The sequence below is a fragment of the Pigmentiphaga soli genome (assembly GCF_039541095.1).
GTDB classification, from domain to species: Bacteria; Pseudomonadota; Gammaproteobacteria; order Burkholderiales; family Burkholderiaceae_B; genus Pigmentiphaga; species Pigmentiphaga soli.
Genome location: NZ_BAABFO010000008.1, coordinates 1 through 56,515, shown reverse-complemented (window position 1 = coordinate 56,515; position 56,515 = coordinate 1). Strand labels below are relative to the sequence as shown.

At 69.1% G+C, this 56,515-nt stretch carries 50 protein-coding genes, 1 tRNA gene and 3 pseudogenes (1 of these 54 cut by a window edge); 24 read left to right on the top strand and 30 right to left on the bottom strand.

The window, feature by feature from the left end; all coding sequences use genetic code 11:
* A protein-coding gene (locus ABD927_RS10060; RefSeq protein ID WP_345248900.1) for a hypothetical protein crosses the window boundary here: on the bottom strand, positions 1-304 show its 5' portion. The gene continues 5 nt to the left of window position 1, outside the view; 304 of the gene's 309 nt are visible here — the first part of the coding sequence; it begins with the start codon at positions 302-304; its stop codon lies beyond the left edge, outside the window.
* A 338-nt stretch (positions 305-642) separates the two neighbouring features.
* Here ABD927_RS10060 and ahpC point away from each other — a divergent pair, with 338 nt between their 5' ends.
* From ahpC to ABD927_RS10045, 3 genes are all read left to right on the top strand, one after another.
* Positions 643-1,206 (top strand): alkyl hydroperoxide reductase subunit C, encoded by a 564-nt coding sequence (ahpC, locus tag ABD927_RS10055; protein ID WP_345248898.1) that lies wholly within the window; start codon positions 643-645, stop codon positions 1,204-1,206.
* 111 nt (positions 1,207-1,317) lie between these two features.
* Positions 1,318-2,904, top strand: a complete 1,587-nt coding sequence (ahpF, locus tag ABD927_RS10050) for an alkyl hydroperoxide reductase subunit F (protein WP_345248896.1) — start codon at positions 1,318-1,320, stop codon at positions 2,902-2,904.
* Between the two features lie 184 nt (positions 2,905-3,088).
* The gene (locus ABD927_RS10045) at positions 3,089-4,984 is read left to right on the top strand and encodes a hybrid sensor histidine kinase/response regulator (protein ID WP_345248893.1); all 1,896 of its coding nucleotides are present in this window, start codon (positions 3,089-3,091) and stop codon (positions 4,982-4,984) included.
* Positions 4,985-5,008: 24 nt separating this feature from the next.
* On the opposite strand, the gene ABD927_RS10040 is transcribed toward ABD927_RS10045, so the two are convergent.
* Positions 5,009-5,866: a 23S rRNA (adenine(2030)-N(6))-methyltransferase RlmJ gene (locus tag ABD927_RS10040; protein ID WP_345248891.1), complete on the bottom strand. Its 858-nt coding sequence runs from the start codon at positions 5,864-5,866 to the stop codon at positions 5,009-5,011.
* Positions 5,867-6,113: 247 nt separating this feature from the next.
* Between ABD927_RS10040 and ABD927_RS10035 the strand changes: the two genes are divergently transcribed.
* The gene (locus ABD927_RS10035; RefSeq protein WP_345248889.1) at positions 6,114-6,452 is read left to right on the top strand and encodes a BON domain-containing protein; all 339 of its coding nucleotides are present in this window, start codon (positions 6,114-6,116) and stop codon (positions 6,450-6,452) included.
* Positions 6,453-6,609: 157 nt separating this feature from the next.
* Positions 6,610-7,896 (top strand): NCS2 family permease, encoded by a 1,287-nt coding sequence (locus tag ABD927_RS10030; protein WP_345248887.1) that lies wholly within the window; start codon positions 6,610-6,612, stop codon positions 7,894-7,896.
* 3 nt (positions 7,897-7,899) lie between these two features.
* Here ABD927_RS10030 and edd read toward each other — a convergent pair whose 3' ends face one another.
* From edd to ABD927_RS09985, 9 genes are all read right to left on the bottom strand, one after another.
* Positions 7,900-9,735 (bottom strand): phosphogluconate dehydratase, encoded by a 1,836-nt coding sequence (edd, locus tag ABD927_RS10025; protein WP_345248885.1) that lies wholly within the window; start codon positions 9,733-9,735, stop codon positions 7,900-7,902.
* An 81-nt stretch (positions 9,736-9,816) separates the two neighbouring features.
* Entirely contained in the window at positions 9,817-11,046 is a 1,230-nt protein-coding gene (locus ABD927_RS10020) for an MFS transporter (RefSeq protein ID WP_345248883.1), read from the bottom strand.
* Complete coding sequence (gene proC, locus ABD927_RS10015; RefSeq protein WP_345248881.1) at positions 11,030-11,860, bottom strand: pyrroline-5-carboxylate reductase; 831 nt, start codon at positions 11,858-11,860, stop codon at positions 11,030-11,032. Before proC ends, ABD927_RS10020 begins: the two co-directional genes overlap by 17 nt.
* Before the next feature lie 183 nt (positions 11,861-12,043).
* Positions 12,044-12,733 carry a YggS family pyridoxal phosphate-dependent enzyme gene (locus ABD927_RS10010; RefSeq protein ID WP_345248879.1) on the bottom strand — a complete coding sequence of 230 codons (690 nt, stop codon included), beginning with the start codon at positions 12,731-12,733 and terminating at the stop codon, positions 12,044-12,046.
* A 36-nt stretch (positions 12,734-12,769) separates the two neighbouring features.
* Entirely contained in the window at positions 12,770-13,645 is an 876-nt protein-coding gene (gene ubiA / locus ABD927_RS10005) for a 4-hydroxybenzoate octaprenyltransferase (RefSeq protein WP_345248877.1), read from the bottom strand.
* A 73-nt stretch (positions 13,646-13,718) separates the two neighbouring features.
* Positions 13,719-14,237 carry a Dps family protein gene (locus ABD927_RS10000; protein ID WP_345248875.1) on the bottom strand — a complete coding sequence of 173 codons (519 nt, stop codon included), beginning with the start codon at positions 14,235-14,237 and terminating at the stop codon, positions 13,719-13,721.
* A gap of 133 nt (positions 14,238-14,370) precedes the next feature.
* Positions 14,371-15,333 (bottom strand): LysR substrate-binding domain-containing protein, encoded by a 963-nt coding sequence (locus tag ABD927_RS09995; RefSeq protein ID WP_345248873.1) that lies wholly within the window; start codon positions 15,331-15,333, stop codon positions 14,371-14,373.
* An 18-nt stretch (positions 15,334-15,351) separates the two neighbouring features.
* Positions 15,352-17,370 carry an ATP-dependent DNA helicase RecG gene (gene recG / locus ABD927_RS09990; protein ID WP_425570233.1) on the bottom strand — a complete coding sequence of 673 codons (2,019 nt, stop codon included), beginning with the start codon at positions 17,368-17,370 and terminating at the stop codon, positions 15,352-15,354.
* Positions 17,371-17,422: 52 nt separating this feature from the next.
* Positions 17,423-17,809 carry a Rid family detoxifying hydrolase gene (locus ABD927_RS09985; RefSeq protein WP_345248869.1) on the bottom strand — a complete coding sequence of 129 codons (387 nt, stop codon included), beginning with the start codon at positions 17,807-17,809 and terminating at the stop codon, positions 17,423-17,425.
* A gap of 314 nt (positions 17,810-18,123) precedes the next feature.
* Here ABD927_RS09985 and ABD927_RS09980 point away from each other — a divergent pair, with 314 nt between their 5' ends.
* Together ABD927_RS09980 and ABD927_RS09975 are read left to right on the top strand one after the other, a co-directional pair.
* A complete protein-coding gene (locus tag ABD927_RS09980) occupies positions 18,124-20,094 on the top strand; it encodes an APC family permease (RefSeq protein WP_345248867.1) in 1,971 nt (656 codons plus the stop codon).
* A gap of 95 nt (positions 20,095-20,189) precedes the next feature.
* Entirely contained in the window at positions 20,190-20,678 is a 489-nt protein-coding gene (locus ABD927_RS09975; protein WP_345248865.1) for an SRPBCC family protein, read from the top strand.
* 82 nt (positions 20,679-20,760) lie between these two features.
* Here the strand turns inward: ABD927_RS09975 and ABD927_RS09970 are convergent, their stop codons facing one another.
* Positions 20,761-21,537 carry a ferredoxin--NADP reductase gene (locus ABD927_RS09970; protein WP_345248863.1) on the bottom strand — a complete coding sequence of 259 codons (777 nt, stop codon included), beginning with the start codon at positions 21,535-21,537 and terminating at the stop codon, positions 20,761-20,763.
* A 119-nt stretch (positions 21,538-21,656) separates the two neighbouring features.
* Here ABD927_RS09970 and ABD927_RS09965 point away from each other — a divergent pair.
* Positions 21,657-21,732 (top strand) — tRNA-Ala (locus ABD927_RS09965).
* Positions 21,733-21,995: 263 nt separating this feature from the next.
* On the opposite strand, the pseudogene ABD927_RS09960 reads toward ABD927_RS09965, so the two are convergent.
* Together ABD927_RS09960 and ABD927_RS09955 are read right to left on the bottom strand one after the other, a co-directional pair.
* A pseudogene (locus ABD927_RS09960) lies at positions 21,996-22,730 on the bottom strand (hypothetical protein); the annotation flags it as partial.
* 253 nt (positions 22,731-22,983) lie between these two features.
* Positions 22,984-23,778, bottom strand: a pseudogene (locus ABD927_RS09955) (helix-turn-helix domain-containing protein); the annotation flags it as partial.
* Positions 23,779-24,029: 251 nt separating this feature from the next.
* Here ABD927_RS09955 and ABD927_RS09950 point away from each other — a divergent pair.
* Positions 24,030-25,148 (top strand): Fic family protein, encoded by a 1,119-nt coding sequence (locus tag ABD927_RS09950; protein ID WP_345248861.1) that lies wholly within the window; start codon positions 24,030-24,032, stop codon positions 25,146-25,148.
* On the opposite strand, the gene ABD927_RS09945 is transcribed toward ABD927_RS09950, so the two are convergent.
* The 6 genes from ABD927_RS09945 to ABD927_RS09920 form a co-directional block, all read right to left on the bottom strand.
* The gene (locus ABD927_RS09945; protein ID WP_345248859.1) at positions 25,130-25,696 is read right to left on the bottom strand and encodes a helix-turn-helix transcriptional regulator; all 567 of its coding nucleotides are present in this window, start codon (positions 25,694-25,696) and stop codon (positions 25,130-25,132) included. The two genes, ABD927_RS09950 and ABD927_RS09945, sit on opposite strands and share 19 nt — an antisense overlap.
* Positions 25,677-26,144 (bottom strand): helix-turn-helix transcriptional regulator, encoded by a 468-nt coding sequence (locus ABD927_RS09940; RefSeq protein WP_345248857.1) that lies wholly within the window; start codon positions 26,142-26,144, stop codon positions 25,677-25,679. The genes ABD927_RS09945 and ABD927_RS09940 overlap by 20 nt, the downstream gene beginning before the upstream one ends.
* Positions 26,145-26,371: 227 nt before the next feature.
* Positions 26,372-26,689: an NIPSNAP family protein gene (locus tag ABD927_RS09935; RefSeq protein ID WP_345248855.1), complete on the bottom strand. Its 318-nt coding sequence runs from the start codon at positions 26,687-26,689 to the stop codon at positions 26,372-26,374.
* Positions 26,690-26,698: 9 nt separating this feature from the next.
* A complete protein-coding gene (locus ABD927_RS09930; RefSeq protein ID WP_345248853.1) occupies positions 26,699-27,652 on the bottom strand; it encodes a tripartite tricarboxylate transporter substrate-binding protein in 954 nt (317 codons plus the stop codon).
* A gap of 47 nt (positions 27,653-27,699) precedes the next feature.
* Positions 27,700-28,584, bottom strand: coding sequence for an SMP-30/gluconolactonase/LRE family protein (locus ABD927_RS09925; protein ID WP_345248851.1), 885 nt, complete (start codon positions 28,582-28,584; stop codon positions 27,700-27,702).
* Between the two features lie 39 nt (positions 28,585-28,623).
* Positions 28,624-29,304: an RraA family protein gene (locus tag ABD927_RS09920; protein WP_345248849.1), complete on the bottom strand. Its 681-nt coding sequence runs from the start codon at positions 29,302-29,304 to the stop codon at positions 28,624-28,626.
* A 210-nt stretch (positions 29,305-29,514) separates the two neighbouring features.
* Here ABD927_RS09920 and ABD927_RS09915 point away from each other — a divergent pair, with 210 nt between their 5' ends.
* Positions 29,515-30,312, top strand: a complete 798-nt coding sequence (locus tag ABD927_RS09915) for an IclR family transcriptional regulator (protein WP_345248847.1) — start codon at positions 29,515-29,517, stop codon at positions 30,310-30,312.
* 12 nt (positions 30,313-30,324) lie between these two features.
* Here ABD927_RS09915 and ABD927_RS09910 read toward each other — a convergent pair whose 3' ends face one another.
* The 3 genes from ABD927_RS09910 to ABD927_RS09900 form a co-directional block, all read right to left on the bottom strand.
* Positions 30,325-31,314, bottom strand: coding sequence for a magnesium and cobalt transport protein CorA (locus tag ABD927_RS09910; protein WP_345248845.1), 990 nt, complete (start codon positions 31,312-31,314; stop codon positions 30,325-30,327).
* An 84-nt stretch (positions 31,315-31,398) separates the two neighbouring features.
* Positions 31,399-32,340: an amidohydrolase family protein gene (locus ABD927_RS09905; protein WP_345248843.1), complete on the bottom strand. Its 942-nt coding sequence runs from the start codon at positions 32,338-32,340 to the stop codon at positions 31,399-31,401.
* A complete protein-coding gene (locus ABD927_RS09900; RefSeq protein WP_345248841.1) occupies positions 32,337-33,140 on the bottom strand; it encodes an HpcH/HpaI aldolase family protein in 804 nt (267 codons plus the stop codon). Before ABD927_RS09900 ends, ABD927_RS09905 begins: the two co-directional genes overlap by 4 nt.
* 121 nt (positions 33,141-33,261) lie before the next feature.
* Between ABD927_RS09900 and ABD927_RS09895 the strand changes: the two genes are divergently transcribed.
* The 4 genes from ABD927_RS09895 to ABD927_RS09880 all read left to right on the top strand — a co-directional run bounded on the left by ABD927_RS09895 (position 33,262) and on the right by ABD927_RS09880 (position 39,477).
* Complete coding sequence (locus ABD927_RS09895) at positions 33,262-34,158, top strand: LysR family transcriptional regulator (RefSeq protein WP_345248839.1); 897 nt, start codon at positions 33,262-33,264, stop codon at positions 34,156-34,158.
* Positions 34,159-34,247: 89 nt separating this feature from the next.
* On the top strand, positions 34,248-35,240 hold the full coding sequence (locus ABD927_RS09890) for a 2-hydroxyacid dehydrogenase (protein WP_345248837.1): 993 nt from the start codon (positions 34,248-34,250) through the stop codon (positions 35,238-35,240).
* A 381-nt stretch (positions 35,241-35,621) separates the two neighbouring features.
* Positions 35,622-37,217, top strand: a complete 1,596-nt coding sequence (locus ABD927_RS09885) for an OpgD/OpgG family glucan biosynthesis protein (protein WP_345248835.1) — start codon at positions 35,622-35,624, stop codon at positions 37,215-37,217.
* Positions 37,218-37,263: 46 nt separating this feature from the next.
* Entirely contained in the window at positions 37,264-39,477 is a 2,214-nt protein-coding gene (locus tag ABD927_RS09880) for an FUSC family protein (RefSeq protein WP_345248833.1), read from the top strand.
* A gap of 107 nt (positions 39,478-39,584) precedes the next feature.
* Here ABD927_RS09880 and cadR read toward each other — a convergent pair whose 3' ends face one another.
* Complete coding sequence (gene cadR, locus ABD927_RS09875) at positions 39,585-40,040, bottom strand: Cd(II)/Pb(II)-responsive transcriptional regulator (RefSeq protein WP_345248831.1); 456 nt, start codon at positions 40,038-40,040, stop codon at positions 39,585-39,587.
* A gap of 79 nt (positions 40,041-40,119) precedes the next feature.
* Complete coding sequence (gene yaaA, locus ABD927_RS09870) at positions 40,120-40,893, bottom strand: peroxide stress protein YaaA (protein ID WP_345248829.1); 774 nt, start codon at positions 40,891-40,893, stop codon at positions 40,120-40,122.
* A 17-nt stretch (positions 40,894-40,910) separates the two neighbouring features.
* On the opposite strand from yaaA, the gene ABD927_RS09865 reads away from it, so the two are divergent.
* Both ABD927_RS09865 and ABD927_RS09860 read left to right on the top strand, forming a co-directional pair.
* Positions 40,911-41,321 carry a YchJ family protein gene (locus ABD927_RS09865; protein WP_345248827.1) on the top strand — a complete coding sequence of 137 codons (411 nt, stop codon included), beginning with the start codon at positions 40,911-40,913 and terminating at the stop codon, positions 41,319-41,321.
* A gap of 50 nt (positions 41,322-41,371) precedes the next feature.
* Positions 41,372-42,241 (top strand): alpha/beta hydrolase, encoded by an 870-nt coding sequence (locus ABD927_RS09860; RefSeq protein WP_345248825.1) that lies wholly within the window; start codon positions 41,372-41,374, stop codon positions 42,239-42,241.
* 70 nt (positions 42,242-42,311) lie between these two features.
* Here the strand turns inward: ABD927_RS09860 and ABD927_RS09855 are convergent, their stop codons facing one another.
* From ABD927_RS09855 to ABD927_RS09840, 4 genes are read right to left on the bottom strand one after another with little or no spacing between them, the layout of a single operon-like run.
* Positions 42,312-42,953 carry an ABC transporter ATP-binding protein gene (locus ABD927_RS09855; protein ID WP_345248823.1) on the bottom strand — a complete coding sequence of 214 codons (642 nt, stop codon included), beginning with the start codon at positions 42,951-42,953 and terminating at the stop codon, positions 42,312-42,314.
* Positions 42,950-43,708, bottom strand: a complete 759-nt coding sequence (locus ABD927_RS09850) for an ABC transporter ATP-binding protein (RefSeq protein WP_345248822.1) — start codon at positions 43,706-43,708, stop codon at positions 42,950-42,952. The genes ABD927_RS09855 and ABD927_RS09850 overlap by 4 nt, the downstream gene beginning before the upstream one ends.
* The gene (locus tag ABD927_RS09845) at positions 43,705-45,600 is read right to left on the bottom strand and encodes an ABC transporter permease (RefSeq protein ID WP_345248820.1); all 1,896 of its coding nucleotides are present in this window, start codon (positions 45,598-45,600) and stop codon (positions 43,705-43,707) included. The genes ABD927_RS09850 and ABD927_RS09845 overlap by 4 nt, the downstream gene beginning before the upstream one ends.
* A 3-nt stretch (positions 45,601-45,603) precedes the next feature.
* Positions 45,604-46,815 (bottom strand): ABC transporter substrate-binding protein, encoded by a 1,212-nt coding sequence (locus ABD927_RS09840; protein ID WP_345248818.1) that lies wholly within the window; start codon positions 46,813-46,815, stop codon positions 45,604-45,606.
* Between the two features lie 235 nt (positions 46,816-47,050).
* On the opposite strand from ABD927_RS09840, the gene ABD927_RS09835 reads away from it, so the two are divergent.
* From ABD927_RS09835 to ABD927_RS09800, 8 genes and pseudogenes are all read left to right on the top strand, one after another.
* Positions 47,051-47,974: an SDR family NAD(P)-dependent oxidoreductase gene (locus tag ABD927_RS09835; protein ID WP_345248816.1), complete on the top strand. Its 924-nt coding sequence runs from the start codon at positions 47,051-47,053 to the stop codon at positions 47,972-47,974.
* 21 nt (positions 47,975-47,995) lie between these two features.
* Positions 47,996-48,865: a MaoC family dehydratase gene (locus ABD927_RS09830; RefSeq protein ID WP_345248814.1), complete on the top strand. Its 870-nt coding sequence runs from the start codon at positions 47,996-47,998 to the stop codon at positions 48,863-48,865.
* Between the two features lie 33 nt (positions 48,866-48,898).
* Complete coding sequence (locus tag ABD927_RS09825) at positions 48,899-49,696, top strand: enoyl-CoA hydratase/isomerase family protein (RefSeq protein WP_345248812.1); 798 nt, start codon at positions 48,899-48,901, stop codon at positions 49,694-49,696.
* Between the two features lie 63 nt (positions 49,697-49,759).
* A complete protein-coding gene (locus ABD927_RS09820) occupies positions 49,760-50,746 on the top strand; it encodes a Bug family tripartite tricarboxylate transporter substrate binding protein (protein WP_345248810.1) in 987 nt (328 codons plus the stop codon).
* Between the two features lie 51 nt (positions 50,747-50,797).
* Positions 50,798-52,915: an acetate--CoA ligase family protein gene (locus ABD927_RS09815; RefSeq protein ID WP_345248808.1), complete on the top strand. Its 2,118-nt coding sequence runs from the start codon at positions 50,798-50,800 to the stop codon at positions 52,913-52,915.
* Positions 52,916-52,934: 19 nt separating this feature from the next.
* The gene (locus tag ABD927_RS09810; protein WP_345248806.1) at positions 52,935-53,792 is read left to right on the top strand and encodes a MaoC family dehydratase; all 858 of its coding nucleotides are present in this window, start codon (positions 52,935-52,937) and stop codon (positions 53,790-53,792) included.
* A gap of 22 nt (positions 53,793-53,814) precedes the next feature.
* Positions 53,815-54,138, top strand: a pseudogene (locus ABD927_RS09805) (Zn-ribbon domain-containing OB-fold protein); the annotation flags it as partial.
* A gap of 231 nt (positions 54,139-54,369) precedes the next feature.
* Positions 54,370-55,512: an acetyl-CoA acetyltransferase gene (locus ABD927_RS09800; RefSeq protein ID WP_345249190.1), complete on the top strand. Its 1,143-nt coding sequence runs from the start codon at positions 54,370-54,372 to the stop codon at positions 55,510-55,512.
* Here the strand turns inward: ABD927_RS09800 and ABD927_RS09795 are convergent.
* Positions 55,484-56,419, bottom strand: a complete 936-nt coding sequence (locus ABD927_RS09795; protein ID WP_345248804.1) for a LysR family transcriptional regulator — start codon at positions 56,417-56,419, stop codon at positions 55,484-55,486. The genes ABD927_RS09800 and ABD927_RS09795 overlap by 29 nt on opposite strands.
* Positions 56,420-56,515: the final 96 nt, after the last annotated feature.

The window sequence follows — 56,515 nt, the reverse complement described above, 5'->3', positions numbered from 1 at the left end:
CCCGGCCCGACACCGGCTCGAGCCGCCATTTCCCGCCCACCGGCACGAAATCGTATTCGGTGGAAAACGCCGTGTCGCGGTAGGCCAGCGCCACGGCGCACGACACCCGGCCGTCGCTCCTGGCCGTTGCCGGCTGGCAATGGTCGACGGTGATGCGGCCGCGTGCCACGGCTTCGCGCAGCGACGGCGGCCCGTCGAACAGGTCGAGCAGCGCTTCGCGCACTTCGTCGACCGAAGGCGCCCCGGCGGCGAAGGAGGGCGGGGCCATCATGGCGAGACCAAAAGCAAGCGCAACCTTGTTCATGGCCGGCTTCCGTTGCTGTAAGTTACGCCGATTATCTACCAATGGCGGAAAACCCGGTGTTCCCGCGGCCATCCGTCACGCATCCCACTTGTATCTGCTGATACAGTTCGCATGTTCCAGGTGACGCCCGCCGTGCCCAGGCTTGCGCCGTCCGGCGGGAATCGTCGTTGCTATGAGTCGGAACCGGGCATCATCCGCGCCCGGCTATGCCGGGCACGGTCCGCCACGTCATAGCTTTTGACCATCGAATTTATTTAATCAATCAATTTGATCAATATCTTCATGGTCTTTACCATTCACCTAAACGCTTTCTCAACCCCGTCAAAGAGGAAACCGCAATGTCTCTGATCAACACTCAGGTCAAGCCGTTCAAGGCCACTGCCTACCACAATGGCAAGTTCGTGCCTGTGTCCGACGAAGACCTCAAGGGCAAGTGGTCGGTCGTGGTCTTCTATCCCGCGGACTTCACTTTCGTCTGCCCGACCGAGCTGGGCGATCTGGCCGACAACTACGCCGAATTCAAGAAGCTGGGCGTGGAAATCTACGGCGTGTCGACCGACACCCACTTCACCCACAAGGCCTGGCACGACACCTCGGACACCATCAAGAAGATCGAGTATCCGCTGGTGGGCGACCCGACCGCCACGCTGGCCCGCAACTTCGACGTGCTGATCGAAGAAGAAGGCCTGGCCCTGCGCGGCACCTTCGTGATCAATCCCGAAGGCCAGATCAAGCTGTGCGAAATCCACGACAACGGCATCGGCCGCGACGCCAAGGAACTGCTGCGCAAGGTGCAGGCCGCCCAGTACGTGGCCAGCCACCCGGGCGAAGTGTGCCCCGCCAAGTGGACCCCGGGCTCCGAAACGCTGACCCCGTCGCTGGACCTGGTCGGCAAGATCTGATCGCCATGCATTGACCGCCGCGGCCCGGCCGCGGCAAGCAGTAATTTTCCCGCCCGGGCCCACGACGCCCGGGCCGGACCGAATACCACCGCCACGAACACGGGAACGACCATGCTTGACGCCAATCTGAAAAACCAGTTGAAGACCTACCTGGAAAAGATCACGCAGCCGATCGAGCTCGTCGCCTCCCTCGACGATGGCGAAAAGTCGCGCGAACTGCGCGAACTCCTGCAGGAAATCGCGGGCCTTTCGCCCCGCATCACGCTGGTCGAGCGGCGCGACGACGACGAACGCAAGCCCTCGTTCACGATCAACCGCCCCGGCGCCGACATCGGCATCCGCTTCGCCGCCATCCCGCTGGGACACGAATTCACTTCGCTGGTGCTGGCCCTGCTGCAGGTGGGCGGCCATCCGCTCAAGCTCGACGCCGACGTCATCGAACGCATCAAACAGCTCGACGGCGACTACCGCTTCGAAACCTATCTGTCGCTGTCGTGCCAGAACTGCCCCGAGGTCGTGCAGGCGCTCGACGTCATGGCCCTGCTGAACCCCCGCATCCGCCACGTGGCGATCGACGGCGCCCTGTTCCAGGACGAGGTCGAGCAGCGCCAGATCATGGCCGTGCCCACCATCTACCTGAACGGCGAAGTGTTCGGCCAGGGCCGCGCCGGCGTGGAAGAAATCCTCGCCAAGCTCGATACCGGCGCGGCGGCGCGCGATGCCGAGAAGCTCAACGCGCGCGACACCTTCGACGTGCTGGTGGTGGGCGGCGGCCCGGCCGGCGCGGCGGCGGCGATCTACGCCGCCCGCAAGGGCATCCGCACCGGCGTGGTGGCCGAACGCTTCGGCGGCCAGGTCCTCGACACGCTGGCGATCGAGAACTTCATTTCGGTCAAGGAGACCGAAGGGCCGAAGTTCGCCGCCGCGCTCGAACAGCACGTCAAGGCCTACGATGTCGACATCATGAACCTGCAGCGCGCCGAGGCGCTGGTGCCGGGCAAGGTGTTCGAGGTCAGGCTGGCCAACGGCGCGGTGCTCAAGAGCAAAAGCGTGGTGCTGGCCACCGGCGCGCGCTGGCGCGAGATCAACGTGCCGGGCGAACGCCAGTACCGCAACCACGGCGTGGCCTACTGCCCGCACTGCGACGGTCCGCTGTTCAAGGGCAAACGGGTGGCCGTTATCGGCGGCGGCAACTCCGGCGTCGAGGCGGCGATCGACCTGGCGGGCATCGTCAGCCACGTCACGCTGCTGGAATTCGCCGCCGAACTGCGGGCCGACGCCGTGCTGCAGCGCAAGCTGGCCAGCCTGTCGAATGTCACCGTCATCACCCAGGCGCAGACCACCGAGGTGACCGGCGACGGCAGCAAGGTCAATGGCCTGAGCTACAAGGACCGCCAGTCGGGCGAGCTGCGCCACCTCGAACTCGAGGGCGTATTCGTGCAGATCGGCCTGGTGCCGAACACCGAATGGCTCAAGGGCACGGTGGCGCTGAGCCGGCACGGCGAGATCGAGGTCGACGCCAAGGGCCAGACATCGGTGCCGGGCCTGTTCGCCGCCGGCGACGCGACGACCGTCCCCTACAAGCAGATCGTCATCGCGGTCGGCGACGGGGCCAAGGCGGCGCTCAGCGCCTTCGAGTATCTGATCCGCAGCTCGGTGGAAGAAGCCGAGCCGGCGCGCGAGGCAGCCACGGCCTGAAGCCGCCGGACGGGCGGAAAACGCCCCCTTTTCTCGCGCAAGCCGCCGTTTGGCGGCTTTTTTTCGTGGCGGCCGCATGTCCGGCCCGGCAATGTGGCAGCATACGCACTGGACGGCGGCGCACCGCCGTCCGGCCCGGCTACAGAACCATGACGGCCCCGACCTTCCACGCATTCGCCCCAGTATGCTGATTCTCAACGCCGACGACAGCGAAAGCAGCCGCCGCGCCAAATCGCGCATATTGGAGCAGGCGGGCTACGAGGTAGTCGAAGCCGCCACCGGAAAAGAAGCGCTTACTCACGCTCATGACAAGCATCCGGCCTTGATGCTGCTCGACATCCGGCTGCCCGACATCGACGGCCTCGAAGTTTGCCGGCGCATCAAGCAGGACCCGGCCACCCGCGGCATCCTGGTGCTGCAGACATCGGCCTCGGCCGCCGGCCGCGACCGCGTGCGCGCCTTCCACGGCGGCGCCGACAGCTACCTGGTCGAGCCGATCGAAGCCGACGAGCTGATCGCCAACGTCAAGGCCCTGCTGCGCCTGAAGGCCGCCGAAGACGCGCACCGCACCGCCGAACAGGCGCTGCGCGAGAGCGAGGAGCGCTTTCGGCAGATGGCCGAAACCATCGCCGACGTGTTCTGGATCTACGACGCCCAGGCCCGCCGCGCGCTATACGTCAGCCCGGCCTACGTGCAGATCTGGCGCCGGCCCCTGCCCGGCCCCGACGAAGACATCCGCGACGGGATGGACGACATCCATCCCGACGACCGCGAGCGCGTGCGGCACGAGTTCGAGCTGGCGATGCAGACCGGCGCCTACGACCAGGAATTCCGCCTGCTCCATCCCGACGGCTCGATCACCTGGATCCACGACCGCGGCTTTCCGATCCGCGCGCCCGACGGCACCATCCTGCGGCTGACCGGCGTGGCCCAGGACGTGACCGACCGCAAGCTGGCCGAACAGATGCTGCGCAACGCCGACCGCCGCAAGGACGAATTCCTGGCGATGCTGGCGCACGAACTGCGCAATCCGCTGGCGCCGATCCGCAACGCGGTGGAGCTGCTGCGCCTCAGGCGGCCGGCCGATTCCGACATCCCGGTCAAGGCGCGCGAGATCATCGCCCGCCAGGTGGACCACCTGAGCCGTCTGGTCGACGAACTGCTGGACGTTTCCCGCATCACCCACGGCAAGATTTCGCTGGTCAAGGAAACCGTGCCGCTGTCGGCCATCGTGCGAGCGGCCTGCGAGGCGGTGCGGCCGCTGATCGACAGCCGCATGCACCGGTTCGAAACCGTCATGCCGGACCATGAAATATGGCTGTTCGCCGACCCGGTACGGCTGGCGCAGGTGCTCGGCAACCTGCTGAACAACGCAGCCAAGTACACGCCGCCGCGCGGCACCATCGTGCTGTCGGCCTGCCCGCGCGAAGACCGGGTGGCGATCAGCGTGCGCGACAACGGCGTCGGCATCGACCCGCAGATCCTGCCGCACGTGTTCGACCTGTTCATGCAGGCCAACCCGTCGCTCGACCGCTCGCACGGCGGGCTCGGGGTGGGACTGTCGCTGGCGCAGTCGCTGGCGCGCATGCACGACGGGCACATCACGGCCCAGAGCGCGGGCCGCGGCGAAGGCTCGGAATTCGTCCTCGACATCCCGGTGGCGCGCCACGGGCCGCCCTTGGCCGGCGGGCTAGACGCGCTGCAGATGCCCCCGGCGCCGCGCAACATCCTCATCGTCGAAGACAGCCGCGACGCCGCCGAAGGCATGGCGCTGCTGCTGTCCACCCGCGGCCATACGGTCAAGACGGCGTTCGACGGGCTCAGCGGCCTGGCCATCGCCCGCATCACGCGGCCCGACGTCATCATCCTCGACATCGGCCTGCCCAACATGGACGGCTACCAGCTGGCGCGCGAGCTGCGGCGCATACCGGAGACCGCGGCCGCGAGGCTGATCGCGATGACGGGCTACGGCCAGCCGGAAGACCGCCAGAAATCGATGGCCGCCGGCATCGACCGGCACCTGGTCAAGCCGGTCGACCTGCAGCAGCTGGAAGCGGCGATCGACAACCTGCCGCAGTAGCCCGCCGGCCCGCGACGCGCGGCGTCAATCGCCGCGCGCCTCCAGCGTGAAGGCGGCGCCATCGTCCTGCGCCAGCACGTCGCGCAGCCAGGGCAGCGCGGTCTGCAGCGCGGCCGCCATCGTCCACGGCGGATTGACGACGAACATGCCGCTGCCATGCAGGCCCAGGCCGCCGGCAACCGGCCGCCGCACCGTCAGGCTGGCATGCAGCCAGCTCTTGGCCGGCAGCCGGCCCAGCCGCTCGGGCAGCTGCACCGATTCGCGCCGCTGCACTTGCGGATACCAGACGGCATAGCAGCCGGTGGCGAAGCGCTCGAGCCCGTCCTTTACCGTCTGCAGCGCGCGCGCATAGTCGCGCTTGTCTTCGTAAGACGGATCGATCAGCACCAGCCCGCGCCGGGCCGGCGGCGGCAGCAGCGCCTTCAGGCCGTCGAAGCCGTCGGCTTCGTAGATCATCGTGCGGCGCATGACGGCGCGCTCCTGGCGGCCGAAGTTGTCGCGCAGCACGCCGATCTCGGTCGGGTGCAGCTCGAACAGCCGCAGCCGGTCGCGTTCGCGCAGCAGGCGCAGGGCCAGGAAAGGCGAACCGGGATAGCGCCGCAAGGCACCGCCGGGATTGAAGGCGGCCACCTGTTCAACATAGTCGGCCACCGGCGGCGGCAGATCCTGGCGGTCCCACAGACGGGCGATGCCGGTGTCGAACTCTGCGTTCTTGCCGGCCCAGGCGCCGTCCAGCGCATAGACGCCGGCGCCGGCATGCGTGTCGAGATACCAGAACGGCGCCTCCTTCCGGCCGAGATGGCGCAGCAGCATGACGACGATCAGGTGTTTCAGCACGTCGGCATGGTTGCCGGCGTGGAAGGCGTGGCGATAGCTGAACATGAAGGTTCCGGCGGGGATCGCGCCATTGTAGTCGCCGGCACCCGGCCGGTTACAAATGCCACGGGACTCTTGCAAAGGTGACCGCGAGCACGGCGCATGCCGGTCCGGCACGCAGGCCGGCGGCAGGCGTTACATCCGTTCACCGGAAGCTTTGACAGGAGCGCAGGGCGACTCTAACTTGATCGCACAGGCCCCCTGCCCGGCCAGCGCCGGCGCACTGCCGGGGCCGTTACGCGAGGAGTCCATCATGAAAACGACAACGTGCAAGACCCTGGCTGCCGCCATCCTGCTCGGCGCCTGCGCCGGCATCGCCGCTCCGGCGGTCGCCGCCGGCGACGCGCCGAAGCGATCGGTCGGCGAATACGCGGGCGACGCGCTCACCACCACCAAGGTGAAGGCGGCGTTGCTGAAGGAGCAATCCACGCAATCGCTGAGCATCAAGGTCAAGACCGTCAATGGCGTGGTGGAACTGTCTGGCCGCGCCGACGATCCCGCCCAGATCGACTCGGCCGTGCGGGTCGCCCGCGGCATCGAAGGCGTGCAGGACGTCAAGAACGACATCCAGCTCAAGAAGGCCGCTCAATAACGCCTGCCGACAAGGCCGGCCAAGGCCCGGCTGGCCGGGCCGGCCACATGGCGCCGCCGCAGCGCGGCCGCCGGCGCGGCTTTCCCTTTTCCGGCTTCCGACCCTACTATGCGGTTGTGACAAGGCTCTGACTCACCCCGCATCCCCTGGAAGCCCCATGCTAGAACGCCTCTTCAAGCTCAGCGAGCACGGCACTCGCGCACGCACGGAACTGGTCGCCGGACTGACCACGTTCCTGACCATGTCCTACATCATCTTCGTCAACCCGCAGATCCTGTCGACCACCGGCATGGACCGCGACGCGGTATTCGTGGCCACCTGCCTGGCCGCCGCCGTGGGTTCGCTGACGATGGCCTTCGTGGCCAACTATCCGATCGGCATGGCGCCGGGCATGGGGCTGAACGCGTTCTTCGCCTTCACCGTGGTGGCGGCGATGGGCTTCACCTGGCAACAGGCGCTGGGGGCCGTGTTCATCTCCGGCGTCATCTTCATCCTGCTGACGGCCACCGGCGTGCGCGCCTGGCTGATCGCCGGCATCGCGCCGTCGCTGCGCAGCGCCATCGCGGCCGGGATCGGGCTGTTCCTGGCCATCATCGCGCTCAGCAGCGCCGGCATCATCGCCGCCAACCCGGCCACCATCGTCGGCCTGGGCGACCTGCATTCGCCCAAGGCGCTGCTGGCCGTCCTCGGTTTCCTCATCATTGCGGTGCTGGACGCGCGCGGCGTGCGCGGCGCCATTCTGATCGGCATTCTGGTGGTGACGGTGCTCAGCATGCTGCTGGGCATCAATACCTTCAACGGCCTGGTCTCGACCCCGCCCAGCCTGGCGCCCACCTTTCTGCAGCTGGACGTGATGGGCGCGCTGCACGTGGGCCTGCTGCAGGTCATCCTGGTGTTCGTGCTGGTGGAAGTGTTCGACGCCACCGGCACGCTGATGGGCGTGGCCAAGCGCGCCGGGCTGCTGGAGCGCACGCCCAACCGCCTGGGCCGCGCGCTGTTCGCCGACAGCGCCGCCATCACCGCCGGCTCGCTGCTGGGCACCAGCAGCACCACCGCCTACATCGAAAGCGCCTCCGGCGTGCAGGCCGGCGGCCGCACCGGGCTGACGGCGCTGGTGGTGGGCGTGCTGTTCCTGGTCTCGCTGTTCCTGGCGCCGCTGGCCGGCTCGGTGCCGGCCTACGCCACGGCGCCCGCGCTGCTGTACGTGGCCGGGCTGATGATGCGCGAGCTGATGGACGTGCACTGGGACGACGTGACCGAGGCCGTGCCGGCCGCGCTGACCACGCTGTCCATGCCCTTTACCTACTCCATCGCCACCGGGCTGGCGTTCGGCTTCATCAGCTATGTGGCGATCAAAACCTGCACCGGCCGCGCTCGGCAGATCCACCCGGCGGCGTGGCTGATCGCCATCCTTTTCTTCATCCGCTTCGCTGTCATAGCTTGAACGCTAGGGACGGGCTGCCGCCGGCTCCTCGTCCACGAACAGGGTGCATGCGCCCTGTTCGGCGGGGCTGACGGCGCGCCGCATGTGGCCGAACAGGTCGCGGCCCACGCCTTCGCGGTGGCGCGAGAGGTCCGGCACCTGGACCGTCCGGCCTTCCAGGCTGTCGAGCACTTCGAGGATGCCGCGGTCGGTGTCGAGCCGGATCCGGTCGCCGGTGCGGACCAGGGCGATCGGGCCGCCGTTCAGCGCCTCGGGCGTCAGGTGCAGCGCCGCCGGCACCTTGCCGGAGGCGCCCGACATGCGGCCGTCGGTGACCAGCGCCACCTTGAAGCCGCGGCCTTGCAGCACGGATAGCGCGGGCGTCAGCTTGTGCAGCTCCGGCATGCCGTTGGCCGCCGGCCCCTGCCACGGGATCACGGCCACGAAGTCGCGCTCCAGCTCGCCGCGGCCGAAGGCTTCGAGCAGCTCGTTCTGGTCGTTGAAGACGATGGCCGGCGCCTCCACCGCGCGGTGTCCGGCGGACACCGCCGACCCTTTGATGATGCCCCGCCCCAGGTTGCCCTGCAGCAGCTGCAGCCCGCCGTTGTCGGCGAACGGCCGCGCGGCCGGGCGCACGATGGCGTCGTCCAGCGGCTCGGCCGGCGCCTCGCGCCAGGCCAGCCTGCCGCCGTCGAGCCAGGGTTCGCTGGCATAGGCGCGCAGGCCGCGGCCGGCAATCGTGGTCACGTCCTCGTGCAGCAGGCCGGCGTCGAGCAGCTGGCCGATCACGAAGCCCAGCCCGCCGGCGGCGTGGAACTGGTTCACGTCGGCGGTGCCGTTCGGATACACGCGCGCCAGCAGCGGCACCACCGCGGAGATCGCTGCGAAGTCGTCCCAGGTCAACGCGATGCGCGCGGCGCGCGCCATCGCCACCAGGTGCAGCGTATGGTTGGTCGAGCCGCCAGTGGCCATCAGACCGACGATGCCGTTGACGAAGGCCTTTTCGTCCAGCACGTCGCAGATCGGCGTGTAGCGCTCGCCGCCGTGGCACAGCGCGACGGCGCGGCGGGCCGCTTCGCGGGTCAGCGCCTCGCGCAGCGGCGTATGCGGGTTGATGAAGGCGGTGCCGGGCAGGTGCAGGCCCATGAACTCCATCAGCATCTGGTTGGAATTGGCGGTGCCGTAGAAGGTGCAGGTTCCCGGGCCGTGGTAGGCCTTGCTTTCGGCCTCGAGCAGATCGGCGCGCGACAGCTTGCCTTGCGCATACAGCTGGCGCACCTGGGCCTTTTCCTCGTTGCCCACGCCGCTGGTCATCGGCCCGGCCGGCACCATCACCGCGGGCAGGTGGCCGAACGACAGCGCGCCGATCACCAGCCCCGGCACGATCTTGTCGCACACCCCCAGGTACAGCGCGGCATCGAATACCTGGTGCGACAGCGCCACCGCGGTGGCCATCGCGATCACGTCGCGCGAGAACAGCGACAGCTCCATGCCTTCCTGGCCCTGGGTAACGCCATCGCACATGGCCGGCACGCCGCCGGCGAACTGCGCGGTGGCGCCCGCCTCCAGCGCGGCCTCTTTGAGCCAGGGCGGGAACTCGCCCAACGGCTGGTGCGCCGACAACATGTCGTTGTAGGCCGACACGATCGCCAGGTTCGGCCGCTCCTGCTGTTTCAGCAGGATCTTGGCCCGCTCCGGCATGGCCGCCATCGCATGCGCCAGGTTGGTACAGGAGACGCTGCTGCGCCCTACCTTGTTGCCGGCCCGCGCCCGCGTCGCCGCCAGCCATTCGGCGCGGCGCGGGCCGCTGCGCTCGATGATGCGCTCGGTTACTTGCTGCAAGACGGGATGCACGGGCATGGCGTTCTCCAATACGGCGTCAACAACTGAGATGGTACCCGCCCGATGCGGTTCCCGGATGTGACGACGTATGGCGGGCCGTCACTCCAAGGTGCGGAGCCTTCTTAGTTCCGGGAACAGCCGCATCCAGACCAGCGCCACCACGATGGTGCCGAGCCCGCCCAGCAGCACCGCCGGCACCGCGCCGAACAGCGCGGCCGTGACGCCGGATTCGAATTCGCCCAGTTGGTTGGAAGTGCCGATGAACAGCGAGTTGACGGCGCTGACGCGGCCCAGCATCTCGGACGGCGTCTGCAACTGCACCAGCGTGAACCGGATCACCACGCTGACCACGTCGGAAGCCCCCAGCACGAACAGCGCCGCGATCGACAGCCACAGGTGGGTCGACAGCCCGAACACGATGGTGGCCAGCCCGAACGCGCCCAACGCGCCGAACAGCACCGGCCCGACCCGCTGCCTGATCGGATAATGGGCCAGGTAGACCGACATCGCCAGCGCCCCAAGCGCCGGCGCCGTGCGCAGCACGCCCAGGCCCCAGGGTCCGGTGTGCAGGATGTCGCGCGCGAAGATCGGCAGCAGCGCGGTGGCCCCGCCCAGCAGCACCGCGAACAGGTCGAGCGACAGCGTGCCCAGGATCACCCGCTTGCTGCGGATGAAGCCGATGCCCGAGAACATCGACTTGAGCGTGACCGGCTCGCGCCGCGGCGGCGCCTGCTGGATGCGGATCATCGACACGAACAGCGCGCCCAGCGCGAACAGACAGCAGGCCAGGCCGTAGGTCACCATCGCGCCCAGCCCGTACAGCAGGCCGCCCAGCGCCGGGCCGAGGATCTGCGCCGTCTGCGTGGCCGAGGTGGACCAGGCCGCCGCCTGCGGGATCAGCTTGCGCGGCACGACGCCCTGCACCAGCGCCGCCATGGTGGGCGACTCGAAGGCGCGCGCGCCGCCGCCCACCGCCACGATGGCCAGGATGACGTCGCGCGTCAGCCAGCCCTCGTAGGTGCCGAGCGCCAGCATGCCCGCCGCCACCGCCTCCACCGCCATGCAGATGCTGGAAATGGTGCGCCGGTCGTAACGGTCGGCCGCATGGCCGACCACGAAGGTCAGCGCCACCATCGGGACGAACTGCGCCAGCCCCACCAGCCCGAGGTCGAGCGCGCTGCCCGTCAGTTCGTAGATCTGCCAGCCCACGGCCACCGACAGCATCTGGAACGACACGGTCGAACATACCCGGCCCAGCCAGAACAGGATGAAGGGCGGATGCCTGGCGACCGAGCCGACTTCGCCCTCCGCTTCAGCGACCGAACTCATCGCCCATCTCGCTCGCGCGGCGCGCCGCCGCCTGCATGGCATGCAGCACGATATCCTTCAGCCCGCCTTCGTTCATGACGGCCAGCGCCGCCGCCGTGGTGCCGCCCTTGGAAGTGACCCGCTCGCGCAGCACGGCGGGCGGCTCGGTCGACTCGGCCGCCAGCCGGGTGGCGCCGGCCAGCGTGGCCAGCGCCAGCCGGCGCGACTGCGCGGCATCCAGCCCGACCGCCTGGCCGCCTTCGATCAGCGCCTCCAGCAGCAGGAACACATAGGCTGGACCGCTGCCCGACAGCGCGGTCACGCCGTCCAGCGCGGCTTCGTCGTCGACCCAGACCGCCTCGCCCACCGCCTGCAGGATGGAAGTGGCGAGGTCGCGGTCGGCCTGGGCGACGCCGGGCAGCGCCGCCAGGCCCGTCACGCCGGCGCCGATCAGCGCCGGGGTGTTCGGCATGCAGCGCACCACCCGGCTCCACGGCCGGCCGGGCTCGCCCAGCCAGGCGGCCAGGTCGGCGGCGCGGATGCCGGCGGCGATGCTGATCGCCAGGCTGTCGCGCAGCCAGGGCCGCGTCTGCGCGGCCACCTCTTTGAGCACCTGCGGCTTGACGGCATAGACCCACACCGGGCAGGCCGCCAGCGCATCTCCGGGCGCCGCCGCGACGCCGGCGCCGCGCGCGCGCCATTGCTCGCGCAGCCCTTCGTTGGGGTCGATCACATGGATGCGCGACATCGGGCACAGCTTGTCCGCCAGCCCCGACACCAGGGCCGACGCCATATTGCCGCCGCCGATGAACGCAATGGAAAAACCGGAATGCATAAGAACCCCCACCACCCCAAAACCAGCCCCTTCGCAGAAGCCACCGTCGTCCAATCAATCGCCCATGGCGCCACGCGCCCTGTTCCCCCATATGAAACTATCCCCATCCAGGGCACAGCGGATCCGGCTCCGCCGGTCCGCCAGTGCCGCCCCCTGGGGGGCGCGCGTAAGCGCGCAGGGGGGTCACCATCGCCTTCCGAAGATGGCCGTGCCGACACGCACCATCGTGGCGCCGGCGGCCACGGCCGGCTCCAGGTCGTCGGACATGCCCATGGAAAGCGTATCGACCGCGATGCCCTCGTCGCGCAGCTGCGCCGCCAGCGCCGCCACGCGGCCGAATACCTCGCGCTGCCCAGCCGCGCTCTGCATCGGCGCCGGAATGCTCATCAGCCCGCGCAGCCTCAGCCGCGGCAGGCCGGCCACGGCGCGCGCCAGCGCCGGCGCGTCGGCCGGGGCCACGCCGTGCTTGCTGGCCTGGCCGTCGATATTGACCTGGATGCAGACCTGCAGCGGCGGCAGCTGGGCCGGCCGCAGCTCCGACAGGCGCTGCGCGATCTTCAGGCGGTCGACGCTGTGGACCCAGTCGAAGCGTTCCGCCACCGGGCGCGCCTTGTTGCTCTGCAGCGGACCGATGAAATGCCATTGCAGCAGCGCCCGCTGCGCGGCCAGCGCTTCGATCTTGACGATGGCTTCCTGCACATAGCTTTCGCCGAAATCGCGCTGGCCGGCGGCGACGGCCTCGGCCACCGCCTGCTGCGGGAACGATTTCGACACGGCGATCAGCCGGATCGCCGAAGGATCGCGGCCGCTGTCGAGCGCGGCGCGGTCGATGCGCCGGCGCACGCGCTGCAGGTTGTCGGCAATGGACGACATGGGAAAGGTCAAAGCGGCGATTATAGCCGCGGCGCGCTACCGCAGCGCCGTCTGCACGGCGATGCCGGCGAACACCGCGGCGCCGAACCAGGTGTTGTGCAGGAAGGCGCGGAAGCAGGCGGCGCGGTCGCGATGGCGGATCCAGCCCAGGTGACGCAGCGCGATGGCCGCGGCCGCGGCCAGCCCGGCGGCGTAGGGCCAGCCATAGCCCAGCATGGCGCCGGCGGCCGCCAGCAGGGCCAGCGTCAGCGCGTAGCACAGCGCCACCATGGCGACGTCCCACGAGCCGAAGGTGATGGCCGAGGTGCGCAGCCCCAGGCGCAGGTCGTCCGGGCGGTCGACCATGGCGTATTCGGTATCGTAGGCGATGGCCCAGAAGATGTTGGCCGCCAGCATCGCCCAGCCGGCGGCCGGGATCGCTTGCTGCGTCGCGGCAAAGGCCATCGGAATGCCGAAGCCGAAGGCCACGCCCAGGTAGGCCTGCGGAATGGCGAAAAAGCGCTTGAACAGCGGATAGGAGGCCGCCAGGAAGACGGCCACCACGGACAGCGCCCAGACCAGGCGGTTCATCGGCAGCACCAGCAGCCCGGAGACCAGCGCCAATACGCCGGCCACCGCCAGCGCCTCGCGCGGGGCGATGCGACCGGCGGTCAGCACGCGGTTGCGCGTGCGTTCCACGTGCAGGTCGACGTCGCGGTCGAAGTAATCGTTGATCGCGCAGCCGGCCGAGCGCATCAGCGCGGTGCCGGCAACGAAGGCGAACAGCAGGTAGGGCGCGGGCGCGCCGCCGCTGGCGGCCCACAGCGCCCACAGCGTGGGCCACAACAGCAGCAGGATGCCGATCGGCTTGTCGATGCGCACCAGGCGCGCATACAGGGAAAGCCGCTCGGGCCAGGGCAGGACTCGGTTCATCCCGCTATCGTAGCAAGGCCGGGACCCCGCGGCGAGCCGGCGTGGGCGGCGGGCACCGCGCCCGCCATGCCCATTACTGCAACAGGCTGCGCAGCATCCAGGCGGCCTTCTCGTGCACGTCGAGCCGCTGGGTCAGCAGGTCGGCGGTGGGCTGGTCGTTGGCGGCGTCGGCCAGCTTGAAGGCATCGCGCGCGGTCTTGGCGACCGACTCGTTGCCGGTGACCAGCAGGCGGACCATCTCCATCGCCTCGGGCACGCTGGTCGGCTCGCCGATCGACGACAGCTTGCCGAACTCGCGGTAAGTGCCGGGGGCGAAATGGCCCAGCGCGCGGATACGCTCGGCGATGCTGTCGATCGAGTTCCACAGCTCGGTGTACTGTTCCATGAACATGGTGTGCAGGGTATTGAACATCGGCCCCGTCACGTTCCAGTGGAAGTTGTGCGTCATCAGGTACAGCGTGTAGGTGTCGGCCAGCAGCTTCGACAAACCGGCCGCGACGGCGGCGCGATCCTTGTCGGAGATGCCGATATCGATCCGCGGCGCGGTCGAACCGACGGGGGCAACGCTCTTGGAACTCGCTTTTTTGGCCATGAATCTCCCCTTGGGAATGGTTAAGGCACAAGAATATTAAATTACATGCACATCATGACGCAGGTTTGTCGCATGTCAACGCCCCCGTCCAGGACGCCGCGGATCCGGCTCCCCCGGTCCGCCGGCGTTGCCCCTAGAGGGACGCGCGCAGCGCGTCGGAGTGGGCTTCTACCTCAAGCATCGTGACTCCGTTCAGGCGGCAATCGTGCACCGCCGCCACCAGCGCCTCGATGGCGGCCGTGCGTGGAAAGCTCTTGCGCCACGCCAGCACCACGCGCCGTTCCGGAGCCGGCGGCGCGAACGGCACGTAGCGCAGCAGGTCGCGCTCGTCGGGCACCGGCGGCACCGAGGTCGACGGCAGCACCGTGATGCCGATGCCCGAGGCCACCATGTGGCGAATGGTTTCCAGCGACGAGCCTTCGAAGGTGCGCTGGATGCCGTCGCTGGCCGCCGAAAAGCGCGACAGTTCCGGGCATACCTCCAGCACCTGGTCGCGAAAGCAGTGGCCGCTGCCCAGCAGCAGCATGGTTTCGTTCTTCAGTTCCTCGGAGTGGACCTCGCTGCGTTTGGCCCAGGGATGGTCGCGCGGCACCGCCACCACGAAGGGCTCGTCGTACAGCGGCTGCAGCGACAGGCCGGCGTCGGGCAGCGGCAGCGCCATGATCGCGCAGTCGATCTCGCCCTGGCGCAGCAGCTCCAGCAGCCGCACCGTGAAATATTCCTGCAGCAGCAGAGGCATCTGCGGCGTGCGTTCGATCAGGCGCGGCACCAGTTGCGGCAGCAGATAGGGCCCGATGGTGTAGATCACGCCCACGCGCAGCGCGCCGGCCAGCGGATCGTGGCCCTGGCGGGCGATTTCCTTCAGGTTGGCGCTTTCCTCCAGGACCTTCTGGGCCTGGGCCACGATGCGCTGGCCGATGGGCGTCACGCCCACCTCCGAGCCGCCGCGCTCGAACAGCGTCACGCCCAGTTCGTCTTCCAGCTTGCGGATCGCCACCGACAGCGTCGGCTGGCTGACGAAACAGGCCTCGGCGGCGCGGCCGAAATGCCGTTCCCGCGCCACCGCGACGATGTACTTCAGTTCGGTCAGGGTCATGGGATGCCTCTGGAATGCTCAGGTCTTCAGGAAATCCTCGCGGCCGCGCATCCAGCGCGCGAGATGTGCCGCCACCACGGCCGGCTCGCGGGCCTGCAATTCGGCGGCCGCCTCGTGCGCCCGCTCGGCGATCTCGATGTCGGCGTCGAGGTCGGCAAAGCGCATCAGCGCCAGGCCCGACTGCCGCACGCCCAGGAACTCGCCCGGCCCGCGCAGTTCCAGGTCGCGCCGCGCGATCTCGAAACCGTCGGTGGTCTGGTGCATGGTGCGCAGCCGCGCCTTGGCCACCTGCGACAGCGGCGCCTGGTACAGCAGCACGCACACCGACTCGGCCGCGCCCCGCCCTACCCGCCCGCGCAGCTGGTGCAGCTGCGCCAGGCCGAAGCGCTCGGCGTGCTCGATCACCATCAGCGAGGCGTTCGGCACGTCGACGCCGACCTCGATGACCGTGGTGGCCACCAGCAGGTCGATCTCGCCAGCCGTGAAGGCCTGCATCACGGCCGCCTTCTCGGCCGTGGGCAGGCGGCCGTGCGCCAGCCCGACCCGCACGCCGGGCAGGCTGCGGCACAGCGCCTCGTAGGTGTCGACCGCGGTCTGCAGCTCCAGCGTTTCGCTTTCCTCCACCAGCGGACAGACCCAATAGGCCTGGCGGCCGCCGCGCACGGCGTCGTGGATGCGCGCCACCACCTCGTCGCGGCGGGTGTCCGACAGCAGCTTGGTGACCACCGGCGTGCGGCCCGGCGGCAGTTCGTCGATCACCGACACGTCGAGGTCGGCGAAGAAGGTCATCGCCAGCGTGCGCGGAATGGGCGTGGCGGTCATCATCAGCTGATGCGGGAACACGTCGTCGTGGCCGCCCTTGCCGCGCAGCGCCAGCCGCTGGCCCACGCCGAAGCGGTGCTGTTCGTCGACGATCGCCAGCCCGAGCCGGGCGAAGGCCACGTTCTGCTGGATCAGCGCCTGGGTGCCGACCGCCAGTTGCGCGGCGCCGCTCTCGACCCGGGCGGCGGCCTCGCGCCGCGCCTTGGGGCTCAGGCTGCCGGTCAGCCAGGCCACTTCCACGCCCAGCGGCTCCAGCCAGTCGACCAGCTTGCGGAAGTGCTGCTCGGCCAGGATCTCGGTCGGCGCCATCAGCGCCGCCTGGTAGCCGTTGTCGATCGCCTGCGCGGCCGCCAGTGCGGCCACCACCGTCTTGCCGCTGCCGACGTCGCCCTGCAGCAGGCGCTGCATCGGGTGCGAGCGCGCCAGGTCGGCCCCGATCTCGGCGCCGACCCGCCGCTGGGCGGCGGTCAGGCGGAAAGGCAGGGCGGCCAGCAGGCGCGCCGTCAGCGACCGGGGCCCGTCCGCCGCCGGCAGCGGCGGCGCCCGCTTGTCCAGCCGCGCCGCGCGCGCCTGCGCCAGCGACAGTTGCTGGGCCAGCAGTTCGTCGAACTTGATGCGCAGCCAGGCCGGATGCGCGCGGTCGCGCAGCGCGTCGGCCGAGGCATCGGGCGGCGGCGCGTGCAGCAGCCGCACGGCGGCGCCGAATTCCATCAGCCCGTAGCGCTCGCGCAGCGATGCCGGCAGCGTGTCGCGCAGGTCGGCCTGCGCCAGCGCGGCGGCGATCGCCTTGCGCAGCGCGGCCTGCGGCAGGCCGTCGGTGGTGGGGTAGACCGGCGTGAGCGAATCGGGCAGCGGCGGCCCGCCGTCGGCCACCGTGGTGCGCGGGTGGACCATCTCCATGCCGAAGAAGCCGCCGCGCGCCTCGCCGCGGGCGCGGATGCGGCGCCCCACCGCCAGCTGCTTCTGCTGGCTGGGGTAGAAGTTCAGGAAGCGCAGCGCCAGTTCGCCGCTGTCGTCGGCGATCGCGGCCAGCAGCTGCCGGCGCGGCCTGTAGCCGATCTCGCAGCGCGTCACCACGCCCTCCACCTGCGCCCACATGCCGGGCAGCAGCCGGGCGATCGGCGTCAGCCGCGTCTCGTCCTCGTAGCGGATCGGCAGGTGCAGCACCAGGTCTTCGCTGCTGCGCAGGCCCAGCTTGTGCAGCTTGCGCTGCAGCGGCGACAGCTCGGTGGCGGCGTCGTGCGACAACTCGGCTCCCGCGGCGCTGCTAGAGCACCAGCACCGCCTCGACTTCGAACTGGGCGCCCTTGGGCAGTTGCGACACGCCCACCGTCGACCGGGCCGGGAACGGCTGCGGGATGATCTCGGCCATGATCTGGTTGACCGTGCCGAACTTGGAAAGATCGGTCAGGAACAGGGTCAGCTTGACGATCTGGTCGAGCCTGCCGCCGGCCGCCTCCACCACCGCCGACATATTGGCGAAGGCCTGGCGCACCTGCGCCTCGAAGCCCTGCGATACCAGCTCTCCGGTGCCCGGCTCCAGGCCGATCTGGCCCGACAGGTAGACCGTGGTGCCGGCGGGCGCGGCCACCGCCTGCGAATAGGGGCCGACCGCCGCCGGCGCGGCGTCCGTATGGATGATGCGTTTGCTCATGATCGTGGTCCGGGTCGATATGGGTTCCGTAGGTCCGAAAACGCCCCGTCGCGGCGGACGAGGGCATGCCATACGTAAAGCTATCAGAAATTCGGGATCAATAGTTGACGGTGGACGCATGGCATTCGTAACCGCGCGGGTAAAATGGTTTTGCAGGTACGCTTTCGGCCGAAAGCGTACCCTTTGCGCCCCGGCGGGCTGCCATGGCCCGGCCGCCCCCGGAATCCGATCATGAAACAGCCTCACCGCCCCTGCCGCCCGCCCTTCCCCCGCGCGGCCCGCCCGCTTTCCTCGCAAGCAGGGTGCGTCGGGTCATGAGCGCGGCCACCTGGCGCGAGCGCCTGCTGGGCAAGGCGCGCGATCCGCTGTCGCCCGACACCCGCCACTCGATCGCGCTGGCCGCCTTCCTGGCCTGGGTCGGCCTGGGCGCCGACGGCCTGTCGTCGTCGGCCTACGGCCCCGAGGAAGCCTTCCGCGCGCTCGGCCCCCACACCCACCTGGCGCTGTTCCTGGCGATCGCCACCGCCGTCACGGTGTTCGTGGTGGCGCTGGCCTACAACCAGGTGATCGAGCTGTTTCCCACCGGCGGCGGCGGCTACCGGGTCTCCACCGCGCTGCTCGGGCCCAGCGCCGGCCTGGTATCGGGCTCGGCGCTGATCGTCGACTACGTGCTGACCATCGCGATCTCGGTCGCCAGCGGCACCGACGCGCTGTTCTCGCTGCTGCCGCCCGACTGGCAGCCATTCAAGCTGGGAACGGCCTGCGGGATGGTGATCGTGCTGCTGTGGCTGAACCTGCGCGGCGCGAAGGAAAGCATCAGCTTCCTGCTGCCGATCTTCATCGGCTTCGTGCTGACCCACGCGCTGCTGATCGGCTGGGGCGTGCTGGCCCACGCCCGGGGCCTGCCGGCGCTGGTGCCCGACACCCTGCGCGAGGTACATGCCTTCTCGAAAGAAGCCGGCTGGGTGTTCGTGCTGGCGCTGTTCCTGAAGGCCTATTCGCTGGGCGGCGGCACCTACACCGGCATCGAGGCGGTCTCCAACAACGTCGACCGGCTGGCCGAACCGGTGGTCCACACCGGCAAGCTGACCATGCTGCTGATGGCGTTCAGCCTGGCGTTCACGGCCGCCGGCATCATCCTGCTCTACCTGCTGTGGCAGGCCCAGCCGGCGCCGGGCCAGACGCTGAACGCGGTGGTGTTCGGCAACATCCTGGCCGAGATGGGCCTGCAGGGCGGCAGCCAGGTGGCGGCGCTGACCGCGGTGCTGGCGTTCGAGGCCGGGCTGCTGTTCGTGGCGGCCAACACGGGCTTCCTGGGCGGCCCGTCGGTGCTGGCCAATATGGCGGCCGACTCCTGGATGCCGCACCGTTTCCGCTACCTGTCGAACCGGCTGGTCACCGAGAACGGCATCGTGCTGATGGGCATCGGCGCGCTGGCCATCCTGCTGCTGACCGGCGGCGAGGTCTCGGTGCTGGTGGTGCTGTATTCGATCAACGTATTCCTGACCTTCTCGCTGTCGCTGGCCGGCCTGTCGCGCTACTGGATCAAGAACCGCCGCAACCCGCTACACAAGGCCCACTGGAGCCGCCGGCTGGCGCTGTCGCTGGCGGGGCTGGCCATCACCAGCGCGATCCTGGCGGTGACCGTGGTCGAGAAATTCTTCGAGGGCGGCTGGGTCACGCTGCTGATCACCGGCCTGCTGATCGCCGCCTGCATCGGCGTGCGCGCGCATTACCGCGACACCCGGCGGCGCATCGCGCTGATCGACGAGGTGTTCGCCGACCAGGCGTTCGGCTCGGAGGCCTCGCCGCCGGCGCCGGATCCGCTGGCGCCCACGGCCGCCTTCCTGGTCGGCTCCAGCCGCGGCGGCGGCCTGCATGCGCTCTTGTGGGTGCAGCGCATGTTCCCCGGGCATTTCAAGAATTTCGTCTTCATCAACGCCCGCACCGTCGACGCCCAGGCCTACGGCGGCCCGGAAGCGCTGGAGGCCATGCGCGTGCAGTCGGCCACCTCGCTGAAATACTTCGAGCGTTTCTGCAACAGCTACGGGCTGGCGGCCGACAGCCGGCTGGGGTACGGAACCGACGTGGTGCAGACGCTGGACAAGCTGATCACCGAGGTGCTGCAGAAGTATCCGAACACCATCGTGTTCGCCAGCAAGCTGGTGTTCAAGCGCGAAAACATCATCACCCGGCTGCTGCACAACCAGGCCATCGACGCGCTGCAGCGGCGCATGCACATCAACGGCCGGCAGATGATGGTCCTGCCCATGCTGATAGATTAGGCTGCCCTGCGCGCACTGGCGGAGCCGGATCCGCTGTGCCCCGGGTTGGGCGATGCGGTGGAAAGTGGTAGCGTCATGGTTAACTGGAATTGCCCATGCTCAAGTTCGAACACCTGGTCCAGATCAACGATCCGCAATTGCCGGCGCTGGAGCCGCTGTCACGCGAGCAGTTGTGGCGCGGCCTGGTGATGCGGGCCCGCTTCCCCACCGAGTTCGTGCTGGGCCTGGAAAGCTGCGTGATCGAAAGCGAGCGGGAGGCCGGCGACGATACCGTGCTGACGCGCAAGCTGGATTTCGGTCCCTTCCAGGTGCACGACACCGTCACTCTGACGCCGATGGACCGGGTCAGTGTCGTGGCCCAGGCCACCGATCTGTGGCCGCGCAGCGAGGCCACCGTGCACATCGAGGAACCCCAGCCGGGCGCGCTGTTCCTGCGCTTCGTGTACGAACTGGCGCTGGAGGACGGCAGCGAAGACCTGGCCGAGCCGATGCAGGATCTGCGCAAGCAGGCCTATGTGGCGGCCGACCTGGATACCGTGCAGCGCATCCGCGAGCTGACGGGCGGCAGCGGGCTGCTGCACTGAGGGCGCGCCCCGGCGGCCGCGCCAGCCTCGGCGCGGCGGGCGAACCGAGGGCGCCGCGCGCTTGCCCCGCCGGAGGAACGCTTTATTTTTCGACGAACGCCCGCTCGACCACGTAGTCGCCGGGTTCGCCGGTATGCGGCGAGGCCTTGAAGCCGCGCGCGTCCAGCATGGCGCTCACGTCGGCCAGCATGTGGGGGCTGCCGCACAGCATGGCGCGATCCTGCGCCGGGTCGAGCGGCGGCAGGCCGATGTCGCTGCACAGCTTGCCGCTTTCGATCAGGTCGGTGATACGGCCCTGGTTGCGGTAGGGCTCGCGGGTGACGGTGGGGTAGTAGATGAGCTTGTCGCGCACCATGTCGCCGAAATATTCGTTGTTCGGCAATTCGTTCGTGATGAAGTCGTTGTACGCCAGCTCGCTGACCCAGCGCACGCCGTGCACCAGCACGACTTTCTCGAAACGCTCGTAGACGTCGGGGTCCTTGATAATGCTCATGAAGGGCGCCAGCCCGGTGCCGGTGCCGAACAGGTACAGGTGCTTGCCGGGCAGCAGGTCGTCCACCACCAGCGTGCCCACCGGCTTGCGGCTGACGAGGATGGAATCGCCTTCTTTCAGATGCTGCAGGCGCGAAGTGAGCGGGCCGTCCTGCACCTTGATGCTGAGGAATTCGAGGTGGTCTTCGTAATTGGCGCTGGCGATGCTGTAGGCGCGCATCAGCGGCTTGCCTTCTACCTCGAGACCGATCATCACGAAATGGCCGTTGTGGAAACGCAGCGCCGGGTCGCGCGTGGTCCGGAAGCTGAACAGCGTGTCGTTCCAGTGGTGAACGCTGGTGACGCGCTCGGTATTGAAAGCGGCCATGGCCCTTGAAATTCCTTCCTAGGTAGTTGCCCTATTCTACCAAAGCCGCCGCCCGCGGCGGCTTGCGGCCAAACGCGATTTGCCGCTGCCGCGGCATCCTGCTAGAATTTCGCTTCTCTGGGGACGTAGCTCAGCTGGGAGAGCGTCGCGTTCGCAATGCGAAGGTCGGGAGTTCGATCCTCCTCGTCTCCACCACTATTCAGCGCCCAACCGTTCTCGGTTGGGCGTTTCCATTTCTGGGGTCCGCAGACGACGCGGGGTTCCGGGCCATTCTGCGTGTGCCGCCAGTCGTCGGACAAGGGGCCATGACGCGGCCGGTTCGCTCCTGTTCCGCCCTATCTTCTCTCGAAACCTGCGCCAACTTCTTCGTCGTGGCACACGCACACGGCCTCGTGTGCCCGCAACTTGCGCGCGTGCCATTGCCATCGGTTGTCCAGCGAACTTGGAGCAGCAATCCATCACGCCAACGCGCCCGCCGCGCAGGGCATCGAATACAAGCCTGCGCGTTGCTGCGTGACCACGAGGGCAACGTAGGCGGCGTGCTGTGCTGCAGGCTCTGGCTTGCCCTTGTCTTTCGCCTTGATCTTGAACAGGTCGCTCGGTTTCGCGCTGTTCAAGCCGGCGCGTTGCATGATCCGTTCCGCCGTCGTGGCCTCGCCCTTGAACGACCACAGCGCCTCGAACACCTTGGCCTGACCGTCGGTGAACCGGATCGGTGTGCCGTTGCCGTCCGGCAGTGTCGCCCACTTGAAGTCCGCCGAAAACGGCCCGTTCACCGGCGTGGCCGGATCGGCGACCGCCGGTTGCGCGGACGATGCTGTCGCGCCGATGAGCGCGATCCCGCCGCCATAGAAGGCGAAGCGCTCCTCCAGCGCCAACCATTCCACACCCGCGCCGAAAGGCGATCCGCGCGTCGTGCGTGGCCTCGGCGCGATCACCCGGATGTCGCCGCCCGCCACTCTCACTCGATCCAACAGCGCGGGTTCTTGCTGTACCCGCGCCAGATCGCGGGCGAGCAGCACGGGCGCGCGTCGAGCATCGCCGAGTCGCCACACGCCGTCGCCCAGATCATCGATGCCGTCGCGGCTTTCGATGCCGAGCGCAAGGCGCATCTTCTGACGGAACCAGTCCTCGTCCAAGGCCAAGGCCGCACCATCGCTCGCTTCGACGGCCACTGGCCCGCAGTCCGGGCAACTGGCGTTCTTTGTGGAAGCGCATCATCGGGATGCCCAGCAGTTCCGCCGCCTTGCCCTCGGAAATGTATTGCTCGGCCAAGGCGCGGTACACCAGCTGATCAAACAGTCGTGGATGCTCTTGCGGCAGCGGGTCGCCTGGCTCGTTCTTGCGCCAGCCCTTTGCCGAAAACCGCTTGACCATCGAAAGGTGGGCGGCCTCGGTGATCACGCCACATTGTTTGGCTCGCTGCAGCCATCCGGCCATCGATAGGCCGAATTCGTGTTTGAGCACATAGAGCTCTTGCCATTCCAGCGCATGGCGTTGCTGGCCAAGCAGCTGAAGTACCGCGACACGCGGAGCCAGAAATGCACCGGCGAAACGGTCGCAGGCTTTCTCTTCGTCGATGCCGTCTGCCAGTCGTCCTTCAAGCAGCAGATGCCCCAGCTCATGCGCCAGGGTGAACCGCTGCCGATCACCCGGCCAGCGCTTGGAAACTGCCACAACTGGATACTCCCGGCCATCTTCGGTTCGCGCCTTGGCAGTCAAGCCAGAGAACCCAGGATTATCTTCATCGACCACGATGACCAGCAGGCCAAGCCCTTCGAGGGTGTCGGTGAGGTCGGCAATCGGGTTCATACCCAACTGCCAAGCGTCGCGAACCGTATCCGAGAACGCATCGATCTCATCCAGCGAGATGATGTGTTCATGCAGGTTCGCGGGCGGTGCAAACGCCGGGAACGGCAGCTCGGGAAAGGCGCCGAGCAACTCCACGCGTTTTTCCACCAACTCGACGACCTTGATCTTCAGCGCATCCTGCGCCGTCTTGCCAAAGGTCGAGAGCTTGCGGAACTCGGGCTGCAGCAGTTCGACTGTATGCGTGCGGAAGAAGTACTCGGTCCGGATGCCGCAGGCGCGGGCCAGCTTGAGCAGCTGAGACGACGAGGGGGTCAGAAGACCCTTCTCGTACTTCTGGATGGCGGTGTGAGAAACACCCACCTGTTCACCCAAGGCACCCAGGGTCAGACCTGCCGCCAATCGTGCTTGACGAATGCGATCTGCAATCATGACGCCTCCTTGGGTTTGGTTTAAAGCGACCGCTATCCTACCAAATTTTTAAACCAAAGAGAATCCCACGCCTCCTAGGCGGCAGCGACGTCACCCGTGGGCGATCACTTCCATGCAGGGACGCATCACGTTGAGAATCAGGAACATCTGGCGCGACGCGCTCGACCGATGCGGCGATTGGCACCTTCATTCTCCGCACTTTGTGCGGTGAATCTCTTGCCTTTGCGGCGAATCGGGTGTTTAATCTCCGCATGGATAGCGGAGAAAAACTCTACATCTGGCAGGCCGACGATTGGCCCAACTGGCGCTACGACCTGTCGGCGCTCACTGGACCGTTGACCGAGGTAAGCCGCGCCCAAGGCGTGCTGCTGGGCCGACTGGCCGACGTCGGGCTGGCGCTGCGCGATCAGGCCAGCCTCGCCGCACTGACCGAAGACGTGGTCAAGACCAGCGAAATCGAGGGCGAGGTCCTCAACGTCGAATCGGTGCGCTCGTCCATCGCCCGGCGTCTGGGCGTGGACATCGGAGCGATCGCGCCGGTGGATCGGCATGTGGAAGGCGTCGTGGAGATGGTGCTCGATGCCACGTCCCACGCCGCCTCCCCACTGACCGCCGAGCGCCTGTTCGGCTGGCATGCAGCGCTGTTCCCGACCGGCTACTCCGGCATGAACAAGCTCACCGTGGGCCAGTGGCGCGACGATGCCGCCGGGCCGATGCAAGTGGTTTCCGGCCCGGTGGGGCGGCGCAAGGTTCACTTCCAAGCGCCGCCCGCCGGTGTGCTGCCCGTCGAGACGGCGCGCTTCCTCGCGTGGGCGAACGAGGAAACCGGCGGCGAGCCCATGCTCATCAAGGCCGGGCTGGCGCATCTGTGGTTCGTGACGCTGCACCCCTTCGACGACGGCAACGGGCGCATCGCCCGCGCCGTGGGCGATCTGTTCCTGGCCCGCGCCGATGGCAGCCCGCAACGCTTCTACAGCCTGTCGGCGCAAATTCAGCGCGAGCGCAAGGACTACTATGACATCCTGGAGCGCACGCAGAAGGGCACGCTCGACGTCACCGGCTGGCTGTCATGGTTCCTCGCTACGCTCGGGCGCGCCGTCACCAGCGCGCAATCCACGCTTGATGCCGTGCTGGTCAAGGCGCGCTTCTGGCAACGCTGCGCAGGCACGCCGCTGAACGAACGGCAGGTGAAATTGCTCAACCGCCTGCTCGACGGCTTCGAGGGCAAGCTCACCAGCAGCAAGTGGGCGGCCATCGCCAAGTGCTCGCCCGACACCGCGCTGCGCGACATCACGCAGTTGCTGGACTTGGGCGTGTTGAAGAAATCGCCCGGTGGCGGGCGCAGCACCGGCTACGAACTGGCGGACTGAAGTGCATCGACGTCCGTGTCCACGTTGCTGCGGCACGGACGCAGGTGGTGCACCTCCCATCGGAAGACTTCTTCGATGCTGAAGCGGATGACGTCACCGTTCGCCATCCTGTAGAAAGGAATGCCGAGCCGGTGGCGTTCCTGATTCTGATGAAGCCAGTGAGCGGGCAGTCCAGTGATGTCGGCCACTTCCTTGGCGGAGTAGAAAATCTGATCGCGCCGACCGGGTCGCTGCTGCATCATCTGCTCGATGGCATCTTCGCGCGCCGTGGGCGAGGATTCGGACAAGGCGCGTCCCGCGCTGGATCTCCACGTCACCTGCGCCTTGCGCTCGAAGGCCTCGACCTCCATCAGGAGGTAGCGGACAGACCTGCCGATGTGCCATGCGGGCGGGCCGATGCCTTCCGAACGCCAGCGTTGCAGCGTCTTGGGCGAGAGGTTCCACCTTGAGCACAGCTGCGTTTCGTTGAGAACCGGATACTTGATTGTTGGCTCATCCGGACCGGGGTCTGCGTGACGAGCGTTGGCGTCAGCCTTTGGTTTCATCATGCGCCTCCGTCAGGGCGGCCTCGGCCGCCGCAAGGCTGCCGTACTGCGCGATGAGCGCGAAGGCCTCGTTGAGGTAGTACCGCTTCGGCTCAGGCGCGGCTGGCACCTGAGGTTCGACGACGGGCGTCGCCGCCGTCAATGGCGGCAAGGCAGCATCGTTGGGCATCCCCTGGCGGTTTGCCAGCTCATAGGCCACGATTTCAGCCACCGCGTAGCGGACGGCCTTGGAGAGCTTGAAGTACGGTGGGCCGCGCTCTTCGCTGCGCCAGCGTTGCAAGGTCTTGATGCTAATGTTCCAGCGCAAGGCAAGTTCGGTTTCGGTGAAGGCGGGTTCGGTCAACATGGCGCTCCTTTCGTCGTTCGTGCCGGGCATTACGGCGGCGAACGCGACGAAAGCCAAGTTGCAGGCCCGGAAGCGCCCGGCATTGCCGACGGCTGCGAGTGCCAATCGGCCTCTCTGAACTTCCGGTCGTGGGCATGTGCGGGGGCGCGGAATCCTTCCCCGGAATCGCGCGCATATGGCGAGCCTTCCGCCCGGGTCTGAGGGTCAGCGGAGACGCGGGTTTCGTTTCTTGCTAAACTCCACCACCAGGATGCAAAAAAGGCCGCGAGCGTTGCTGCGGCCTTTTTCATTTCTCCAGCGCCATTTCTTAGGCGCCGTCCGAACCAAGGAACTCAAACGCGCCGCGGCGAGAACGAAGCCGCCCGCAGCAGCATCACGTTTTGCTCGACGAAGCTGCCGCGGTTGACCTCCTTGAACGCCTGCCACTCGGGGTCGGCGTCGAGCCGGGCGCGGCGCGCTTCGCGGTCGGCCATGCTGTCGTACACCCAGATGTGCAGCACCTGGTTGAGCGTGCCGACCTCGGTAACGAAACAGCCCAGCAGCCGCTCCAGGTGCCGCAGCAGGATGGGCAGCGCCTGGGTTTCGTAGCGCTTCAGATAGGTGTCCAGCGTGCCGTGCGGCACGGTATAGGTACGGTGCTCGATCAGCATGCCAGGCTTCTACTCCGTGATGACGATGTGGTTGGCCTTCATGAACGGAATCCAGCGGTCGAATTCCGAATCGATCTTCTTCTGGAACTGGGCTGCGTCCATCGGACCGTTCAGCCCGGCGTCCCGCAGCGCCTTGGCCGTTTCGGGCATGGCCAGGGCTTTCAGGAAGGCGGTTTCCAGTTTCTTGCGCACCTCGGGCGGCGTGCCGGAGGGCGCGAAGGCGCCGTACCAGTTGGTTTCCTGCAGCTGCGGCTGGCCGGCCTCGACCGCGTTGGGCACGTCCGGCAGGTAGGGCGACCGCTTGGTGTCGTAGATCACCAGCGCGGTCAGCCGGCCGTCCTTCACGTAGGGCTGCAGCACCGGCACGTCGGCATTGAGCACGTCGATCTGCCCCGCCATCAGGTCCACCAGCGCGGGCGCGGCGCCTCGGTACGGCACATGCACCATGTGGATGCCGGCCGCGCTGTTGAGCAGGGCGCCGCCCACGTGCATGGTCGAGCCCACCCCGGCCGAGCCGTAGGCCAGGCGCTGCCCGCTCTTGCCTTTGGCGATCAGTTCGTCCAGGGTCTTGACGCCCAGCGACGGGCGCACCACCAGCAGGGTCTGAACTTCGCCCAGCATGGCCAGCGGCGCCAGGTCTTTGCGCGGATCGTAGGGCAGCTTGGGCATCGCGCCGGCCGCCATCACGTAGCTGGCGGTGGCGATCAGCAGCGTCTTGCCGTCGGGAGCCGCTTTGGCCACATAGTTCGAGCCGATGGTGGCCCCGGCACCGCCGCGGTTCTCGATGACGACGGTATCCCCTAGCGTGGTCGACAGCGCCTGGCCGACGACCCGCGCCACGGCATCGACCGGGCCGCCGGCTGCGAACGGCACCACCAGCTTGACGACGTCGGCATGGGCGGTGCCGGCGGCGCACAGGGCGGCGGCCAGCCATGCCGCGTGGCGTTTGAATGGCTTGAACATGAAGTCTCCTTAGATTCGGTTGTCGTGTACGGCGCGCCGGGGCTGCTTCAGCCGGCGTAGCGAGGTTCGGGCACGCCGCGCACGCCGACGTCGAGCGCGAACAGGCCGCCCGCATAGGGCTCCTTGACGATCTGCTCGGCGGGCAGCCGTTGCGAGTGCGAGGTGACGTACAGCGTGGCCAGGTCCGGGCCGCCGAAGGCCGGGCAGGTCGGGAAGGTGACCGGCATCTGGATGGTGCGCACGACGCTGCCGTCGGGGGCAAGGCGGACCAATTGCCCGCTGATGACCATGCAATTCCAGATGTAGCCCTCGGCGTCGACCGTGGCGCCGTCCGGGCGGCCCGGCTGGCCGGTCCAGTCCTTGAACACGCGGCGGTTCGAGATCACGCCATCGTCGACGTCGAAATCGAAGGCCCAGACCACCTGGTTGTGGGTATCGGCGAAATACATGGTGCGGTCGTCCAGGCTCCAGCTGATCGCGTTCGGCAGCACGAAGCCGTCGAGCATCGGGCGGCACTGGTGGTCGGCATCGAGGCGATACAGCGTGCCCAGCGGGTCGCGCAGCTTGTCGTGCATGCTGCCCACCCAGAAGCGCCCGCGGCGATCGCACTTGCCGTCGTTCAGGCGCATGCCTTCCCGGCCGGGCTCGGGATCGGCGATCTGCAAGGGCGGCTGTTGGGTTTCCGGATCGAACAGATACAGGCCGCGGTTGGTGGCCAGCAGGAAGCCGCCGGCCTCGCGCAGCGCGATCGCGCCGACCTGCAGCATCTCCGGCAGGCGCTGGGCGGTGTGCTTGCCGGTGGCCGGGTCGTACGATTGCAGCGCCGGGCGCCGCACGTCCACCCACCACAGCTTTTTCGTGCGGTCGCACCACAGCGGCACTTCGCCGAGGATATCGGCGCTCTGCACTACGCAGTCCATCTGAATACTCATATTCCCGTCTCTCCCGGAGGTAGCAGGCGGCCGGGCCGCCTATTTGTATTTGGTCTGCGCCAGCGCGGCCTGGTCGATGCCGGCGGCGATGTCGCTGCGCTGGCGCGCATCGCCCTGGTCGATGTGCTCGGCCGCGCGCAGCACGGCCTCGACCTGCTCGAAGGGAACGAACACCACGCCGGCCTCGTCGGCCGCCACCAGGTCGCCGGCGTCGACGCTGACGCCGGCGATGCGCACGCGCCCGTTGATCTCGGCCGTCTGTAGCCGCCACTTGCCGGTGATCGGCGTCACGCCGCGCGCCCACAGGGGCAAGCCCAGTTCGCGCGATACCTGCGGGTCGCGGTAGGCGCCGTCAATGATCGCGCCGGCGCAGCCGGCGCGCTGCGCCAGGGTGGCCGACTGCCCGCCCATGTTGGAGGCGTCCGGCAGGCCTTCGATCACCACCACGTCGCCCGGTCCGGCCAGGTTGTAGGCCTCTTGTTCGCCCATCCGGCTCTTGCCGTCTTCGGCGTTGCGCGTGACGCCGCCGGTGCGCTCCACGTTGCGCACCGTGACGGCCTGCCCGACGACGCGGGCGCCCGGCAGGTTCGGCGGCAGTTCCATGGCCGGCACCGCGCCGCGCAGGCCGAGCTGGTCGAGCGCATCGGAAAGCGTGCCGGTCAGGTCCTCCAGCGCGGCGAAACGGGCGAGCACGCCGGGATCGAGCCGGGGCAATTCCATGCGGCGTATCGCGTCCCGCGGTACGCGGCCGGTAAGTTTCTTTTCGGTCATGGACGGCTTGCCCTAGCGTTAACCCTAGGAATCTCTTAAAACAGGATATTTCAATAATCCCATGTAACGAGATTCATGTAAACACAGGAATCCTACTGAGCCGTTCCGGCGGCCGGGTATCATGTGCTACCCCAGTTCTTCCCGCCATTCGCCGACGCCGTGAGCCTGCCCGAATCCCCCGCCTCGTCCAGCCTGGGCAAGGCGCTCGAACTGCTCGATCTGTTTTCGCTCACATCCCCGCTGGTGCGCATCGACGACGTCATCGCGCGCTTCGGATTCCCCAGGTCGACCGCCTACCGCTACCTGAAGGAACTATGCGATGCCGGCCTGCTGGCGCCCGCCTCGGGCGGCGCTTATTCGCTGGGGCCGCGCGTCATCGAGTTCGAGCGCCTGCTCGAGCTGACCGATCCGCTGTATCGCGCCGGCCAGCAGGTGCTGCAGGAAATCGGCGACCCGGGCGCGGTCTATCTGCTGCACAACCTGTACCGCGACAAGGTGCTGTGCATCTACAAGCAGGGGCCGGACGTGATCGAATACGAGGGCCGCCGCATCACGGTGCGGCGCGCGCGGGGCCTGCCGTTTCCGCTGTTCCAGGGCGCCGGCTCGCTGGCCCTGCTGCCCTGGCTGTCGCCGCATCGCATCCGCCAGACCTATCTGCGCAATGCCGCCGAGATCGCATCGTCCGGACTGGGAGACGACTGGGAGGCGTTCCGCCGGGTGCTGGCCGCCATTCGCCGCAAGGGCTATTCGACCAGCCAGGGCACCATCACCCCCTTCCTGGGCGGCATCGCGGTGCCGGTGCTGCTGCCCGAAGACAGGAAACTGGTCGGCAGCCTGGCCTGGACGGTGGCCGCCGGGGCGATGACGGAGGAACGGGTCGAATCCTGTGCCGAACACCTTACCCGGGCCGCGCAGGCGATCGCGCGTGAATACGTGAAGGTGGCGGCCGACATGTAAAGGCCGCCGCCCTTACAGCCAGCCCGCCCGCCGCAGCCGCGAATGCATGTACAGGCAGGCGCCGGCCGTGGCCGCCACCACGAGCGGATAGGCCCAGCGCCACGACAGTTCCGGCATCGACCGGAAGTTCATGCCGTACAGGCTGAACACCACCGTCGGGATCGCCAGGATGGCGCCCCAGCCGGCCAGCCGCTTGACCACTTCGTTCTGGCTGACCGTGACGATGGCCAGATTGACCTGGATCGCGGTGGTCAGCATTTCGCCCAGCGCGTCCAGCATCGACGTGATCCGGTTGATGTGGTCCTCCACATCGCGGAAATAGGCCCGCATGTCGCGCGGCACGAATTCGTCGTGCGAACGGACCAGCTGGCTGCAGATGTCCTGCACCGGCAGCGCGGCCGACCGCAGGCGCAGCAATTGGCTCTTCAGCTCGTACAGCCGGCCGATCGCGGCGCGGTCGAAGCGGTCGCTGAAGATCTGCTCTTCCAGTTCCTGGAACAGGTTCTGCAGCTGGATGGCGATCGGCAGGTAGTGGTCGACGACGAAATCGAGGATGGCGTACAGCACGTAGCATGGGCCGTGGGCCAGCTTCTCCGGCGCGGCCTCGCATTTCTGGCGCAGCGGCGCGTAGGTGGTGGAGGCGCCGTGGCGGATCGACACCACGAAATTGCGGCCGACGAAGACGTGGGTTTCGCCGAACAGGATGCGTTCGCCTTCCAGCTGGGCCGTGTTGAGCACTACGAACAGCGTGTCGGCGTAGGCTTCCAGCTTGGGGCGCTGGTGGGCGTTGAGCGCGTCCTCGATCGCCAGGTCGTGCAGGCCGAAGGCCTGCTGCACCTGGCGCAGCAGGGTCAGGTCGGGCTCGAACAGGCCGAGCCAGGCGAAGCTGCCGGGCTCGGCCAGCAGTTCGCCGATGCGCGCCAGGTCGGCCTCGCCGGTCTTCTTGCCGTGGCGGTACACGGCCGAGTTGATGATCATCGGATGCGGGGTCGTGCCGTCCATCGTCAGCCTGCTGTGCTGGTGATGGCAGGATGATACGCGCTGCCGGCGGCGCCCCGCATCCCGGGGCGCCGGCTTGGCCGGGCTTCAGAAGCCGTAGAGCCGGGCCGGGTTGTCGACCAGGATCCGCCGCAGCACTTCCGGCGCGCCGGCCCAGCGGTTCAGCCGCGCCAGCGCCGCGCCGTCGTCGACCGGATGGAAGGGCTCGATGCGGTCGGGCGTGCGCGGCACGCCGGGCCAGGCGCCGCCGTGCGGCCAGTCCGAGCCCCACAGCAGGCGGTCGGGATTGGCCTCGATCAGGCCGCGCGCCAGCGCCGCCGCGTCTTCGCCGTCCGGATCGCGGGCGACGCGGCGCGGCGCCGACAGCTTGACGTAGACCCGCCCGTCGCGCAGCCAGTCGCGCAGCAGCAGGAAGCCCGGGCTCGACGATCCGCCGGCGGCGTCGACGCGGCCGAAATGATCCAGCACCAGCGGCACCGGCAGGCTCTCCACAACGGGACGCAAGGCCAGCAGCACGTCCGGATGGGTATAGACCTGCACGTGCCAGCCGCGCCCCCGGGCAATGCCGGCCGCGGCCTGCAGCGCCCGCGCGGCCGAGGCCGGGTCGCGCTCGCCGGCCGACTCCAGGTTGATGCGCAGGCCGCGCACGCCGGCCGCCGCCAGCGCGTCGAGCTCGGCGTCGGGCACACCGGCCGCCACCACCGCCACGCCGCGCGCGGCGCCGCCGAGTTCGCCCAGCGCGGCGCGCAGGCAGGCGTTGTCGGTGCCGTAGGCGCTGGACTGCACGATCACCGCGCGCTGCAGGCCCAGCGCCCGCTGCCGCGCGCGCAGATCCTCCAGCGTGGCGACGTCGGGCGTGTAGAGGCGGTCTGCCGCGAACGCGAATTGCGACGGCGGCGGATAGACGTGCACGTGGCAGTCGCAGGCCCCGGCGGGCACGTCGAAGCCGGGCGCGCTGTGGATGACGCCGAGCACGGCGCGGCCGCCGGCGGCCGCGTTCGCCGCGGGCGGGCGTGCGGAGGCGCTCACAGCTTGATCTCCGCCACCTGCCGGGCCTTGGCGGCGGCCCCCGCCATCAGGAACGCGAGGTCGGTGCCGGTGGACACGAAGCGGGCCCCCATGCGCACGAATTCGGCCGTCAGGTCGGGGCGCGAGGCCAGCCCGCCGATGCCGACGTGGCGGCCGTTGGCGCGCGCGGCGGCGATGATGCGTTCGAACGCGGCGCGCACCCTCGGTTCGTCGTAGCGGCCGGGGATGCCCATTTCCGCGGTCAGGTCGTTGGTGCCGACCAGCAGCAGGTCGACGCCGTCTACCGCGGCGATTTCCTCCACCTTGTCCAGCGCTTCCAGCGTCTCGATCATCACCGCCACCAGGGTGGCGTCGTTGAGCGCGGCATTGGCCTCGTCGGTGGGATAGTTGCGGTATTGCAGGTGCGGCAGCCCGGCGTTGGCCGAGCGTTCGCCGTAGGGCGGGAACTTGGCGGCGGCCACCACCTTGCGGGCGTCTTCGGCGCTGCGGATGTGCGGCGCGATGATGCCCAGCGCGCCGCCGTCGAGCACGCGGCCGATGGTGGCCGGCGCCAGCCCCGGCACCCGCACGAAGGGCGCGATGCCGGCGCCCAGCGCGGCGATGCAGATCTGCCCGGCGGCGTCGAGCGAGATGCTGCTGTGCTCGACGTCGATGTACAGGGTGTCGAAGCCCGCGCTGGCGGCGATGCGGGCGATTTCCACCGTGCGCACCAGGCGCACGATCATCGACGCGACCACCTCGTCGCGGGCAAGCTTTTCTTTCACGACGTTGCGCAGCACGTCTCGCAGCGGTACCGACATGGTTCGTCTCCTCCGGATTGGATTCAGGCGCTATATCTTGCGCACGCGGCTCATAGATTTCTAATAAATTGTCTGCAGATCGGCATAAACCAGCCTTATGCAGGCAAAAAGGAGACGCGCAATGAGCATGAGCATGCGGCACATCGAGGTTTTCCACGCCATCATGCGGACCGGTTCGGTCACCGGCGCGGCCAGGCTGCTCAACGTGTCGCAACCGGCGGTCAGCACCGTCATCAAGCATTGCGAGACGCGCCTGCGGATCCGCCTGTTCACCCGCGTCGGCGGCCGCCTGCAGCCCACGCCCGAGGCCGAGGCCATCTTTCCCGACATCGCGGCCATCTACGGCCGGCTCGACGCGGTGGGCCGGCTGGTGCAGGACCTGGCCGGCGGCCGGCTCGGCACGCTGTCGATCGCGGCCGCCTTCCCGATCGCCAACGGCTACCTGGCGCGGGCGGTGGCCGAGTTCATCGCCGACCGGCCGCGCGCCCGGGTCGCGCTGCAATCGCTGACCTCGCCGGAGGTGATCGACCGGGTCGTCAACCGCGAGGTGGAACTGGGCATCGCCTACGAGCCGGTGGTCAACGCCGAGGTGGAAACCAGCGTGCTGGTCAGCTCCAGCGTGGCCTGCGTGATGCGCGACACCCATCCGCTGGCGGCGCAGCCGGAGATCGAGCTGGGCCAGCTGGAACCCTACTCGATCATCACCTACCTGCCGCGCTCGCTGCTGCGCGGCCAGGTGGACCGCGCGCTGAGCGAGTCGGGGATCGCGCCGCACATCAAGGTCCAGGTCGGGCTGTCGCTGACCGGCATGATGCTGGCCTATCACGGCGCCGGCATCGCGCTGGTCGAACCCTTCCTGCTCGAATCGATACCGCTGCCGGGCCTGGTGGCCCGCCCGCTCAAGCCCCGGGTCGAGTTGAAAACCCTGCTGATACGCGGCAAATCGGCGCCCCGCTCCACCTTGATGGACGCCTTCGTGGCCCACCTGCGCCGCAACCTGGAAGCGCACAAATATTAGGCCGGTTTATGCGATCCCGTTTTCTTTTTATTGGACGGTTATCCGCGACTTCGCCCAACATGCGGCAATTCCGAACGGGAGGATGAGACATGAGCTACCGCGTTTCCTTTCTCGATGTCATGGCGCCCACGGTGCGCGAGGCGATCACCGCCGCGATGCCCGAGGGTTTCGACATCGTCTTCGCCGACAGCCCCGAGCCCGATGCCCAGCGGGCGCTGCTGCCGGACGCCGACTTCGTCATCACCGGCACGCAGCCGTTCAGCGCCGACATGTTCGCCGCCGCGCCGCGCGTCAGACTGATCCAGAAATGGGGCATCGGCTACGACAAGATCGACCTCGAAGCCGCGCGCCGCGCCGGCGTCGCGGTGGCCATCACCTACGGCGCCAATGCCGGCCCGGTGGCCGAGCACGCGATCGCGCTGATGCTGGCGGTCTACCGGCGCCTGCCGCTGATCGACCGCAAGCTGCGCCAGGGCGTCTGGATGAAGGCCGAGATGCGCTCGGTGTGCTACCAGATCGCCGGCAAGCGGGTCGGCCTGCTCGGCTTCGGCAACATCGGGCGCATGGTCGCCCACCGCCTGCGCGGCTTCGATGCCGAGGTGGTCTACCACGACCTGCGGCGCGCCGACCCGGTCACCGAACGGGCGCTGCGGGCGCGCCCGGTGTCGCTGGACGAACTGCTGGCCGGCAGCGACATCCTCAGCATCCACGTACCGCTCACCGCTCAGACGCGGGGGATGATCGACGCCGGCGCGCTCGCCCGCATGAAGCGGGGCGCCATCCTGATCAATACCGCGCGCGGCGGCATCGTCGACGAACAGGCGCTGTACGCCTCGCTGGCCGAAGGCCACCTGCACGGCGCCGGATTCGACGTGTTCGAGCAGGAACCGGTCGATCCCGCCAACCCGCTACTCACGCTGGACCAGTTCGTGGGGTCGCCCCACAGCGCCGGGGGCGTGTTCGACAACGTCGACTACGTGGCGCGGCGCGCTTTCGGCAATATGCAGGCGCTGCTGCAGGGCGAGGCGATCTCGGCGGACGACCTGATCGTCCCGCCGGGCAACGCGGCCGCAGCGCGCTGAGGCTGCGCACGCCGCCGCGGCGGCGGATGGCGGGGCCGTCGTCCCGCCGCGCGCCACCCGGCATCGCAGCGGAGGCGCGTGTCGTTGCAACGACGACGCGCGTCCGCGTCCTTGCAAAGCGTTTCACCTTTTTCCCCCGCGCCCGGCGCGCGGCGGCCTGCGCTCCGGTTATCCCCGTCCACTGTGGATAACGCTGGGGACAGCAACCGGGCAACGCGAAAAAACCTTTTGTCACCAATCACTTGCAGCGGCCGCCCAAGGAACGGGCAAGGGCCGCCGCCGCACGCCGCCGGTCCGGCTCGCGCCTATCCGTTAGGCAATCTCATCGCTACCATGTCCTGACGCCAGCCCCCGCACGCTCGCAGAAGGCCCGTCCTTTCCATGACCGACCGCCGTACCTTTCTCGCCGCCGCCGCGGCGCTGGCCGCCGTTGGCCGCGTGCCGGCCACCGCAGCCGCCGCGATGCCCCGCCTGGCCCTGCGCGGCCGCGCGCCGTTTTCGTTCGACGCCCTGGTGGAGCGCGCCCGCCGCATGGGCGCGGCCGACTACCGTCCGCCCCCGCGGCCGCCGCAGGCCATCCTCGACCGCATCGACTACAAGGCGCACGGCCAGATCCGTTTCAAGCCGGACTACGCGCTGTTCGCCGACGGCCCCGGCCAGTTCCCGGTCACCTTCTTCCACCTGGGCCGCTTCTTCCTGGTGCCGGTGCAGATGTACGTGGTAGAACGCGACGCGGCCGGCAGCGCGGCCGCCCGCCAGATCGTCTACGACGACGACTACTTCGACATGCCCGCCGACAGCCCGGCGCACGAACTGCCGCCGGGCAGCGGCTTCGCCGGCTTCCGTTTCCAGGAAAGCCGCCGCGGCGGGCCCGGCCGGCCCGATTGGCACGACAACGACTGGGTGGCCTTCCTGGGCGCCTCCTATTTCCGCGCCATCGGCGGGCTCTACCAGTACGGCCTGTCGGCGCGCGGCATCCTGGTCGACGCGGCGCTGCCCGACCGGCCCGAGGAGTTCCCCGACTTCACCGAGTTCTATTTCGAGACGCCGCAGGACGACGCCGACACCGTCACCGTCTATGCGCTGCTCGACGGCCCCAGCGTGGCCGGCGCCTTCCGCTTCGACATGCGCCGTGCCGACGACGTCCGGATGGAGGTCGACGCCGCGCTGTTCGTGCGGCGCGACATCGGCCGCTTCGGCCTGGCGCCGGTCACCTCGATGTACTGGTTTTCTGAAACCCGCAAGACCGGCGACGACTGGCGCCCCGAGGTGCACGACTCCGACGGCCTGGCCCTGTGGAACCGTGGCGGCGAATACATCTGGCGCCCGCTGAACAATCCGCCGCGCATCATCACTTCGTCGTTCGCCGACGGCGGCCCGCGCGGCTTCGGCCTGTTGCAGCGCGACCGCAATTTCGACCACTACCTGGACGGCGTCCGCTACGAACGCCGGCCCTCCCTATGGGTCGAACCGATCGGCGACTGGGGCGCCGGCGCCGTGCAGCTGCTGGAGATCCCGACCGACGACGAAATCCACGACAACGTGGTCGCGATGTGGGTGCCGCAGGCCCCGGCCGTGCGCGGCGCCGCCTATCGCCTGCGCTATCGGTTGTACTGGAGCGCCGAGGAACCCTTCCCGCCGCCGCTGGCGCGCTGCGTGGCCACCCGCACGGGCAACGGCGGCCGCCCCGGCGAACCGCGCCCGAAGGGCGTGCGCAAGTTCATGGTGGAATTCCTGGGCGGGCCGCTGGCCGGCCTGGCCAAGGGCACGCTGCCCGAGGCCGTGTTGTCGGCCTCGCGCGGCGCCTTCTCGTACGTGTTCGTCGAGGCGGTGCCCGATGGGGTGGCCGGCCACTGGCGCGCGCAGTTCGACTTCACCGTCGACGGCACCGAGCCGGCGGAACTGCGCCTGTTCCTGAAAAGCGGCGAACAGACGCTTTCCGAGACTTGGCTATATCAGTACCATCCCAGTCCGTAGCCGCGACACCGAACCGCCGCCAGGCCGTCCCCTTGCCCTCTTGCCGATGGACTATTCCAAAGACATCAAGAAGTTCATCTACAGCCATTACTTCTACGGCGGCGTGCGGCAGGCGCTCGGCGTCATCGTGCCGGCCATCATCTTGCTGGGAGTATTCCACCAGGCCGTGCTGGGGCTGGCCGCCACCTTCGGCGCCATGTGCGTGTCGATCGTCGACCAGCCCGGCCCGCAGCGCCACCGCCGCAACGAAATGTTCGGCTGCGCGGTGCTCGGCGCGGCCACCGCCCTGATCACCGCGCTGGCGTCGATCCATCCGCTGTGGCTGTGGCTGGCCGTGGTCGCGCTCACCTTCGGGCTGTCGCTGCTGACGGTGTTCGGCCGCAAGGGCGGGCTGATCGGCTTCGCCGGCCTGCTGATGATGACGATGACGATGCACAATGCGTTCACGCCGCAGCAGGCGCTGGTCCACACCGCCGCCACCATCGTCGGGAGCCTGTGGTACATCGCCTTCAGCGTGGTGGCCACCCGGCTGCTGTGGTATCGCCAGGAGCAGCAGGCGATCGCCGTCTGCATGTTCGCCTGCGCCGAATACCTGCAGGCCAAGGCCGGCCTGTACGACGTCTCGCTGCCGCTGGACGACGCCACGCGCGCGCTGATCGTGCGCCAGGCCGCCGTCACCGAGCAGCAGGACGCCGCGCGCGACGTGGTGCTGCGCGAGCTGCCGCGTTCGGCCGACAACGACCGGCGGCGGACGAAGATGTTCAACCTCTTCATCGACATGGTCGACCTGCACGAACGGCTGGTGGCGGTCCACACCGACCATGCCCTGCTGCGCAGGGTATTCGGCGACGCCGACCTGCTGGTATTCTTCCGCGACCTGCTCAACAAGCTGGCCTCCGACGTGGAAATGGTAGGCCTGGCGGTGCTGCAGAACGAGCCGGCGCCGGCGCAGGTCAACGTCAAGGCCGAACTGCGCGCCATCGAATACGAGATCGAACTGCTGAAGAAGTCCGGCTTCGCCGACAGCGAACCCGACGCCTACACGGCGCTGATCACGACCTTCCGTCGCGCCCGCAACGGTCTGAAGATCGTCGAGCGCCTGCACCGCCACACCGACCCGGACGCCGCCGAAGAGCCGTCCGCGCTGCGCATCGACACCTCGCTGCAGCGCTTCCTGTCGCGCCAGGATTTCAACCCGGCGCGCCTGACCAGCAACTTGACGCTGTCGTCGCCCAACTTCCGCCACGCGTTGCGGGTGACGCTGGCGGTGGCGATCGGCATGACCGTGTCCAGCGAATGGCTGGTGCCGCACCACGCGGTGCACAGCTACTGGATCGTGCTGACCATCGCGGTCATCATGAAGCCGGGCTTCAGCATTTCCAAGCAGCGCAACCTGCACCGGATCTACGGCACGCTGATCGGCTGCGGCCTGGTGCTGGCGGTGCTGTCGTTCGTGCACCATGCCAGCGTGCTGCTGGCCATCATGCTGCTGGCGGCCGTGATGGGCAACAGCATGGTTCAGCTCTACTACCTGGGCTCGGCCGCCTTCAACACCGTGTTCGTGCTGCTGGCCTTCCATTTCCTGTCGCCCGGCTCGCTCACGGTGGTGGGCGAACGGCTGCTCGACACGCTGGTGGGCTCGGTGATCGCCACGCTGTGCAGCTACGTGCTGCCGTACTGGGAATACCGGCTCATCAAGCCGCAGGTGCGCGGCGCGGTGGCCGCCAGCCGGGCCTATCTGCAGGCGGCGCGGCAGATGCTGTCGACCGCCGTCGACCCCGAGGCCGCGCGCCGGCACGACGACGTCGAATACCGGCTGGCCCGCAAGAACGTGCACATCGCCTTCGGCAATTTCGCCAACACCTTCTACCGCATGATGCTGGAGCCCAAGTCCAAGCAGCGCTCGGTGGCCGAGCTCAACGACCTGGTCATCCAGACCCACGAACTGGCGGCGCAGATCAGCGCCACCGCGCCGCTGCTGGCCAGCCTGCCGTCTTTGCCGCCGGCGCTGTCGAAGGTGCTCGACGCGATCGGGCAGACGCTGGCCGCGGCCGAGAAAGGCGCGGGCGACACGCGCGACGACACCGAATACCTGCGCGAACTGGGCAAGGAACTGGACGGCACGGTCAACGCCGCCGCCTCCACGCTCGACCCCGACGCGGCCCAGGCGCTGCGGCAGCTGGCCTACCAGCTCAAGCAGATGGCCAAGACCAGCCGCACGATATTGCGCAGCGCGGCGTTGATACACCTTCCGGCCTGATGAAGCCCCTGGCCGCTCGGGCGCCTGGACGGCGCCCAAACGGCTGTCCCCCAAGGGGACGCGGCCGGCTTGGGGCGGCCCGGCGCCGGCCTACCTGGCGCCTTGCATCACCCGTGGGTCGGCCCCAGCAGGCCGTGGCGATGCTCGCCCGGCTCACGCCCGACGCCGTCCACCGGCATCGCCAGCGTCTGCAGGATGCCGCAGTCTTTCGCGGCCTGCGCCTGCTGGCACTGGCTGCGAAGCGCCTTCAGCTTCTTCTGCAATTCCTTGAGCTCGGCGATGCGCGTGGCCACGTGGCCGATGTGCTCTTCCAGCAGCACCGTGACTTCGCCGCAGTTTTCCTCCGGCGCGTCGCAGAACTGCAAGAGGCGCCGGATTTCGCCCAGCGTCATGTCGAGCGAGCGACAATGGCGGATCATCTGCAGGCGGTCGACGTGGCTGTCGCCATAGATCCGGTAATTGCCCGACGTTCGAGCCGGCCGCGGCAGCAGCCCCTCGCGCTCGTAATAACGGATGGTTTCGACCGGGGTACTGGTACGCCCGGCCAATTCTCCTATTTTCATATCTCACCCCACCTCGGCACCACGACGGAACGGCACAGGATCGATCCGTACAGGATACTCCAGTCGGGGGGGACGTTCGCTACGCCGGCTTGCGGCGGAATACCAGCCGGTCCGGGCCGGAGGCAGCGTCCGCGTAGGCGTAGCCTTCGGCATCGAAGCCCTGCAGCGCCTCGGGCGTGGCGATGCGGTGCGCGATCGCGTGGCGCGCCATCAGCCCGCGCGCCCGTTTGGCGTAGAAGCTGATCACCTTGTAGACGCCGCCTTTCCAGTCCTCGAACACGCACTGCACGACACGCGCGTCGAGCGCCTTGCGGTCGACCGACTTGAAGTATTCGTCGGAGGCCAGGTTCACCACCACGCGCTTGCGCCCGGCCGCCAGCCGCTCGTTCAGGTAGGCGGCGATGTCGGCGCCCCAGAACTCGTACAGGTTCTTGCCGGCGGGCGTGGCCAGCCGCGTGCCCATCTCCAGCCGGTACGGCCTGATCATGTCCAGCGGCCGAAGCGCGCCGTACAGGCCGCTCAGGATCACCACGTGGTCCTGCGCCCAGGCCAGCTGGCGTTCGGTGAGCGTGCGGGCGTCCAGGCCTTCGTACACATCGCCGTTGAAGGCGAGCACCGCCTGCTTGGCGCTGCCGGGCGTAAACTTCGGCCGCCACGCCGCGTAGCGCTGCGCGTTCAGTTCGGCCAGCGCCGGGCTGAGGTCCATCAGTTCGGCGATCTGGTCCGGCGTCTTGGTCTTCAGCACGTCGATCAACCTGGCCGCGCGGTCGGCGAACAGCGGCTGGGTGGAAGTATCGACGTGGGGCGGCGTGTCGTAGTCGAGCTTCTTGGCGGGCGAGAGCAGGAACAGCATGGAGGATGTCGGGGCGAATGAAATCAGCCGCTAATGTAGACCAAATATGCCCGTGCGGAACGGGCGCGCGCTACCGCGCCTGCTGCGGCCGCTGGCACGACGGCCCGCAGCGCCTGGCCGCGCCCGACGCGCCCGCGCTGATGCGCTCGCGCTACAGCGCCTATGTGCTGGGGCGTCGCGATTACCTGCTCGACACCTGGCATCCGGCCACGCGGCCCGCGTCGCTGGAGCCCGATCCGCCCGCGCTCAAATGGCTGGGGCTGGAGATCAAGGATGCCCGCGCCATCGACGCGCGGCATGCCACGGTCGAATTCGTGGCGCGCAGCCGGCTGGCGGCGCGCGGCCAGCGGCTGCACGAGATCAGCCGCTTCGAGGCCGTCGACGGCCGCTGGTACTACGTGGACGGGACTTTCCCGGCGCATGGTTAAATAACGCCGCGCGGCCCCTGCGCCGCCCGACGTTCCGACCGTTCTTCGCCATGCCCCTCCATCCGCTATACGACCACCCGCCCTACACCCCCGAATTCTGCGAACGCGAATACAACAACCTCGCCCGCATCCCCGATCACCCGGCGATCATGGCGCGCTGGCGCGACGACGCGGCGCTGGCCCGGCGCACGCAAAGCTGCCAGCTCGGCCTGCCCTATGGAGACGGCGCCGGCGAATCGCTCGATTTCTTCCCGCCCCGCCGGCCCGGCGCCCCGCTGCTGGTCTTCATCCATGGCGGCTACTGGCGTGCGCTCGGCAAAGCCGATTTCTCGTGGGTGGCGCCGGCGCTGGTGGCGCGCGGCGCCGCGGTGGCGGTGGTCGACTACGGCCTGGCGCCCGCCACGCCGATCGAAGAAATCGCCCGCCAGATGCTGCGCGCCCATGCCTGGCTGTACCGCCACGCCGGCGAGCTGGGCGTTGATCGTGGCCGCATCATCGCCGGCGGCCACTCGGCCGGCGGCCACATGACCGCGATGATGCTGTCGGCGCGCTGGCGCGAATGGGAGCCCGACCTGCCGGAAACGGTGGTGGCCGGCGGCCTGGCGCTCAGCGGCCTGTACGACCTGGAGCCGGTGGCGAAGGCCGCTTTCCTGGCCGACCTGGAATGGGACCGCGCGCCGGTCGACCGGCTCTCGCCCGCCCTCTTCCCGCCGCCCGGCAGGCTGCCGCTGGTGGCCGCCGTGGGCGGCGACGAAACCGCCGAATTCCAGCGCCAGAACGCGCTGATCGGCCGCTGCTGGCCCGATAACGTCGTACGCACGGTCACCGTGCCGGGATGCCACCATCTTGCGCTGTGCGACGAACTGGCCAACCCGCGGTCGGAGGTGTTCGAGGCAGCGCTCGAGCTGCTGGGGCTGTAGGCTGGCCTCTGCGGCGGCGATGCCGCATGCCGCCGCATACCATTTCAAGGCGGTATCGATTCGCCGCGCATCAGCCGCGAACGACGCCATCCTCGATAGACACGCTGCGGTCGGCCACCGGCGCGGCCAGCGCCTCGTTCTGCTCCGATAGCAGCACCGCCATCCCCTCGTCGCGCAGTGCGGCGATGGCGCCGGCCAGCCGCTCGACCACGATCGGCGCCACGCCCTCCGACGGTTCGTCGAGCAGGATGACGCCCGGCTGCGTCGTCAGCGCCCGCGCGATCGCCAGCATCTGCTGCTCGCCGCCGCTCAGCGTGCCCGCCATGCGCCCGTGCAGCGGCGCCAGTTCGGGAAACAGCGCATGCACGCGCGCCACCGTCCACGGCGCCAGCCCGGCGCGCGGCGGCGCCGCGGCCACGTCCAGGTTCTGCGCCACCGTCAGCTGCGTGAACACGCGGCGGTCCTCGGGCACCCAGCCGATGCCCGCCCGTGCCCGCCGGTCGGCCCGCCAGCCGGCGATCTGCACGCCGTCCAGTTCGATGCTGCCGCGCGCCCGCACCAGCCCGGCGATGGCCCGCATCAGCGTCGACTTGCCGGCGCCGTTGCGCCCCACCAGCGCCAGCACCTCGCCGGCGCGCAGGTCCAGGTCGACGCCGAACAAGGCCTGCGCCGCGCCATGAAAGGCATTCAGTCCACGCACCGACAGGTTCACGCCAGGCCTCCCGTCCCATGGGCAGATCCGAGATAGGCCGCGCGCACGGCGGGATCGCGCTCGATCTCGGCCGGCGGCCCATCGGCCACCACCGCGCCGCGCACCATCACCAGCACGCGATCGGCGAAACCGAACACCACGTCCATGCTGTGCTCGGTGAACAGCACCGCCAGGCCGCGCCGCGCCTCCTCGCGCACGACGCGCATCAGCGCGTGGCGGTCGTCGCGCGTCATGCCCGCCGTGGGCTCGTCCATCAGCAGCACCCGCGGCCGCTGCGCCAGCACGCAGGCCAGCTCGACCCGCTTGAGTTCGGGATACGGCAATTCGCCGCACACCGCATCGCCGCGCGCCGCCAGGCCGAAGCGGTCGAGCCAGGGATCGATCTCGGCTGCCGGCGCCGGCAGCCCGCGCGGCCGCGGGCGCAGCCAGCCGCCGCGCCGCCGGGCGGCCAGCGCCACGCCCACGTGCTGGCGCACCGTCAGCGACGCCGCCACCTGCGCGATCTGGAACGTCCGCCCCATGCCCAGCCGCGCGCGGTCGGCCACGGCCAGCCCGCTCACGTCGGCGCCGTCGAGCCGCACCGTGCCGGCATCGGGCCGCAGCTGGCCGTTGATGCACTGGAAACACGTGCTCTTGCCCGCGCCGTTGGGGCCGATCAGCGCCAGCATATGGCCCGCCTCCAGCCCGAAGCTCACCTCGCGCACCGCATGCACGCCGGCGAACGATTTCGACAGCCCCTGCACCGCCAGCATCATGGCCGCCCCCGCAGGACATTTGCGAGGCCCCCGGGCAGCGCCAGGATCAGCGCCAGCATCGACACCCCGACCGCCGCCCGCCAGTAATCGGTGGCCCGCGCCAGGAAATCCTGGCCCACGGTATAGACCGCGGCCCCCAGCCACGGCCCGGCCAGCGACTCCAGCCCGCCCAGCAGCACCATCACCAGCCCGTCCACCGAGCGGCCGATGCCGACGATCTCCGGCGAAATCGAGCCCTTGGCGAACACCGTCAGCCCGCCCGCCGCGCCCGCCAGCGCGCCGGCGCCGATGCACGCCGCCCAGCGGATGCCGAATACCGGCAGCCCGAGCGCCGCGGCTCGCAGCGGCGCATCGCGCGACACCCGCAGGTTCAGGCCGTACGGCGCATGCAGCAGTTGCCGCAGGCCGAAGCCGGCCAGCGCCACGATGGCCAGCACGAACAGGTAATACCCTTCGCGCGACGCGATCGCGCCCTGCGGCCAGAAGCCGAACAGCCCGTTGCTGCCGCCGGTGACCGCATCCCACTGGAACACCACCGACCACACGATCTGCGCGAAGGCCAGGGTCAGCATCGCACCGTAGACGCCGGCCGCGCGCAGCGTGACGAAGCCGAACAGCGCCGCGCCCGCCGCCGCCAGCAGCGCGCCGGCGCCCACGCACAGCAGCACCTGCGGCAAGCCCATGCCGCCATCGGCGCCGCCGCCCAGGTGGCCCAGCCAGGGCACGGCCAGCGCGGCGCCGTAGGCGCCCAGGCCCAGGTAGGCCGCATGGCCGAAGGAATGGATGCCGCCCGGCCCCATCAAGGCATGCAGGCTGGCGGCGAACAGCCCGGCGATCAATACATCGATCGCCAGCACCGTCACATAGGGCTGGGACCGCGCCAGCCACGGCAGCACGGCCAGCGCCGCCACCGCGGCCAGCAGGGCCAGGTCGCCGCGCCTGCGCGGCGGCGGCAGCGGCGCCAGCTCGATGCGGGCGGCGCGCGCCGCCGCCGGCCGCCCGAACAGCCCCCACGGCCGCAGCGTCAGCACGACCGCCAGCAGCAGGAACTCGATCACCAGCGTCAGCTTGGGCAGCACCACCGCGACGCCGAACACCTCCACCGTGCCGAGCGCCACGCAGGCCGCCTTGACGATGCCGATCAGCATGGCCGCCACGAACGCGCCCGATACGCTGCCCATGCCGCCCAGCACCGTCACCACGAAAGCCTCGACCACGATGGCCAGGTCGTAGGTGAGCGTGGCCGGCTCGCGCGGCATCTGCAGGGCGCCGGCCAGCCCGGCCAGCATCGCGCCCAGCGCGAACACCTGCGTGAACAGGCGCCGTTCGTCCATGCCCAGCGCAAGCGCCATCTCGCGATCTTCGGTGGCGGCGCGCACGCGCAGCCCCCAGCGCGTGCGGTTCAGCAGCACGCGCAGCGCCGCCAGCACCAGCACGCCGACGCCCATCAGCACCAGGTCGTAGACCGGCAGGTCGAAGCGGCCGGGCGCGATCACGCCGGCCAGCCCCGGCGCCTTGGGGCCGAGCCGGTCGTCGGCGCCCCACAGCGCCAGCGTCGCGTCGCGCACGATCAGCACCAGCGCGAAGGTGGCGAGCAACTGGAACAATTCGGGCGCGCCGTACAACCGGCGCAGCAGCACGCGTTCGACGGCCGCGCCGAGCAGCCCGACCGCCAGCGCGGCGGCCGCCACGGCAGCCCAGTAGCCGGGTCCGGCGCCCAGCGCCGGCATCGCCAGCGCCGCCAGCGACACCGCCAGGTACAGGCCCAGCATCGCCAGCGAACCGTGCGCGAAATTGACGACGCGCGAAATGCCGAAGATCAGCGTCAGGCCGACCGACAGCAGGAACAGGCTGCTGGCGCTGGCCAGGCCGTTCAGCAGCTGCGCCAGCACGGCTCAGCGGGCCGGCCGCAGCTTCTGCACTTCGGCGTCGCTCGGCTGGTACTTGGCGCCGTCGGCATAGTGGTAGTCGACCATCACGCCGCCGCGCTTGGCGCCTTCGCCGCGCAGCGCGGTGCGGCCGACGAAGGCGCCCAGCGTCGACTGGTTGTCCTGCGGGCGGAACACGATCGGGCCCCAGGGCGTCTTCAGCGGCATGTTGCGGAAGGCGTCGACGATTTTTTCCGGGTCGGTGCCGCCGGCGCGGCGGATCGCCTCGGCCGCCGCGTACACCGTCACGTAGCCCACCACCGAGCCCTGGCGCGGGGCTTCGCCGTACTTCTTGCGATAGGCCTGCAGGAAGGCGCCGTGCTCGGGCGTCTTGATGTCGTACCAGGGATAGCCGGTCACGATCCAGCCCTCGGGCGCCTCGGCGCCGAGCGGCTCCAGGTATTCGGGCTCGCCCGACAGCAGGCTGACCACCTCGCGCCCCTTGAACAGGCCGCGCGTCTCGCCCTCGCGCACGAACTTGGTCAGGTCGGTGGCGAACAGCACGTTGAAGATGGCGTCGGGCTTGCTGGCCGCCAGCGCCTGCACCACCGGGCCGGCGTCGAGCTTGCCCAGCGGCGTGGCCTGCTCGGCCACGAATTCGACGTCGGGCTGCGCGGCCTTCATCAGCGTCTTGAAGGTTTCCACCGCCGACTGGCCGTATTCATAGTTGGGGTAAACGATGGCCCAACGCTTCCTGTGCAGCTTGACGGCCTCGGGCACCAGCATCGACACTTGCATCCAGGTGGACGGCCGCAGGCGGAAGGTATAGCGGTTGCCGTTGGCCCAGGTGATCTTGTCGGTAAGCGGCTCGCTGGCCAGGAACGGCACCTTGCGCTGGCGCGCGAAGTCGGCCACGGCCAGGCCGATGTTCGACAGGAAGCCGCCGGCCAGCAGCGCCACATGCTCGCGCGACACCAGCTCCTCGGCCGCGCGCACGGCATCGCCGGGCGTGGCGTTGTCGTCGCGGATCACCAGTTCCAGCGGCCGGCCGTCGACGCCGCCGGCGGCGTTGATCTGCTCCTGCGCCAGCAGCATGGCCTTGCGGTACGGCTCCAGGAATGCGGGCTGCGACTTGTAGCTGTTGATTTCGCCGATGCGGATCGGCTCGGCCGCGTGGACCGACGCGCCCAACAGCGCGGACAAGACGAACAAGCTCGGCAACAACGATGTGCGAAACATGGATTGGCTCTTTCCCGGCCCCGAAGCACGGGCGCGGATGACGGGGCATGGAATCGTCCGGCGCCGCCCCTCCCTCTTCCAGGGGCGGCAGTATTTTATCCCCGCCGCCCCTGGGCGGGTGCACCTGACTGGTGCTTGAAACGCACCAATCGGTCTACTAATCGCATTTTTCGCCGGCCGGGACTACGCCACAATCCGACTCCACCCCAATTAATGACAGCATGGAGACGATCGGATGGCGATCCCCGAACGCATTCTGGAAGGTAAAGTCGTCGTCGTGACCGGCGCGGGCGGCGGCATCGGCCGCACGATCGCGCTGATGATGGCGGCCCAGGGCGCCAAGGTCGTGGTCAACGACCTCGGCAGCACGGTCGACGGTGACGGCCGCAACGCCAGCGTGGCCGAGCAGGTGGTGGCGGAAATCGAACAGGCCGGCGGCCAGGCGGTCGCCAGCATCGAAAGCGTGGCCGATTGGGACGGCGCCCACCGCATCGTGCAGGCCGCGCTCGATACCTTCGGCCGCGTGGACTGCGTGGTCAACAACGCGGCGATCCTGCGCGACATCATCTTCCACAAGATGACGCGCGAAGACTGGGAACTGTCGCTGGCGGTCAACCTCACCGGCGCCTTCAACGTGAGCCGCGCGGCGGCCCCGCACTTCCGCAAGCAGGAAAGCGGCAGCTATGTCCACATCTCGTCCACCTCGGGCCTGGTGGGCAACATGGGCCAGGCCAACTACGCGGCCGGCAAGATCGGCCTGGTCGGCCTGTCCAAGAGCATCGCGCTCGACATGCGCAAGTTCAACGTGCGCTCCAACGTGGTGGCGCCCACCGCCTTCACGCGCATGACCGAAAGCATCCCCACCGCCACGCCGGAGCAGCAGGAACGCATGCGCCAGCGCGAACGCGTGGAGCCCGAGAAGAACGCGCCGCTGGTGGTGTTCCTCGCCAGCGACGCGGCGGCCGAGGTCAACGGCCAGGTGTTCTATTCGCGCAAGAACGAAATCATCCTGTTCAGCCAGATGCGGCCGTTCGCGCGGGTCCACAATAGCGAGGGCTGGACGCCGCAGACCATCGCCGAGCACGTGGTGCCGGCCCTGCGCAAATCGTTCTACCCGCTGGAGATGACGCGCGACGTGTTCCCCACCTGGCTGCCCTGAACCCCGCAACGGAGCCCTGCATTGGCCATCGACTACGAAAAACTGCTGGCGTGGCGGATCGCCGACGCGCGCCATAGCTACACGCTGCGAGACACGCTGCTCTACGCCCTGAGCGTCGGCCTGGGCGCCGATCCGGAAGACGAACGCCAGCTCGACTACGTCTACGAACGCGATCTGTCGGTGCTGCCGTCGATGGCCACAGTGCTGGCCTCGCCGTCGGGCTGGATGCGCGATCCGGAAACCGGCATCAACCCGGTAGGCACGCTGGCGATCGACCAGGCATTCGAGATCCATGCGCCCATCCCGGTGGCCGGCACGGTGATCGGCAAGTCGCGCGTGTCCGACGTGCGCGACCTCGGCCCCGAGCGCGGCGCGCTGATCTGCACCGAGCGCACCGTGCACGACGAGGCCACCGGCAAGCCGCTGTTCACCGCCCGCCAGAGTTCGCTGGCGCGCAAGGACGGTGGCTTCGGCGGCCCGGCCGGGCCGGCCGGGCCGCGCCACGACATGCCGGCGCGCGAGCCCGATTTCGTGTGCGAGCTGCCCACCGCCGACAACGCCGCGCTGCTGTTCCGGCTGCACAACAAGCTGGACCCGAAGCATCCCGACGCCCATGCCGACCCGGCGCTGGCGCGCAAGCTGGGCCACCGGCGGCCGATCGTGCACGGCCTGTACACCTTCGGCATCGCCTGCCACGCGCTGCTGCGCACCGCCTGCGACTACGACGCCGCGCGGCTGCGCTCGATGGCGGCGCGCTTCACCGCCGTGGCCTATCCGGGCGACGTGCTGCGCACCGAAATCTGGCGCGACGGCAACGTGCTGTCCTTCCAGTGCCGCGCCGCAGGCGGCGCCAAGCCGGTGCTGAGCAACGGCCGCGCCGAGCTCGCCTAGCCTCCTCTTACCGAATCCTGCCGGGATACCGCCATGAAAGATCTCGAATACGACGTCGCCGACCACATCGCGACGCTGACCCTGAACCGCCCCGAAAAGAAGAACGCCTTCACCGAGGACATGCTGTCGGAGATGTGCGAACGATTGCAGCAGGCCCAGGCCGACGACAACGTGCGCGTCATCGTGCTGACCGGCGCCGGCGACGCCTTCTGCTCCGGCGGCGACGTCAGCCGCCGCGCCAACGAACTGGAAAAAGGCCCGCCCACCGTGCTGCAGAACAAGCAGCGCCTGATGACCAAGGGCCCGCAGCGCGTGGCGCTGGCGCTGACCAATGTCGACAAGCCGGTGCTGGCCGCTCTCAACGGCGTGGCCGTGGGCGCCGGCATGGACCTGGCCCTGATGTGCGACCTGCGCGTGGCTACGCGCTCGGCGCGCCTGTGCGAAGGCTACATCCGCGTCGGCCTGGTGCCCGGCAACGGCGCCTGCTACTTCCTGCCGCGCATGGTCGGCGTCGGCAAGGCCCTCGAATTGCTGTGGACGGCCGACTTCATCTCCAGCGAGGAAGCGCTGCGGCTAGGCTTGGTCGAGCAGGTCTACGACGACGACAGCTTCCGTGAGCAGACCGCCGCGCTGGCCCGCAAGATCGCCTCGGCGCCGCCGGTGCAGGTGCGGGCGATCAAGCGCACGCTGTACCAGTCGCTCGGCACCGACCTGCGCACCAGCCTGGAACTGGTGTCTTCCCACATGGCCATCGTCAACACCACCGACGACTACCGCGAAGCCATCGCCGCGTTCAAGGAAAAGCGCCAGGCGCATTTCCAGGGCAAGTAAGGCGGCGCGGCACCCTTTTCATCCCTCCATTCCCATTCCGAAATACGACAGGAGACTCTTCCCATGAAACGCATTCCCTTGGCCGCATCGGCGCTGCTGCTGGCCTTCGCGCAGCTTCCGGCGCATGCCCAGCAAAAGGCGGCCGACTTCCCCAGCAAGCCGATCCGCCTGGTGGTGCCGTTCGCCCCCGGCGGCCCGACCGACCTGGCCGGACGCGTGGTCGGCCAGAGCGTGCAGCAGATCACCGGCAAGCCGGTGGTGGTGGAAAACCGCCCCGGCGCGGCAGGCGTGGTCGGCGCCGACTTCGTCGCCAAGAGCCCGGCCGACGGCTACACGCTGCTGCTGTGCTCGGCCGGCGCGATGGCCATCAACCCGTCGTTGACGCCCGACATCTCGTTCGTGCCGCTGCGCGACCTGACCCCGGTCACCCACGTGGTGTCGATCCCCTACCTGCTGCTGGTCAACCCGTCGTCGCCGATGCACAGCCTGGGCGATCTGATCGCCCGCGCCAAGGCCATGCCCGGCAAGCTCAACGCCGGCTCGGCCGGCACCGGCAGCACTTCGCACCTGGCCAACGTGCTGCTCAACACGATGGCCAAAATCGACACCGTGCACGTGCCCTACAAGGGCAGCGCGCTGTCCGACAACGACCTGATGGCCGGCCTGCTCGACCTCACCTTCGACGCCGTGCCGCCCGCGCTGCCACTGGTGCGCTCGGGCAAGCTGCGCGCGCTGGCAGTGGCCGACTCGCACCGCCTGAGCATCCTCCCGGACGTGCCGACCTTCGCCGAGGCCGGGCTGCCTGGCTATGAAGTGTCGACCTGGCTGGGCATCTGCGCGCCGGCGGCCACCCCGCCCGAGATCGTCAACAAGCTGAACAAGCTGATCGTGCAGGGCGCCACCACCGACGCCAGCAAGAAGGTGTTCGCCGAGATCGGCGGCGAAGTCATTGCCAACTCGCCGGACGAGTTCCGCAAGTTCATCGTCGCCGAACAGAAGAAGTGGGGCGACGTCATCCGCAACGCCGGCATCACCACGACGACCAAGTAGTCCCTCCCGCGCCCGCCCGGCCGGGCGCCATCAACTCTGTGGAAGTGAACAGTGCAAGCGTTAGAACGGCTCTTCAATCCCCGCGGCATCGCCATCATCGGCGCCAGCAATGACCCGGGCCGCCCCGGCGCGCAGGCGATGAACGCGCTGTCGCAGCGCGGCTATGCCGGTGGCATCTACCCGGTCAACCCGAAGTACCAGGAACTCGGAGGACTGAAAAGCTACCCCGCCATCGCCGACGTGCCCGATCCCTGCGACGTCGCCATCGTCGCGCTGCCCGCCGCCCACGTGCCCGCCATCATCGCCGACTGCGGCCGGCGCGGCGTGCGCTACGCGGTGGTGCTGGGCGGTGGCTTCCGCGAGACCGGCGAGCGCGGCCGCGAACTCGAGGCCGAACTGCTGCGGGTGGCACGCGAACACGAGGTGCGCCTGGTCGGCCCCAACTGCCTGGGTCTGGTCAACGTGCCCGACCGCGTGTTCGCCGGCTTCGGCAGCATGGTGCGGCCGCCGCTGATGCAGCCCGGCGCGGTATCGGCCGTGATCCAGAGCGGCGGCTTCGGCAACAGCCTGGTCATGCGCTGCGGCGCGGCCGGCATCGGCTTCCGGCACGTGGTGGCCAGCGGCAACGAAACCGACCTGACCTGCGCCGAGCTGATCGACGCCTTCGTCGACGACCCCGCCACCCGCGTCATCCTGGCCTACATCGAAGGCGTGCGCGACGGCCGCGCCTTCATGGCCGCGGCGCGCCGGGCGCGGGCCGCCGGCAAGCCGGTCATCGTCTGGAAGGCAGGCAACTCCGAACAGGGCATGAAGGCGGCGGCTTCCCACACCGCCAACATGACGGGTTCCTACGACATCTTCCGCGCCGCCTTCCGGCAGTGCGGGGTGATCGAGATCCGCGACATCGAAGACATCGTCGACTACGTGCGCGCCTTCCTGGCCGGCCGTGCCGCGCCGGGACGCCGCGTGGCGGTGATGGGCGGCTCGGGTGGTTCGGCGGTGGTGTTCTCCGACGCCGCCGACCAGCACGGCCTGACGCTGGCCATGCTGTCGGAGTCCACCAAGACGGTGCTGGCGCAGAACCTGCCCGGCGTCGCCTCGCTCGACAACCCGATCGACTTCGCCGCCGGCTTTCTCAGCGACGCCAACGCCGGCCGGCTGCTGGCCTCGCTCGACGCGGTGCTGGCCGATCCGCAGGTCGACCAGCTGGCGCTGATGCTCGCCACCGTGGTGGGCAAGCCGGCCAGGATGACGGCCGACATGCTGGCCCAGGCCGCGCAGCGCTCCGGCAAGCCGGTGATGGTGTTCTGGGCCTCGCCGCGCGACGCCTCGCCGGAAGCCTACGAGATCCTGGAACGGGCCGGCATCCCGATCCTGTCGTCGCCCGCCCGCGTGGCGCGCACCATGGGCGTGCTGGCCGACCATGCACTGTCGCCGATCGAACAGCCGGGCGACGTGCCGGCCGGCCCGCGCGAGCTGCCCGACTGGCCCGATACCGTGCTCGACGAACGCCGCAGCAAGCAGCTGGTGGCCGCCTTCGGCGTGCCGGTCACGCAGGACCGCGTGTTCCCGGCCGCGCCGATCGAGGCCGGCGCCGGCGACCTGCCGTATCCGGTCGCCGTCAAAATCGTCTCGCCCGACATCGCGCACAAGAGCGATGCCGGCGGCGTGCGCCTGGACGTGCGCGACCCGTCCCGGCTGGCCGAGGCCTCGCGCTCGATCCTGGAAAGCGTGCGCCGGGCCGCGCCGCAGGCCAGGCTGGAAGGCCTGCTGGTCTCGCCGATGATCCGCGACGGCATGGAAACCATCGTCGGCGTCATCAACGACGAGGTCTTCGGCCCGGTGGTCGCCTTCGGCCTCGGCGGCATCTTCGCCGAAGTGCTGAAAGACTTGTCGTACCGCGTCGCGCCGTTCGGCGTCGACGTCGCCCGCTCGATGATCGCCGAACTGCGCTCGGCGCCGATGTTCGCCGGCGTGCGCGGCCAGTCCCCGCGCGACGTCGACGCGCTGGCCGCCGCGCTGGCTGCCGTCTCGCAAGGCGCCTGGCAGATGCGCGACCGCCTGCAGGAACTCGACATCAACCCGCTGCTGGCGTTGCCCGCCGGCCACGGCATCGTCGCGGTGGACGCGCTGGCGGTACTGCGGCCGGCCGGCGGCGGCGCGGCCTGACCGCCAGCCGGGAGCCGCCATGCCGCTCGACTACGACAAGCTCAAGGACTGGCGGGCCGAAGGCCCGTCGCAGACCTACGACGCAGACGACACCATTCTGTATGCGCTGGGCATCGGCCTCGGCCACGATCCGACCGATCCGCGCCAGCTCCGGTTCGTCTACGAGAAGGACCTGAAAGCGCTGCCCACGCTGTGCACCGTGCTGGCGCACCCCTTCGCCTGGCTGCACAAGGCCGACCCCGGCATCAACCGGACCCGCCTGGTGCACGCCGAGCAAGGCATACGCCTGCACCGGCCACTGCCCGTGGCCGGCCAGGTGCACAGCGAAACCCGGGTCACCGGCATCGTCGACAAAGGCCCCGACAAGGGTGCTCTGGTGTATTCGGAGCGCCGGCTGTACGACAGCGGCAGCGGCGACCTGCTGGCCAGCCTCACCGCCACCACCATGTGCCGGGCCGACGGCGGCTTCGGCGGGCCGGCGGGGCCGATCCCGCCGGCGCCCGCCGTGCCGCAACGCGAGCCCGACCATCGCTGCGACCTGCCCGTGCTGCCGCAGGCCGCGCTGCTGTACCGGCTCAATGGCGACCGCAACCCGCTGCACGCCGATCCCGAGGTCGCACGCCGGGCGGGTTTCGACCGCCCCATCCTGCACGGCATGTGCAGCTTCGGGATGGCCGGCCACGCGCTGCTGCGCACCTTGTGCGATTACGATCCGGCCCGTCTCGTTTCCCTATCGGCACGCTTCTCCGCGCCGGTGTACCCTGGCGAAACGCTGACGATAGAAATGTGGCGCGAGTCCGGGGCCGTCGCCTTCCGCGGCCGCGTTGCGCAACGCGACGCGATCGTCCTGAATCACGGCCAGGCGCAGATCATCTGACGGCGACAGCCGAGGAGACGCAATGCAAACCCTGCACGACCGGGCGGATACTTCCCCGCTCGAGACCTACCGCCGCTACTGCCGCGAAGGCAAGCTGGCCTACCAGGTCGACCCGGCTACCGGCCGGGCCGTGTTCTTTCCGCGCTTGGTGGCGCCCGGCACCGGCTCGACCGGGCTGCAATGGCGCACCAGCGCGGGCCTCGGCACGGTCCACGCCACCACCGTCTGCCACCGCAAGGGCGAGGCTTCGTACAACCTGGCGCTGGTCGACATGGACGAAGGCTTCCGCCTGCTGAGCCGGGTCGAGGGCATCGCGCCGGAAAGCGTGGCCATCGGCCTGCGCGTGCGGGTCACGATGCGCGACGAAGCCGAGCAGGAAGCGCCCTACCCCGTGTTCGTTCCGGCCGAGGGCGACGCGGCCGGGCAGCCGCCCTCCGCAGGGCCCACGGCAGGCGGCCAAGCCGGTCTTCCGGTGTCGTCCGCCGGCGCCGGTTCGGCCTGCGCCGCCGCGCCGTCATCGGCAAGCGTTCCCGCCGCCGCATCCGGCCCGGCCCCGGCAATCCGCCGCGGCGCGGGGCTGCGCGGCCGCATCGCCGTGGTGGGCACCGCCGAATCCGATCTCGGCGAAGTCGCCCCCGGCATCACGCCGGTCGACCTGATGGCCCAGGCCGCCTGCCGCGCGCTGGACGACTGCGGGCTGTCGCTGCGCGACGTCGACGGCGTGTTCGCCGCCACCGGCCAGGTGCGTTTGTCCACCCTGGCGCTGTGCCAGTACCTGGGCATACACCCGCGCTATTCCGACGCCACCGTCATCGGCGGCTCGTCGTTCATGGCCCACGTGCTGCACGCCGCCGCCGCGATCGAGGCCGGCCTGTGCGAAGTCGCGCTGGTGGCCTACGGCAGCACCCAGCGCACCATCGGCCGTTCGCGCGTGCGCGCGGCCGAGCCGGAACCGTACGAATCGCCCTACCGGCCCATCCTGCCGGCGGCCGCCTACGCGCTGGCCACCTCGCGCTACTTCCGCGAGTTCGGCGCCACTCGCGAGCAATTGGCCGAGGTCGCCGTCGCCGCCCGCCAATGGGCGCTGCTGAACCCGGCCGCCTGGGAAAAAGAACCGCTCACGGTGGAACAGGTATTGGGCGCCCGCATGGTCTGCGACCCGCTCACCGTACGCGACTGCTGCCTGGTCACCGACGGCGGCGGCGCCATCGTGCTGACCTCGGCCGAACGCGCGCGCAGCCTGAAACGGCCGCCCGCCTACGTGCTGGGCGCCGGCGAGGCGTTGAGCCACCAGAACATCGCCTGCATGGAAAACCTGACCACGACCGCCGCGGTCGAGTCCGGCCGCCGCGCCTATGAAATGGCCGGCGTGAGCGCGCGCGACGTCGACGTCGCCCAACTCTACGACGCCTTCACCATCACGCCGATCCTGTTCCTCGAAGACCTGGGCTTCTGCCCCAAGGGCGAAGGCGCCCGCTTCGTGGGCGGCGGCCGCATCGCACCAGGCGGCGAACTGCCGCTGAACACCAACGGCGGCGGCCTGTCGTACTGCCACCCCGGCATGTACGGCCTGCTGGCGCTGATCGAGGCCGTGCGGCAGGTCCAGGGCGTGGCAGGCAAGCGGCAAGTCGCCAAATGCGACGTGGCGCTGGCCCACGGCAACGGCGGCGTGCTGTCCAGCCAGAGCACCGTCATCCTGGGCGGCGAGGCCGCGCTGTAGGCCGGCGGCCCCTGGCCTCGCGGTATTGCGCGCCGTAGTCGCGCAGCAAATCGATGAATTCCCGCGCGGCGGGCGACAAGGTCGTCGCCCGCCGCGTGAGGATCACGATATTGCGCCCTATCCTCGGCTTCAGTGCCCGCTTCACCAGCATGCGGTGGGTCAGGCTGGCGAACGAAATCTCCGGCACGATCAGCACGCCCACGTTGCGCTCGGCCAACGCCGCGCCGGTGGAAAAACGCTGGATCTCGATGTGCCAGTTGTCGCGCAGGATCTTGTTGCCCGCGTTGTCGAGCAGCGGACGATTGCCCTCGATCAATCCGGGCGCGATGACCCGGTGCTGGCGCAGCTGCGGCCAGCTCACCTCGCGGCAGGCCGCCAGCGGATGATCGGGATGGCAGGCCACGATGAACCTGTCTTCCAGCAGCAACTCGGATTCGGCCTGGCCCTCGACGATCTCGGCCAGCGACAGGCCGAACTCGGCCTCCCCGTGCAGCACGGCATTCAATACCTCGCGGGCGCTCAGGTCGAGGATGCGGATGCGATTGTCGGGATAGCGCGTGGTATAGCTCTCGATCACCGCAGGCAGCACGCCGGCGCTGACCGTGGGAATCGACGCCAATACGATCTGCCCCTCCCCGCGCGAGGCGATCTTGCGCAGATTGCTGAACGAACGTTCCAGCTCCTCGACCAGATCGCGCGCCTGCGGCAGGAAATTGCGCCCGACCGCCGTCAGTTCGACGCGGCGCGTCGTGCGATCCAGCAGCCGCACGCCCAGATAGGCCTCCAGCTTGCTCAGCCGCCGCGACAGCGCGGAATGCGAAACGAACAAGCCATCTGCGGCCTGGTGGAAGGAGCCGAACTCCGCCACCTTGATAAAAGCCTTGAGACCTTCGATATCGAAATTCATGTCGACCGTCGGCGCAAAAGCAAAACCCCTCGTGCGGTTGAGCACGAGGGGTTCTGGGGGGTATTAGCCTGACGATGACCTACTTTCACAGACGAA

Coding starts and splice junctions, on each gene's coding strand:
- ahpC (WP_345248898.1), top strand. CDS start 643: ATGTCTCTGATCAACACTCAGGTCAAGCCGTTCAAGGCCACTGCCTAC.
- ahpF (WP_345248896.1), top strand. CDS start 1,318: ATGCTTGACGCCAATCTGAAAAACCAGTTGAAGACCTACCTGGAAAAG.
- ABD927_RS10045 (WP_345248893.1), top strand. CDS start 3,089: ATGCTGATTCTCAACGCCGACGACAGCGAAAGCAGCCGCCGCGCCAAA.
- ABD927_RS10040 (WP_345248891.1), bottom strand. CDS start 5,866: ATGTTCAGCTATCGCCACGCCTTCCACGCCGGCAACCATGCCGACGTG.
- ABD927_RS10035 (WP_345248889.1), top strand. CDS start 6,114: ATGAAAACGACAACGTGCAAGACCCTGGCTGCCGCCATCCTGCTCGGC.
- ABD927_RS10030 (WP_345248887.1), top strand. CDS start 6,610: ATGCTAGAACGCCTCTTCAAGCTCAGCGAGCACGGCACTCGCGCACGC.
- edd (WP_345248885.1), bottom strand. CDS start 9,735: ATGCCCGTGCATCCCGTCTTGCAGCAAGTAACCGAGCGCATCATCGAG.
- ABD927_RS10020 (WP_345248883.1), bottom strand. CDS start 11,046: ATGAGTTCGGTCGCTGAAGCGGAGGGCGAAGTCGGCTCGGTCGCCAGG.
- proC (WP_345248881.1), bottom strand. CDS start 11,860: ATGCATTCCGGTTTTTCCATTGCGTTCATCGGCGGCGGCAATATGGCG.
- ABD927_RS10010 (WP_345248879.1), bottom strand. CDS start 12,733: ATGTCGTCCATTGCCGACAACCTGCAGCGCGTGCGCCGGCGCATCGAC.
- ubiA (WP_345248877.1), bottom strand. CDS start 13,645: ATGAACCGAGTCCTGCCCTGGCCCGAGCGGCTTTCCCTGTATGCGCGC.
- ABD927_RS10000 (WP_345248875.1), bottom strand. CDS start 14,237: ATGGCCAAAAAAGCGAGTTCCAAGAGCGTTGCCCCCGTCGGTTCGACC.
- ABD927_RS09995 (WP_345248873.1), bottom strand. CDS start 15,333: ATGACCCTGACCGAACTGAAGTACATCGTCGCGGTGGCGCGGGAACGG.
- ABD927_RS09985 (WP_345248869.1), bottom strand. CDS start 17,809: ATGAGCAAACGCATCATCCATACGGACGCCGCGCCGGCGGCGGTCGGC.
- ABD927_RS09980 (WP_345248867.1), top strand. CDS start 18,124: ATGAGCGCGGCCACCTGGCGCGAGCGCCTGCTGGGCAAGGCGCGCGAT.
- ABD927_RS09975 (WP_345248865.1), top strand. CDS start 20,190: ATGCTCAAGTTCGAACACCTGGTCCAGATCAACGATCCGCAATTGCCG.
- ABD927_RS09970 (WP_345248863.1), bottom strand. CDS start 21,537: ATGGCCGCTTTCAATACCGAGCGCGTCACCAGCGTTCACCACTGGAAC.
- ABD927_RS09950 (WP_345248861.1), top strand. CDS start 24,030: ATGGATAGCGGAGAAAAACTCTACATCTGGCAGGCCGACGATTGGCCC.
- ABD927_RS09945 (WP_345248859.1), bottom strand. CDS start 25,696: ATGATGAAACCAAAGGCTGACGCCAACGCTCGTCACGCAGACCCCGGT.
- ABD927_RS09935 (WP_345248855.1), bottom strand. CDS start 26,689: ATGCTGATCGAGCACCGTACCTATACCGTGCCGCACGGCACGCTGGAC.
- ABD927_RS09930 (WP_345248853.1), bottom strand. CDS start 27,652: ATGTTCAAGCCATTCAAACGCCACGCGGCATGGCTGGCCGCCGCCCTG.
- ABD927_RS09925 (WP_345248851.1), bottom strand. CDS start 28,584: ATGAGTATTCAGATGGACTGCGTAGTGCAGAGCGCCGATATCCTCGGC.
- ABD927_RS09920 (WP_345248849.1), bottom strand. CDS start 29,304: ATGGAATTGCCCCGGCTCGATCCCGGCGTGCTCGCCCGTTTCGCCGCG.
- ABD927_RS09910 (WP_345248845.1), bottom strand. CDS start 31,314: ATGGACGGCACGACCCCGCATCCGATGATCATCAACTCGGCCGTGTAC.
- ABD927_RS09900 (WP_345248841.1), bottom strand. CDS start 33,140: ATGTCGGTACCGCTGCGAGACGTGCTGCGCAACGTCGTGAAAGAAAAG.
- ABD927_RS09895 (WP_345248839.1), top strand. CDS start 33,262: ATGAGCATGAGCATGCGGCACATCGAGGTTTTCCACGCCATCATGCGG.
- ABD927_RS09890 (WP_345248837.1), top strand. CDS start 34,248: ATGAGCTACCGCGTTTCCTTTCTCGATGTCATGGCGCCCACGGTGCGC.
- ABD927_RS09885 (WP_345248835.1), top strand. CDS start 35,622: ATGACCGACCGCCGTACCTTTCTCGCCGCCGCCGCGGCGCTGGCCGCC.
- ABD927_RS09880 (WP_345248833.1), top strand. CDS start 37,264: ATGGACTATTCCAAAGACATCAAGAAGTTCATCTACAGCCATTACTTC.
- cadR (WP_345248831.1), bottom strand. CDS start 40,040: ATGAAAATAGGAGAATTGGCCGGGCGTACCAGTACCCCGGTCGAAACC.
- yaaA (WP_345248829.1), bottom strand. CDS start 40,893: ATGCTGTTCCTGCTCTCGCCCGCCAAGAAGCTCGACTACGACACGCCG.
- ABD927_RS09865 (WP_345248827.1), top strand. CDS start 40,911: ATGAAATCAGCCGCTAATGTAGACCAAATATGCCCGTGCGGAACGGGC.
- ABD927_RS09860 (WP_345248825.1), top strand. CDS start 41,372: ATGCCCCTCCATCCGCTATACGACCACCCGCCCTACACCCCCGAATTC.
- ABD927_RS09850 (WP_345248822.1), bottom strand. CDS start 43,708: ATGATGCTGGCGGTGCAGGGGCTGTCGAAATCGTTCGCCGGCGTGCAT.
- ABD927_RS09840 (WP_345248818.1), bottom strand. CDS start 46,815: ATGTTTCGCACATCGTTGTTGCCGAGCTTGTTCGTCTTGTCCGCGCTG.
- ABD927_RS09835 (WP_345248816.1), top strand. CDS start 47,051: ATGGCGATCCCCGAACGCATTCTGGAAGGTAAAGTCGTCGTCGTGACC.
- ABD927_RS09825 (WP_345248812.1), top strand. CDS start 48,899: ATGAAAGATCTCGAATACGACGTCGCCGACCACATCGCGACGCTGACC.
- ABD927_RS09820 (WP_345248810.1), top strand. CDS start 49,760: ATGAAACGCATTCCCTTGGCCGCATCGGCGCTGCTGCTGGCCTTCGCG.
- ABD927_RS09810 (WP_345248806.1), top strand. CDS start 52,935: ATGCCGCTCGACTACGACAAGCTCAAGGACTGGCGGGCCGAAGGCCCG.
- ABD927_RS09795 (WP_345248804.1), bottom strand. CDS start 56,419: ATGAATTTCGATATCGAAGGTCTCAAGGCTTTTATCAAGGTGGCGGAG.